General features: G+C 44.8%; 52 protein-coding genes (2 of these 52 only partly in view). 30 read left to right on the top strand and 22 right to left on the bottom strand.

Annotation, left to right across the window (positions count from 1 at the left end; translation table 11 throughout):
- The 6 genes in view from bslm_RS15680 to bslm_RS15655 are tightly spaced (at most 28 nt apart) and all read left to right on the top strand, a layout consistent with a single transcriptional unit that may run on beyond the window.
- Positions 1–349: the 3' end of a 2,3-dihydro-2,3-dihydroxybenzoate dehydrogenase gene (locus bslm_RS15680; RefSeq protein ID WP_003244476.1), read on the top strand. It extends 437 nt beyond the left edge of the window; only the last 349 of its 786 coding nucleotides appear in the window; the start codon falls outside the window, past its left edge; it ends in the stop codon at positions 347–349.
- Positions 350–374: 25 nt separating this feature from the next.
- Positions 375–1,571: an isochorismate synthase DhbC gene (gene dhbC / locus bslm_RS15675; protein ID WP_021480516.1), complete on the top strand. Its 1,197-nt coding sequence runs from the start codon at positions 375–377 to the stop codon at positions 1,569–1,571.
- 28 nt (positions 1,572–1,599) lie between these two features.
- Positions 1,600–3,219, top strand: a complete 1,620-nt coding sequence (locus bslm_RS15670) for a (2,3-dihydroxybenzoyl)adenylate synthase (RefSeq protein WP_032730339.1) — start codon at positions 1,600–1,602, stop codon at positions 3,217–3,219.
- A 27-nt stretch (positions 3,220–3,246) separates the two neighbouring features.
- A complete protein-coding gene (locus bslm_RS15665; RefSeq protein ID WP_003228749.1) occupies positions 3,247–4,185 on the top strand; it encodes an isochorismatase in 939 nt (312 codons plus the stop codon).
- A 19-nt stretch (positions 4,186–4,204) separates the two neighbouring features.
- On the top strand, positions 4,205–11,341 hold the full coding sequence (gene dhbF / locus bslm_RS15660) for a non-ribosomal peptide synthetase DhbF (RefSeq protein ID WP_046381304.1): 7,137 nt from the start codon (positions 4,205–4,207) through the stop codon (positions 11,339–11,341).
- Between the two features lie 15 nt (positions 11,342–11,356).
- Complete coding sequence (locus bslm_RS15655) at positions 11,357–11,566, top strand: MbtH family protein (RefSeq protein WP_003243183.1); 210 nt, start codon at positions 11,357–11,359, stop codon at positions 11,564–11,566.
- A gap of 43 nt (positions 11,567–11,609) precedes the next feature.
- On the opposite strand, the gene bslm_RS15650 is transcribed toward bslm_RS15655, so the two are convergent.
- From bslm_RS15650 to adeR, 3 genes are all read right to left on the bottom strand, one after another.
- Entirely contained in the window at positions 11,610–12,287 is a 678-nt protein-coding gene (locus bslm_RS15650) for a YukJ family protein (protein ID WP_003242737.1), read from the bottom strand.
- Positions 12,288–12,398: 111 nt separating this feature from the next.
- Entirely contained in the window at positions 12,399–13,535 is a 1,137-nt protein-coding gene (ald, locus tag bslm_RS15645; protein WP_003243280.1) for an alanine dehydrogenase, read from the bottom strand.
- Between the two features lie 101 nt (positions 13,536–13,636).
- Positions 13,637–14,905: a sporulation transcriptional activator AdeR gene (adeR, locus tag bslm_RS15640; protein WP_010886604.1), complete on the bottom strand. Its 1,269-nt coding sequence runs from the start codon at positions 14,903–14,905 to the stop codon at positions 13,637–13,639.
- Positions 14,906–15,423: 518 nt separating this feature from the next.
- Here adeR and bslm_RS15635 point away from each other — a divergent pair.
- The 9 genes from bslm_RS15635 to bslm_RS15595 all read left to right on the top strand — a co-directional run bounded on the left by bslm_RS15635 (position 15,424) and on the right by bslm_RS15595 (position 27,584).
- On the top strand, positions 15,424–15,717 hold the full coding sequence (locus bslm_RS15635) for a WXG100 family type VII secretion target (RefSeq protein ID WP_003220661.1): 294 nt from the start codon (positions 15,424–15,426) through the stop codon (positions 15,715–15,717).
- A gap of 69 nt (positions 15,718–15,786) precedes the next feature.
- Positions 15,787–16,026 carry an ESX secretion system protein YukD gene (yukD, locus tag bslm_RS15630; protein WP_003228763.1) on the top strand — a complete coding sequence of 80 codons (240 nt, stop codon included), beginning with the start codon at positions 15,787–15,789 and terminating at the stop codon, positions 16,024–16,026.
- 14 nt (positions 16,027–16,040) lie between these two features.
- On the top strand, positions 16,041–17,396 hold the full coding sequence (gene essB / locus bslm_RS15625; protein ID WP_024573120.1) for a type VII secretion protein EssB: 1,356 nt from the start codon (positions 16,041–16,043) through the stop codon (positions 17,394–17,396).
- Positions 17,397–17,456: 60 nt separating this feature from the next.
- On the top strand, positions 17,457–21,944 hold the full coding sequence (gene essC, locus bslm_RS15620; RefSeq protein WP_046381303.1) for a type VII secretion protein EssC: 4,488 nt from the start codon (positions 17,457–17,459) through the stop codon (positions 21,942–21,944).
- Entirely contained in the window at positions 21,941–25,165 is a 3,225-nt protein-coding gene (esaA, locus tag bslm_RS15615; protein WP_046381302.1) for a type VII secretion protein EsaA, read from the top strand. Before essC ends, esaA begins: the two co-directional genes overlap by 4 nt.
- Positions 25,166–25,196: 31 nt before the next feature.
- Positions 25,197–25,652 (top strand): type VII secretion protein EssA, encoded by a 456-nt coding sequence (gene essA / locus bslm_RS15610; protein ID WP_010886603.1) that lies wholly within the window; start codon positions 25,197–25,199, stop codon positions 25,650–25,652.
- A gap of 62 nt (positions 25,653–25,714) precedes the next feature.
- A complete protein-coding gene (locus bslm_RS15605) occupies positions 25,715–26,446 on the top strand; it encodes a (S)-benzoin forming benzil reductase (RefSeq protein WP_003244421.1) in 732 nt (243 codons plus the stop codon).
- Positions 26,447–26,640: 194 nt separating this feature from the next.
- Complete coding sequence (locus bslm_RS15600) at positions 26,641–27,171, top strand: HD domain-containing protein (RefSeq protein WP_003244444.1); 531 nt, start codon at positions 26,641–26,643, stop codon at positions 27,169–27,171.
- Between the two features lie 176 nt (positions 27,172–27,347).
- Complete coding sequence (locus bslm_RS15595; RefSeq protein WP_003220677.1) at positions 27,348–27,584, top strand: YuzF family protein; 237 nt, start codon at positions 27,348–27,350, stop codon at positions 27,582–27,584.
- Between the two features lie 40 nt (positions 27,585–27,624).
- On the opposite strand, the gene bslm_RS15590 is transcribed toward bslm_RS15595, so the two are convergent.
- Positions 27,625–28,014, bottom strand: a complete 390-nt coding sequence (locus tag bslm_RS15590; RefSeq protein ID WP_003243066.1) for a DUF2283 domain-containing protein — start codon at positions 28,012–28,014, stop codon at positions 27,625–27,627.
- Between the two features lie 114 nt (positions 28,015–28,128).
- On the opposite strand from bslm_RS15590, the gene bslm_RS15585 reads away from it, so the two are divergent.
- The 7 genes from bslm_RS15585 to pdeH all read left to right on the top strand — a co-directional run bounded on the left by bslm_RS15585 (position 28,129) and on the right by pdeH (position 33,812).
- Positions 28,129–29,238, top strand: coding sequence for an AI-2E family transporter (locus bslm_RS15585; RefSeq protein WP_003243652.1), 1,110 nt, complete (start codon positions 28,129–28,131; stop codon positions 29,236–29,238).
- Between the two features lie 59 nt (positions 29,239–29,297).
- On the top strand, positions 29,298–29,519 hold the full coding sequence (locus tag bslm_RS15580; protein WP_003242933.1) for a spore germination protein: 222 nt from the start codon (positions 29,298–29,300) through the stop codon (positions 29,517–29,519).
- A 72-nt stretch (positions 29,520–29,591) separates the two neighbouring features.
- Positions 29,592–29,840 (top strand): YueH family protein, encoded by a 249-nt coding sequence (locus bslm_RS15575; protein WP_021480501.1) that lies wholly within the window; start codon positions 29,592–29,594, stop codon positions 29,838–29,840.
- 71 nt (positions 29,841–29,911) lie between these two features.
- The gene (locus bslm_RS15570) at positions 29,912–30,310 is read left to right on the top strand and encodes a YueI family protein (RefSeq protein ID WP_015251331.1); all 399 of its coding nucleotides are present in this window, start codon (positions 29,912–29,914) and stop codon (positions 30,308–30,310) included.
- 96 nt (positions 30,311–30,406) lie between these two features.
- Positions 30,407–30,958, top strand: a complete 552-nt coding sequence (locus tag bslm_RS15565; protein WP_014477836.1) for a cysteine hydrolase family protein — start codon at positions 30,407–30,409, stop codon at positions 30,956–30,958.
- A gap of 15 nt (positions 30,959–30,973) precedes the next feature.
- A complete protein-coding gene (locus tag bslm_RS15560) occupies positions 30,974–32,446 on the top strand; it encodes a nicotinate phosphoribosyltransferase (RefSeq protein WP_003228788.1) in 1,473 nt (490 codons plus the stop codon).
- Between the two features lie 136 nt (positions 32,447–32,582).
- Complete coding sequence (gene pdeH / locus bslm_RS15555; protein WP_046381301.1) at positions 32,583–33,812, top strand: cyclic di-GMP phosphodiesterase; 1,230 nt, start codon at positions 32,583–32,585, stop codon at positions 33,810–33,812.
- Here pdeH and bslm_RS15550 read toward each other — a convergent pair.
- Together bslm_RS15550 and bslm_RS21445 are read right to left on the bottom strand one after the other, a co-directional pair.
- Positions 33,788–34,156 carry a YuzC family spore coat inner layer protein gene (locus bslm_RS15550; RefSeq protein WP_046381300.1) on the bottom strand — a complete coding sequence of 123 codons (369 nt, stop codon included), beginning with the start codon at positions 34,154–34,156 and terminating at the stop codon, positions 33,788–33,790. The genes pdeH and bslm_RS15550 overlap by 25 nt on opposite strands.
- A 114-nt stretch (positions 34,157–34,270) precedes the next feature.
- Positions 34,271–34,396 carry a hypothetical protein gene (locus bslm_RS21445; RefSeq protein ID WP_003228793.1) on the bottom strand — a complete coding sequence of 42 codons (126 nt, stop codon included), beginning with the start codon at positions 34,394–34,396 and terminating at the stop codon, positions 34,271–34,273.
- A gap of 221 nt (positions 34,397–34,617) precedes the next feature.
- Here bslm_RS21445 and degQ point away from each other — a divergent pair, with 221 nt between their 5' ends.
- The 6 genes from degQ to bslm_RS15520 all read left to right on the top strand — a co-directional run bounded on the left by degQ (position 34,618) and on the right by bslm_RS15520 (position 39,481).
- Positions 34,618–34,758, top strand: a complete 141-nt coding sequence (gene degQ / locus bslm_RS15545; RefSeq protein ID WP_003220708.1) for a degradation enzyme regulation protein DegQ — start codon at positions 34,618–34,620, stop codon at positions 34,756–34,758.
- 184 nt (positions 34,759–34,942) lie between these two features.
- The gene (locus bslm_RS15540) at positions 34,943–35,806 is read left to right on the top strand and encodes a polyprenyl synthetase family protein (RefSeq protein WP_014480705.1); all 864 of its coding nucleotides are present in this window, start codon (positions 34,943–34,945) and stop codon (positions 35,804–35,806) included.
- Position 35,807: 1 nt separating this feature from the next.
- Complete coding sequence (gene comX / locus bslm_RS15535) at positions 35,808–36,029, top strand: competence pheromone ComX (protein WP_014480704.1); 222 nt, start codon at positions 35,808–35,810, stop codon at positions 36,027–36,029.
- Between the two features lie 15 nt (positions 36,030–36,044).
- Complete coding sequence (locus tag bslm_RS15530; protein WP_041332996.1) at positions 36,045–38,357, top strand: sensor histidine kinase; 2,313 nt, start codon at positions 36,045–36,047, stop codon at positions 38,355–38,357.
- A gap of 80 nt (positions 38,358–38,437) precedes the next feature.
- Positions 38,438–39,082 (top strand): two-component system response regulator ComA, encoded by a 645-nt coding sequence (gene comA, locus bslm_RS15525; RefSeq protein WP_003220716.1) that lies wholly within the window; start codon positions 38,438–38,440, stop codon positions 39,080–39,082.
- An 18-nt stretch (positions 39,083–39,100) separates the two neighbouring features.
- Positions 39,101–39,481 carry a hotdog fold thioesterase gene (locus tag bslm_RS15520; protein ID WP_014477831.1) on the top strand — a complete coding sequence of 127 codons (381 nt, stop codon included), beginning with the start codon at positions 39,101–39,103 and terminating at the stop codon, positions 39,479–39,481.
- Between the two features lie 40 nt (positions 39,482–39,521).
- Here the strand turns inward: bslm_RS15520 and mnhG are convergent, their stop codons facing one another.
- From mnhG to bslm_RS15485, 7 genes are read right to left on the bottom strand one after another with little or no spacing between them, the layout of a single operon-like run.
- Positions 39,522–39,896 (bottom strand): monovalent cation/H(+) antiporter subunit G, encoded by a 375-nt coding sequence (gene mnhG / locus bslm_RS15515; protein WP_003244302.1) that lies wholly within the window; start codon positions 39,894–39,896, stop codon positions 39,522–39,524.
- Positions 39,880–40,164: a Na(+)/H(+) antiporter subunit F1 gene (locus bslm_RS15510; protein ID WP_003228814.1), complete on the bottom strand. Its 285-nt coding sequence runs from the start codon at positions 40,162–40,164 to the stop codon at positions 39,880–39,882. Before bslm_RS15510 ends, mnhG begins: the two co-directional genes overlap by 17 nt.
- A complete protein-coding gene (locus bslm_RS15505; protein WP_003228815.1) occupies positions 40,164–40,640 on the bottom strand; it encodes a Na+/H+ antiporter subunit E in 477 nt (158 codons plus the stop codon). Before bslm_RS15505 ends, bslm_RS15510 begins: the two co-directional genes overlap by 1 nt.
- Positions 40,641–40,645: 5 nt before the next feature.
- Entirely contained in the window at positions 40,646–42,127 is a 1,482-nt protein-coding gene (locus bslm_RS15500) for a Na+/H+ antiporter subunit D (RefSeq protein WP_046381299.1), read from the bottom strand.
- Positions 42,120–42,461: a Na(+)/H(+) antiporter subunit C gene (locus bslm_RS15495; RefSeq protein ID WP_003220730.1), complete on the bottom strand. Its 342-nt coding sequence runs from the start codon at positions 42,459–42,461 to the stop codon at positions 42,120–42,122. The genes bslm_RS15500 and bslm_RS15495 overlap by 8 nt, the downstream gene beginning before the upstream one ends.
- On the bottom strand, positions 42,461–42,892 hold the full coding sequence (locus bslm_RS15490) for a Na(+)/H(+) antiporter subunit B (protein WP_038429537.1): 432 nt from the start codon (positions 42,890–42,892) through the stop codon (positions 42,461–42,463). Before bslm_RS15490 ends, bslm_RS15495 begins: the two co-directional genes overlap by 1 nt.
- On the bottom strand, positions 42,885–45,290 hold the full coding sequence (locus bslm_RS15485) for a Na+/H+ antiporter subunit A (RefSeq protein WP_046381298.1): 2,406 nt from the start codon (positions 45,288–45,290) through the stop codon (positions 42,885–42,887). Before bslm_RS15485 ends, bslm_RS15490 begins: the two co-directional genes overlap by 8 nt.
- A 230-nt stretch (positions 45,291–45,520) precedes the next feature.
- Here bslm_RS15485 and bslm_RS15480 point away from each other — a divergent pair, with 230 nt between their 5' ends.
- A complete protein-coding gene (locus bslm_RS15480; protein ID WP_029318493.1) occupies positions 45,521–45,736 on the top strand; it encodes a hypothetical protein in 216 nt (71 codons plus the stop codon).
- Between the two features lie 35 nt (positions 45,737–45,771).
- Here the strand turns inward: bslm_RS15480 and maeN are convergent, their stop codons facing one another.
- From maeN to maeL, 7 genes are all read right to left on the bottom strand, one after another.
- Positions 45,772–47,118, bottom strand: a complete 1,347-nt coding sequence (gene maeN / locus bslm_RS15475; RefSeq protein ID WP_003244241.1) for a sodium/malate symporter MaeN — start codon at positions 47,116–47,118, stop codon at positions 45,772–45,774.
- A 154-nt stretch (positions 47,119–47,272) separates the two neighbouring features.
- Positions 47,273–48,232 (bottom strand): guanosine ABC transporter permease NupQ, encoded by a 960-nt coding sequence (gene nupQ, locus bslm_RS15470; RefSeq protein ID WP_046381297.1) that lies wholly within the window; start codon positions 48,230–48,232, stop codon positions 47,273–47,275.
- Entirely contained in the window at positions 48,233–49,279 is a 1,047-nt protein-coding gene (nupP, locus tag bslm_RS15465) for a guanosine ABC transporter permease NupP (protein ID WP_029318495.1), read from the bottom strand.
- Entirely contained in the window at positions 49,272–50,804 is a 1,533-nt protein-coding gene (gene nupO, locus bslm_RS15460) for a guanosine ABC transporter ATP-binding protein NupO (protein WP_046381296.1), read from the bottom strand. The genes nupP and nupO overlap by 8 nt, the downstream gene beginning before the upstream one ends.
- A gap of 75 nt (positions 50,805–50,879) precedes the next feature.
- The gene (nupN, locus tag bslm_RS15455) at positions 50,880–51,959 is read right to left on the bottom strand and encodes a guanosine ABC transporter substrate-binding protein NupN (protein WP_015384509.1); all 1,080 of its coding nucleotides are present in this window, start codon (positions 51,957–51,959) and stop codon (positions 50,880–50,882) included.
- A 471-nt stretch (positions 51,960–52,430) separates the two neighbouring features.
- Positions 52,431–53,138: a two-component system response regulator MaeM gene (gene maeM, locus bslm_RS15450; protein ID WP_009968074.1), complete on the bottom strand. Its 708-nt coding sequence runs from the start codon at positions 53,136–53,138 to the stop codon at positions 52,431–52,433.
- Entirely contained in the window at positions 53,131–54,732 is a 1,602-nt protein-coding gene (maeL, locus tag bslm_RS15445; protein ID WP_003228835.1) for a two-component system sensor histidine kinase MaeL, read from the bottom strand. Before maeL ends, maeM begins: the two co-directional genes overlap by 8 nt.
- Before the next feature lie 177 nt (positions 54,733–54,909).
- On the opposite strand from maeL, the gene bslm_RS15440 reads away from it, so the two are divergent.
- Positions 54,910–55,467, top strand: a complete 558-nt coding sequence (locus tag bslm_RS15440) for a YufK family protein (protein ID WP_003228837.1) — start codon at positions 54,910–54,912, stop codon at positions 55,465–55,467.
- Between the two features lie 202 nt (positions 55,468–55,669).
- Here bslm_RS15440 and bslm_RS15435 read toward each other — a convergent pair whose 3' ends face one another.
- The gene (locus bslm_RS15435) at positions 55,670–56,083 is read right to left on the bottom strand and encodes a thiol-disulfide oxidoreductase DCC family protein (RefSeq protein ID WP_003228839.1); all 414 of its coding nucleotides are present in this window, start codon (positions 56,081–56,083) and stop codon (positions 55,670–55,672) included.
- Between the two features lie 20 nt (positions 56,084–56,103).
- Positions 56,104–57,671 carry the 3' portion of a transglycosylase domain-containing protein gene (locus bslm_RS15430; RefSeq protein WP_082098082.1) on the bottom strand. It continues 307 nt past the right edge of the window, so 1,568 of the gene's 1,875 nt are visible here — the last part of the coding sequence; its start codon lies beyond the right edge, outside the window; the stop codon is at positions 56,104–56,106.

Genomic DNA, 57,671 nt, shown 5'->3' with positions numbered 1-57,671 from the left:
TGCCGGTGTACCAAGAACATCTATGGCGGCATATGCGTCTTCAAAGGCTGCGGCTGTGATGTTTACGAAATGCCTTGGCCTTGAGCTTGCAGAATACAATATTCGCTGCAACATTGTATCTCCCGGATCAACGGAAACAGACATGCAGTGGTCATTATGGGCCGACGAGAATGGAGCGGAGCAAGTCATAAAAGGATCACTTGAGACATTTAAAACAGGGATCCCGCTCAAAAAACTAGCCAAGCCTTCGGATATTGCGGATGCGGTGCTCTTTTTGGTTTCTGGCCAGGCAGGGCATATTACGATGCATAATTTATGCGTAGATGGCGGCGCGACCTTAGGCGTGTAACTGAATTTAAAGGAGGTTCATGAGAATGTTGGATCAAAACGTTATAACAGAAACAAAAGCGGAGCATTTGCTTCATGAATATCAGCCGGGCGCCTTTTTCTTAGCGTCTCCTCATCGTGTACTGTTAGCGAAAGGCATATGTGAAATCGTACCGGAGGCAGACGGGCAAAACCAAATGGAAACCCTTTCTGGCCGAATTGCAGAGGCGTTACGTCAGGCAAAACAATCAGGGCAAAGCCGGCCGCTTGTTGTCGGGGCCGTTCCTTTTGATCAAGTAAAAGCAGCGCGGCTCGTTGTACCTGAAGAAGTGCGCTGGTCAGGACCGCTTCAATTTGATCATGAGGAAAAGGAACAGCAGGCTGGGCATACATACCACATAAAGCCTGTTCCTGAACCTGAGGATTATAAAAATGGTGTTGAACAAGGGCTGACACGCATTGCCGATGGAACACTCAGCAAAATCGTCCTGTCCAGGTCGCTGCATTTGACATCGCCTGAACCGATTCAGACGGATGAATTGCTTCGCCATCTGGCTCAGCATAACTCGCATGGCTACACGTTTGCCGCAGACGTGTCCAGTCAGGAGGAAACGTCTCCCCGCCGAACATTGCTCGGAGCAAGTCCGGAGCTTCTCGTTTCAAGGATGGGAACACAGGTCGTTTCCAACCCATTAGCCGGCTCAAGGCCGCGCAGTAATGATCCTGTTGAAGACCAGCGCCGGGCAGCTGAATTGCTTTCTTCCGCAAAGGATCTTCATGAGCACGCGGTTGTCGCTGACGCGGTTGCGGCAGCGCTGAGACCTTTCTGCCGGACGCTGGAGGTTCCGGAGAAGCCTTCACTGATCAAAACGGAAACGATGTGGCACCTGTCCAGCGTGATTAAGGGAGAGCTTTCCGATCCGTCTGTAACCGCACTTGAATTGGCGGCGGCGCTCCACCCGACGCCAGCCGTCTGCGGAACACCGACTGATCTTGCAAGAGAAGCGATTCTCAGCATTGAACCATTTGACCGCGGTTTCTTTACCGGCATGGTCGGATGGTGTGACGATGCCGGTGACGGAGAATGGATCGTGACCATCCGTTGTGCAGAAGCAGAAGAACGCTCACTCCGCCTGTATGCTGGAGCTGGTGTTGTGGCCGGTTCAAAGCCTGAGGACGAGCTTCAGGAGACGTCCGCAAAGTTTCGGACAATGCTGCGGGCAATGGGCGTGGATCACATATGAACAGAATGAATTGCTGGAGGGATACAACATGCTGAAAGGATTTACGCCTTGGCCTGATGAGTTAGCTGAGACCTATCGAAAGAACGGCTGCTGGGCCGGTGAGACGTTTGGAGATTTGTTAAGGGACCGGGCAGCCAAATATGGTGATCGCATTGCCATTACATACGGAAACACCCATTGGAGCTATCGAGAGCTTGACACAAGAGCTGATCGCCTGGCTGCCGGATTTCAAAAGCTCGGCATTCAACAGATGGATCGTGTTGTGGTGCAGCTGCCAAATATCAAAGAGTTTTTTGAAGTCATTTTCGCGCTTTTCCGTCTGGGGGCGCTTCCAGTCTTCGCACTGCCTTCTCATCGAAGCAGTGAAATTACATATTTTTGCGAGTTTGCTGAAGCGGCTGCATATATCATTCCCGACGCTTATTCCGGTTTTGACTACCGTACGCTTGCCAGACAGGTTCAAAGTAAGCTGCCGACTTTGAAAAACATCATTGTCGCAGGTGAGGCAGAGGAATTTTTACCGCTGGAGGATTTGCATGCAGAACCTGTAAAACTGCCTGAAGTCAAATCATCGGATGTGGCGTTCCTCCAGCTTTCTGGCGGGAGCACCGGGCTATCGAAACTGATTCCGAGGACCCACGATGACTACATATACAGCCTGAAGCGGAGTGTGGAGGTCTGCTGGCTCGACCACAGCACGGTGTACTTGGCCGCGCTGCCGATGGCACACAATTATCCGCTGAGCTCACCCGGCGTTCTCGGCGTATTATACGCTGGAGGAAGAGTGGTATTATCTCCTTCTCCAAGTCCAGATGACGCATTTCCTTTAATTGAACGGGAAAAGGTCACGATAACCGCTCTTGTTCCGCCTCTTGCGATGGTATGGATGGATGCGGCATCCTCACGCCGTGATGATTTATCCAGCCTTCAAGTGCTGCAGGTCGGCGGTGCCAAGTTTAGTGCTGAAGCCGCGCGCAGGGTAAAAGCTGTTTTCGGCTGCACGCTGCAGCAGGTGTTCGGAATGGCAGAGGGTCTCGTCAATTATACGAGATTGGATGATCCTGAGGAGATCATTGTCAACACCCAAGGAAAACCGATGTCTCCATATGATGAAGTGCGTGTTTGGGATGATCATGATCGCGACGTAAAACCTGGTGAAACAGGCCATCTGCTGACGCGGGGGCCGTATACAATTCGAGGTTACTATAAGGCAGAAGAGCATAACGCCGCTTCATTTACTGAGGACGGTTTTTACCGTACGGGTGATATCGTCAGGCTGACACGAGACGGCTATATTGTCGTTGAAGGCCGGGCGAAGGATCAAATTAACCGTGGAGGAGAAAAGGTTGCGGCTGAAGAGGTAGAAAATCATCTGCTGGCGCATCCGGCTGTCCATGATGCGGCAATGGTCTCCATGCCTGATCAATTTCTTGGCGAAAGATCTTGTGTGTTCATTATTCCCCGGGATGAAGCCCCAAAAGCCGCAGAGCTTAAAGCATTTTTGAGAGAGCGCGGACTGGCGGCATATAAAATCCCTGATCGAGTTGAATTTGTCGAATCCTTCCCGCAGACAGGAGTAGGAAAAGTCAGCAAAAAAGCGCTCCGTGAAGCCATTTCCGAGAAGCTTCTTGCAGGATTAAAAAAATAAAACAACAATTTGAGAGGAAGTGTTCATATGGCTATACCTGCCATTCAGCCGTATCAAATGCCGACAGCATCTGATATGCCGCAAAACAAAGTATCATGGGTGCCTGATCCGAATCGGGCTGTCTTGTTAATACACGATATGCAAAACTATTTTGTTGATGCTTTCACAGCGGGAGCGTCTCCGGTAACAGAGCTTTCAGCGAATATACGAAAGCTGAAGAATCAATGTGTTCAGCTTGGGATTCCTGTTGTCTATACCGCACAGCCGGGAAGCCAAAATCCGGATGACCGTGCGCTGCTGACAGACTTTTGGGGCCCGGGATTAAACAGCGGTCCTTATGAGGAGAAAATTATAACCGAGCTGGCACCAGAGGATGATGATCTTGTGCTGACAAAATGGAGATACAGCGCGTTTAAGAGAACGAATCTGCTTGAAATGATGCGCAAAGAGGGACGCGATCAGCTGATCATTACAGGAATTTACGCCCATATCGGCTGTCTTGTTACAGCATGTGAAGCATTTATGGAGGATATTAAAGCCTTTTTTGTGGGAGATGCAGTTGCTGATTTTTCATTAGAAAAACATCAAATGGCGCTGGAATATGCGGCTGGACGCTGTGCGTTTACCGTGATGACTGACAGTCTTCTTGATCAGCTGCAGAATGCGCCGGCAGACGTTCAAAAAACGTCAGCAAACACTGGCAAAAAGAACGTGTTTACATGTGAGAATATCCGTAAACAAATTGCTGAGCTTCTACAAGAAACACCGGAAGACATCACAGATCAAGAGGATTTGCTCGATCGTGGTCTTGATTCGGTAAGGATCATGACATTGGTGGAACAATGGCGCCGTGAAGGGGCAGAGGTGACTTTCGTGGAATTGGCTGAACGCCCAACGATCGAAGAATGGCAGAAATTGCTCACAACCCGCAGCCAGCAAGTGCTGCCAAACGCGGATTATTTATAAAAGGAGGGTAAACAAACGGATGCCTGATACAAAAGATCTTCAATATTCTTTGACCGGGGCGCAAACTGGCATATGGTTTGCTCAGCAGCTTGATCCGGACAATCCAATCTACAATACAGCGGAATATATAGAAATCAATGGACCAATCAATATTGCTCTTTTTGAAGAAGCTTTGCGGCACGTGATCAAGGAAGCGGAATCGCTGCATGTCCGCTTCGGTGAAAATATGGACGGGCCTTGGCAGATGATAAACCCGTCTCCGGATGTACAGCTGCACGTCATTGACGTCAGCTCTGAGCCTGATCCGGAAAAAACAGCATTAAACTGGATGAAAGCTGATTTAGCAAAGCCGGTTGATTTAGGGTATGCCCCTTTGTTCAATGAAGCTCTGTTTATTGCCGGGCCTGATCGTTTCTTTTGGTATCAGCGCATTCACCATATAGCGATCGACGGCTTCGGTTTTTCCCTGATAGCCCAGCGTGTGGCAAGTACATATACTGCCCTTATAAAAGGACAAACAGCTAAAAGCCGTTCCTTTGGGTCTCTCCAGGCCATTTTGGAGGAGGATACAGATTATCGCGGATCAGAGCAGTATGAGAAGGATCGTCAATTCTGGCTGGACCGTTTTGCAGATGCACCTGAAGTTGTGAGCTTGGCTGATCGGGCGCCAAGAACATCTAACAGTTTTCTTCGTCATACGGCATATCTGCCTCCGTCTGATGTAAACGCGTTAAAAGAAGCGGCGCGCTATTTCTCAGGAAGCTGGCATGAAGTCATGATTGCGGTGTCAGCTGTTTATGTGCACCGTATGACCGGCTCTGAGGATGTTGTGCTCGGCCTGCCCATGATGGGTCGGATAGGGTCCGCGTCACTGAATGTACCGGCTATGGTGATGAACCTTCTCCCGCTCCGGCTGACGGTAAGCTCTTCGATGAGCTTTTCTGAACTGATTCAGCAAATTTCCCGGGAAATCCGCAGTATTCGGCGACATCATAAGTATCGCCATGAAGAGCTTAGGCGCGATCTGAAATTGATAGGAGAAAATCATAGATTATTTGGCCCTCAAATCAATCTTATGCCGTTTGATTACGGTCTCGACTTTGCCGGCGTCCGGGGCACAACGCATAATCTTTCAGCCGGTCCTGTTGATGATCTATCAATCAATGTATATGACAGAACAGACGGCAGCGGGCTGCGAATTGATGTTGATGCGAATCCCGAGGTATACAGTGAGTCTGATATTAAGCTTCATCAGCAGCGTATTTTGCAGCTGCTGCAAACGGCTTCTGCCGGAGAGGACATGCTGATTGGGCAAATGGAGCTTCTGTTGCCAGAGGAGAAAGAAAAAGTCATTTCTAAATGGAATGAGACGGCAAAATCCGAGAAGCTGGTCAGCCTTCAGGACATGTTCGAAAAGCAGGCAGTTCTTACGCCAGAACGTATCGCTCTCATGTGTGATGACATTCAAGTCAACTATCGAAAGCTCAATGAAGAGGCAAACCGCCTCGCGCGTCTGTTGATCGAAAAAGGGATTGGTCCGGAGCAATTTGTCGCTTTGGCGCTGCCGCGTTCCCCTGAGATGGTGGCTTCAATGCTTGGTGTGCTCAAGACTGGTGCGGCGTATCTCCCCCTTGATCCGGAGTTTCCAGCCGACCGCATTTCTTACATGCTGGAGGATGCGAAACCTTCATGCATCATAACGACTGAGGAAATAGCAGCCAGTCTGCCTGATGACCTGGCTGTACCTGAGCTTGTGCTTGATCAGGCTGTTACACAGGAGATTATAAAACGCTATTCGCCGGAAAATCAGGATGTATCGGTTTCGCTTGACCATCCTGCGTATATCATCTATACCTCAGGATCAACAGGAAGACCGAAGGGAGTCGTTGTGACACAGAAAAGCTTAAGCAATTTTCTGCTGTCTATGCAGGAGGCATTTTCTCTAGGAGAAGAAGACAGGCTGTTGGCTGTGACGACTGTCGCTTTTGATATTTCAGCATTGGAGTTATATCTTCCGCTGATTAGCGGAGCGCAAATCGTGATCGCAAAGAAAGAAACGATCCGTGAGCCGCAGGCATTAGCTCAAATGATTGAAAATTTCGATATTAACATTATGCAGGCGACACCGACACTGTGGCACGCTTTGGTAACGAGTGAACCTGAGAAACTTCGGGGGCTTAGAGTGCTTGTAGGAGGCGAGGCGCTGCCGAGCGGTCTTTTGCAGGAACTTCAAGACCTTCATTGTTCAGTCACGAACTTATACGGTCCCACTGAAACAACGATTTGGTCTGCCGCAGCTTTTCTTGAAGAAGGGCTGAAGGGCGTTCCTCCGATTGGGAAACCGATTTGGAACACGCAGGTGTATGTGCTTGATAATGGATTGCAGCCGGTGCCGCCGGGCGTTGTCGGAGAGCTTTATATTGCAGGAACCGGCTTGGCCAGAGGTTATTTCCATCGTCCTGATTTAACGGCGGAGCGCTTCGTTGCAGATCCATACGGACCGCCGGGAACTCGGATGTATCGGACCGGAGACCAGGCCCGCTGGCGCGCCGATGGGTCTTTGGATTATATCGGGCGGGCGGATCATCAAATCAAAATTCGCGGATTCCGAATTGAACTTGGAGAAATTGATGCCGTGCTTGCCAATCACCCGCACATTGAACAGGCCGCGGTTGTCGTACGGGAAGATCAGCCGGGAGACAAACGATTGGCGGCTTATGTAGTCGCTGATGCTGCTATTGATACTGCAGAGCTTCGTCGTTATATGGGGGCTAGTCTTCCTGATTATATGGTACCGTCGGCGTTTGTGGAGATGGACGAGCTGCCGTTAACACCTAATGGCAAGCTTGACCGGAAAGCACTGCCGGCACCAGACTTCAGCACATCTGTCAGTGATCGGGCCCCGCGGACTCCTCAGGAAGAGATATTGTGTGACTTGTTTGCAGAGGTTCTCGGTTTGGCACGCGTCGGTATCGATGACAGTTTCTTCGAGCTTGGGGGCCATTCTCTTCTTGCAGCCCGTCTGATGAGCCGCATTCGCGAGGTAATGGGAGCCGAACTTGGTATCGCCAAGCTCTTTGACGAACCGACAGTAGCCGGACTCGCTGCCCATCTTGATTTGGCGCAGAGTGCATGTCCCGCTTTGCAGAGAGCTGAGCGGCCTGAAAAGATCCCGCTCTCATTTGCCCAGCGCCGGCTATGGTTCCTGCATTGTCTGGAAGGACCGAGTCCTACTTATAATATTCCGGTTGCTGTCCGTTTGTCAGGTGAGTTGGATCAAGGATTGCTGAAAGCGGCACTTTATGACCTCGTCTGCCGTCATGAAAGTCTTCGGACGATCTTCCCTGAATCACAGGGGACATCCTATCAGCATATTTTAGATGCCGATCGAGCCTGTCCCGAGTTACATGTTACTGAAATTGCTGAGAAGGAGCTTTCTGATCGGCTTGCCGAAGCTGTACGCTACAGCTTTGATCTTGCAGCTGAACCTGCTTTTCGTGCCGAGCTTTTTGTGATCGGTCCTGACGAGTACGTGCTGCTTCTTCTCGTCCATCATATTGTCGGGGACGGCTGGTCCTTAACACCGCTGACCAGAGACCTTGGGACAGCTTATGCGGCTCGCTGCCACGGACGATCTCCCGAATGGGCGCCTCTTGCTGTGCAGTATGCAGACTATGCGCTTTGGCAGCAAGAACTGCTTGGAAACGAGGATGATCCAAATAGCTTGATTGCCGGACAGCTTGCTTTCTGGAAAGAAACCTTGAAAAACCTGCCTGATCAGCTTGAACTGCCAACCGATTATTCACGTCCGGCTGAGCCGAGTCATGATGGAGATACGATTCATTTTCGTATTGAGCCCGAGTTTCACAAGCGATTGCAGGAGCTGGCTCGCGCAAATAGGGTGAGCCTGTTTATGGTGCTTCAATCCGGTCTCGCCGCTTTATTGACAAGGCTCGGGGCGGGCACCGACATTCCGATCGGCAGTCCGATCGCGGGACGGAATGATGATGCGCTGGGCGATCTTGTAGGGCTGTTCATTAATACATTGGTGCTCAGAACTGATACGTCCGGTGACCCAAGCTTTCGTGAGCTTCTAGACAGAGTACGGGAAGTGAATCTGGCCGCCTATGACAATCAGGATCTGCCGTTTGAGAGACTTGTAGAGGTGCTCAATCCGGCTCGTTCGCGTGCGACGCATCCTTTATTCCAAATCATGCTTGCGTTCCAAAACACACCGGACGCTGAACTGCATCTTCCTGATATGGAGAGCAGCCTGCGAATCAACAGTGTCGGTTCTGCCAAGTTTGATTTGACGCTGGAAATTAGTGAAGATCGCCTTGCTGACGGGACACCAAACGGAATGGAAGGACTGCTTGAATACAGCACTGATCTTTTCAAACGGGAAACTGCTCAGGCTCTTGCTGACCGATTGATGCGCCTGTTGGAGGCTGCCGAGTCTGATCCTGACGAGCAAATCGGAAATCTGGATATTCTTGCGCCAGAGGAACACAGCAGCATGGTGACTGATTGGCAAAGTGTATCTGAAAAGATTCCGCACGCATGTTTGCCAGAGCAATTTGAGAAGCAGGCTGCTTTACGTCCTGATGCCATTGCCGTTGTATATGAAAATCAGGAACTGAGCTATGCAGAGCTGAATGAAAGAGCAAACCGGCTTGCCCGAATGATGATTAGTGAAGGTGTCGGGCCGGAGCAATTTGTGGCATTGGCACTGCCCCGATCGTTGGAAATGGCTGTCGGCCTATTGGCGGTGCTAAAGGCCGGGGCAGCTTATCTCCCTCTTGATCCGGATTATCCGGCTGATCGAATTGCTTTTATGCTAAAAGATGCACAGCCTGCGTTTATCATGACGAACACTAAAGCTGCAAATCACATTCCGCCAGTTGAAAACGTGCCGAAAATCGTGCTGGATGATCCCGAGCTGGCAGAGAAACTAAACACGTACCCTGCAGGTAATCCAAAAAATAAGGATAGGACTCAGCCGCTTTCCCCTTTGAATACGGCATATGTCATTTATACATCCGGCTCAACAGGTGTTCCAAAAGGTGTGATGATTCCTCACCAAAATGTAACACGTTTATTTGCAGCGACCGAGCACTGGTTCCGTTTCAGCTCAGGTGATATCTGGACCATGTTCCATTCCTATGCGTTTGATTTTTCGGTGTGGGAGATCTGGGGTCCTCTGCTGCATGGCGGACGTCTTGTAATCGTGCCTCACCACGTCAGCAGATCGCCAGAAGCGTTTCTGCGCCTGCTTGTCAAAGAGGGGGTGACTGTTCTGAACCAGACACCGTCTGCTTTCTATCAGTTTATGCAGGCGGAACGGGAACAGCCGGATCTCGGACAGGCACTCAGTCTGCGCTATGTCATTTTTGGCGGAGAAGCGCTTGAACTCAGCCGTTTAGAGGATTGGTACAACCGCCACCCTGAAAATAGACCGCAGCTTATCAATATGTATGGTATTACAGAAACGACGGTGCATGTGAGCTATATCGAATTAGACCGAAGCATGGCAGCTTTACGGGCAAACAGCTTGATCGGCTGCGGCATTCCCGATCTTGGTGTATACGTGCTGGATGAACGCCTGCAGCCGGTCCCGCCGGGTGTTGCCGGAGAGCTGTATGTATCAGGAGCGGGGTTAGCACGAGGTTATCTAGGCCGGCCTGGTTTAACATCTGAACGCTTCATAGCTGATCCGTTCGGTCCTCCAGGCACCCGGATGTACCGCACTGGGGATGTGGCCCGCCTCCGCGCTGACGGTTCTCTCGACTATGTCGGCCGTGCAGACCATCAAGTGAAAATTCGGGGATTCCGGATTGAATTGGGAGAAATTGAAGCCGCGCTTGTTCAGCATCCGCAGCTTGAAGATGCGGCAGTGATCGTTCGTGAGGATCAGCCGGGAGATAAACGGTTAGCAGCTTATGTCATCCCTTCGGAAGAAACATTTGATACGGCGGAACTGCGCAGATATGCTGCTGAGAGACTGCCGGATTACATGGTGCCTGCTGCCTTTGTGACGATGAAAGAATTGCCGCTGACACCGAATGGAAAGCTTGATCGTAAAGCGCTGCCCGCTCCGGATTTCGCAGCGGCAGTGACAGGACGAGGACCGAGAACGCCGCAGGAAGAAATTCTCTGTGACCTCTTTATGGAGGTGCTTCACTTGCCGCGTGTCGGCATTGATGACCGTTTCTTTGATTTAGGCGGACATTCCTTGCTTGCTGTACAGCTCATGAGCCGCATTCGTGAAGCGCTCGGCGTTGAACTCAGCATCGGCAACTTGTTCGAAGCACCTACTGTAGCCGGGCTCGCTGAAAGACTTGAAATGGGATCAAGCCAAAGCGCTCTTGACGTTCTGCTGCCGCTCCGAACAAGCGGAGACAAGCCTCCTTTATTCTGTGTTCATCCGGCAGGGGGGCTCAGCTGGTGTTATGCCGGTTTGATGACCAATATAGGAACAGATTATCCGATCTACGGCTTGCAGGCACGGGGAATCGGGCAGCGCGAGGAGCTTCCGAAAACACTTGATGACATGGCTGCCGATTACATTAAACAAATCCGAACGGTCCAGCCAAAAGGCCCGTACCATCTGCTGGGCTGGTCCCTGGGCGGGAATGTCGTTCAAGCGATGGCTACCCAGCTGCAAAATCAAGGAGAAGAAGTATCCCTGTTGGTGATGCTGGACGCCTATCCGAACCACTTCCTTCCTATAAAAGAGGCACCGGATGATGAGGAAGCGCTTATTGCCCTTCTGGCGTTAGGCGGGTATGATCCAGACAGCTTAGGGGAAAAACCGCTAGATTTTGAAGCGGCGATTGAGATTCTTCGCCGTGACGGCAGTGCGCTTGCGAGCCTGGATGAAACGGTCATTTTAAATTTGAAGAATACGTATGTAAATTCTGTCGGCATTTTAGGTTCCTATAAGCCGAAAACCTTCCGCGGAAATGTTTTGTTTTTCAGATCAACAATCATTCCTGAATGGTTTGACCCGATTGAACCTGACTCGTGGAAGCCTTATATTAACGGACAGATTGAACAAATCGACATCGACTGCCGTCATAAAGATTTATGTCAGCCTGAACCTCTGGCTCAAATCGGCAAGGTTCTCGCTGTCAAATTGGAAGAGTTGAATAAATAAGGGAGGAGAAATAGAATGGCAAATCCTTTTGAAAATGCGGATGGCACATATTTGGTGCTGGTCAATGAAGAAGGCCAATATTCCCTATGGCCGGGTTTTATAGATGTGCCGAGCGGCTGGACAGTCGTTCATGAGCAAAAAGGGCGTGAAGCTTGTTTGGACTATATCCAATCGCATTGGAGCGATATGAGGCCAAACAGCCTAAAGACTGTTGAAAATGTGTAATCTTATCAAAAAGAGACTGCTTGCCGCAGTCTCTTTTTCTATCTTACGCAGACGTTTGGGTATGATCACAATCTCTGACAGGGTTTCCGTTTTCATCGGTACACCAAGATTGGGATAAAAACGCTAAAAACACAGCGGCCCACTGATCTGCAAACTGAATCAGAATACCCCCGTCATGCCAAGAGCCGTTGTCTTTTTTCCAGCGGGTATCCATTGCATTCCCTTGATTCATATGGATATTGTGCATTCCGTTAGTCGGGGTAAAGCCGAATATTTTATCTGCAGCCTGTTCAGGGCCGAATTTTGAACCGAATATATAAACCGGCGTTTTCTCATCTTGTGCTTTCTTCATATAGGTTTCAATAAAATCATTTAAATCATTATCAGGTCCCGTGATTTCATGAGGCAAAGGCTTCATTTCCCGCGGGTCAAACAAATTGCCCCGCACATAATCCAGTGCCACTTCACGGTTTGCTTCATTGATCCTTGTATATCCATACGGCATGTTCGGAAGGATGGTAATTGAGCCCGAATCAAACTGATCGTCAGCCAAATACAATACTTCAGATTCCTCAGAACTGGACATCACATTGATGGCGCACCTGTAATACGTATTCTCTTCACCGAGCATTTTGACTTGGAAATGAGGACTGTCATCATCTGTTTCCCGCTTCATGTCTAATACTATGCCTTTTAACACGCCATATTGCTGAACAGCCATATGAATCCTCCTTTATGATCAACTTCATAGTCATAATTCGTGAAATGGTCTCTTTTTTCCTTTTAAAAAATAAAAAAGCCTGCAGAAATCTTTCTGCAAGCTTATTGTGAATTAAGCACCCGCCACAGATGATTCATCCTGTAAAGCTTTCTCGGCAGGAACATACTCATAGCCTAGATCTCTTGCTACAGCTTCATAGGTCACGTGTCCGTTTGCGGTGTTTAAACCCGCTCTCAGTGCCGTATTGTCTGCGAGCGCTTTTACTGCCCCTTTGTTCGCGATTTGCAGCGCGTATGGAACAGTAACGTTAGTCAGGGCGATTGTTGATGTACGAGGGACTGCGCCTGGCATGTTCGCTACAGCATAATGCACAACCCCGTGTTTTTCATATGTTGGCTGATCATGTGTTGTGATATGGTCGACAGTTTCGACGATGCCGCCTTGGTCGATCGCTACATCAACAATAACTGAACCGGGTTTCATTTGTTTTACCATTTCCTCAGTGACAAGAGTCGGAGCTTTAGCACCCGGAATTAATACCGCGCAAATGAGGAGATCCGCTTCCGCCACAGCATCAGCAATATTGACCGGATTAGAAATTAACGTTTTAATCTGATGGCCGAAGATGTCATCAAGCTGGCGCAAGCGGTCTGCGTTTAAGTCAATGATCGTCACATCTGCACCGAGGCCGACAGCCATTTTCGCCGCGTTTGTCCCGACAACGCCTCCTCCGATAATTGTTACTTTTCCGCGGGAAACGCCAGGCACCCCGGCAAGCAGAATGCCTTTTCCGCCTTTAGGCTTTTCTAAGAATTGAGCGCCGATTTGCGCTGCCATTCTGCCCGCAACCTCTGACATTGGCGTCAGAAGAGGCAATGTCCGGCCTTCACTGACCGTTTCATATGCGATGGCAGTTACTCCTTTATCCTTCAAGGCCTGTGCAAGCTCAGGCTCAGCTGCTAAATGAAGGTACGTAAACAGCACAAGTCCTTTGCGAAAATAAACATATTCTTCCGGCAGCGGTTCTTTTACTTTCATGACCATTTCGGCGTCCCAGACCTGCTTCGGATCAGCAATGATTTCCGCTCCTGCTGACTCATAGGCTTCATTTTCAAATCCGCTTCCAAGGCCCGCGCCTGTTTCAACCAGCACCCGGTGGCCGTTTGAAATGAGCTGAGAAACGCCCCCGGGTGTTAATGCGACACGGTTTTCATTGTTTTTTATCTCTTTAGGAACCCCTATGATCATATCTGTCTCCTCCTGTATATGTGATATTTTTAGTGTAGCTTGATATTTTGGAAAATTCTTTGTTTGATTAAGAAAATAAAAAAACATGGATTTGTGAAATTTCACAAATCCATGTGCCGAAGTTTGATATCTAAATAGATGGTGAATTTTTGATTCACATTTTTCAAATCAATTTCAGCGATCTGGCTGATCCGCTTGAGTCGGTAATTCAACGTATTAACGTGTATATTTAACAGCTTGGAAGCGGTATTCACGTTGCTGTCCGCTTCAATAAAGCGCTCTAGCGTCTCTACCATATTTGACTGGTGATCCCGGTCATATTGTTCCAGTTTGGAAAGCGAGTAATTATAATGGCCCGCCTGTTTCCGTTTTTCATTTAAGACATCTAAGTATTGATAAATGCCTAACTCAGAAAAGCTGAAAAGATGTTTGGTCTCTTCAGCGAACCGTTCCTTCGTTTTTAAGACGGACAATGCTTCCTGATAGGAGCGGGAGACAAAAGAAATAGAGTTGTATATTCCGCCAAAAGCGATAGAAACGTCTTCTATTTTATACCGCTCCTTCAGCTGTTTTTGCGTACTTAAAGCAAACTGTTTTAAATCTTGAAAAGGATGATCTGTTTTGGGTGAGGTTAATATAATAAGTTCATTGGAATCTACGGTCGCCAGCAGCACGTAAACCTGCTGGGTCGTTTCCTGTAAATATTGCAGCTGCTGTTCGATTTTTTCAGTCAGCTCGCCATTTATGCGGATGATCATAACGGAAAACTCTGAAGGAGCGGCCATTCCAAGCTTATGGAACCCATCCGCCATATCATCCTCCTGATGGATGTGTCCGGTCAGCATTTTCCAGAAAAATTCTTGGCTGCGTTCTTCATTTTTCGTTTTTCTGATTTGAAGTTTGAGAAGCTTGTTTTTCACTGCTTTTGCTGCCATTTGCAATGTCAGCAGATCTTCATCGGACAATGTTTTTTGGATCTCAAGCGCCCATATGAAGCCAAGTACTTGCTTGTTTTTCCAAATCGAAATAGCGACGCGATTGCTCAGCCCGACTTCATCGATTTGCTTGACTCTGATCGGCTGGTCCGTTTTTAAGAGAGCAGGAATTGTCCCGTCTTTCCACAGCTTGTTAATCACCTTCTCCGGTACCCTTCTGCCAATAATGGTAGACGTCCGGGCAGGGTCTGTGCAGTCGCTGTGTGTACTGTAGGCAAGCAGCTTGTGGTTAACATCCTCTATGGTGATCGGGCACCGCAGAACGTCGCTGATATGATCAGCCACATCTTCAAGTCTGTCAAAACTATATTTAAACGGATCATTCGGCATGGTCATAAATCTCCCTACTTTTCGTGCTTGATTTCTCTTTGACATCTCATCCCCTTCCTTTTATTATGATTGTTGTTGTTTGTGAAAATCAACAACAAAGAACAGAAGCAAAAAAACAATTTCATGAGAGAAACGTTCTATATACATTTGGCGGTGTAATCGCCTTTTTGCAGGACAGTATGCCTCATATAATACGACAGCTTATCCTATTAATCTTCTAAGAAAGTCATCGGAGGCAAGACTAATTAAGGAAAGAAAAAACTGAACCTTTCAGAAATGGTGCTGTAGCATCAAATTTTCTGAAAGGTTTTTTTTGGGAGTTGGAGCGTTATTTGGGTCTTTTGGATTATTCGGAGAATGAAGAGAAGATTAAGAAAATAAACCTATTTACTTTACATTATATGTCATTTTTAAGTGATTCGGGGTAAACCATTGGACTCATTTTGTAAAATTAAAACATATTTGTTTGACTATGCCGAAAAACTGTTTTTATAATAATGACGTTCTAAAAATAAGTGAATTAGCCCATATTTAGGCTGATGGCACAGGAGGTAATGAGGAATATGGCAGGATTAATTCGTGTCACACCCGAAGAGCTAAGAGCGATGGCGAAGCAATACGGCGTTGAAAGCCAAGAAGTATTAAATCAGGTTGATCGTTTAAACCGAATGATCTCTGATTTGAAAAGCATGTGGGAAGGTGCTTCAAGCGAAGCGTTCGCAGATCAATACGAGCAGCTCAAACCTTCATTTATCAAAATGTCAGATTTGCTTCAAGATGTGAATCAGCAGCTTGATCAAACAGCAAATACACTTGAGTCTACTGACCAAGACATCGCAAATCAAATCCGCGGATAACAGTATGAAAGGGAAGGAGCGCCTGATTCAAAAGAAGACGGCGCTCTTTCTATGTAAGGGTGATCCTAAATGTATATTGATATTACAATAGATTTGAAACATTATAACGGCAGTGTCTTTGATCTCAGATTGTCAGATTACCACCCGGTGAAAAAAGTAATTGATATTGCTTGGCAGGCCCAAAGCGTATCTATGCCTCCGCGCGAAGGGCACTGGATCAGAGTGGTGAACAAGGATAAGGTGTTTTCCGGAGAATGCAAGCTGTCTGATTGCGGCATTACAAACGGAGACCGGCTTGAAATATTATGAAAGGATCTGGTTGAATGTCAGGTAAACAAAAATCATATTTAGAAAACCAATTAGAAGCTGTTGCCGAGAAAACAGATGCCGGCTATACATTTACCTTTCAACGGGAAAAAATAAAGCTTCTCGACGGTCTTGAAGCTAACGTGATCAAAGATATAAATCCATTTTTTCATAAAGAAATCGATGTGACGGATGATGAAGTAATCATCACAATCCAACCTCCCTCCTCCTATAAAGCATTCCGCTTCATGAAAGCTAAGGATAAAAAAAGTAAATGGCAGTTTGCCTATCAGCTTGTTCAAGCCGTACAGCAGCACAATCTGTCGAGGCTGAATTTGATTGTCGCTCCTGAAAACATTGTATTCGATAAAGGGCTTACGCCTTATTTTCTCCATTATGGAGTAAAAGAAAGCATTCCTCCTTACGAGCGTGATGAGGAAAGAGTATGGCAGGAGCTGAAAGCGGCAGCGGCTTTGGCAGTTGACGGCGCTTTTGCGTTTGAAGACTACCTGAAATTCAATGAAACGCTGACGTTCTCCGCAGAGGCAAAGGCGATATTAGATGCTGAATCCTATGATGATTTGCTCGAGCTGATTCAAACCCATATTGATGAGCTCGAAGCCAAAGCAAAAACATACATACATATCCCGAGAAAGAAGTGGAACATCCAGCGATATATCGGCCTGGGGCTCATTGTTTTGCTTGTACCGGCACTTATTTATTCGATGTACGCCTTATTTTTCGCGCAGCCAAAGCACCAAGCGATAGTGGACAGCAACCGTGCGTTCTTAAACAAGCAGTACAGTGAAGTCATCAGCACACTGTCCAAGTACGATGCGGAAAGCCTGCCTGAATCGGTGCAGTATCAGCTGGCGACGTCCTATGTTGAGGTCGAAAACCTGGGGAGTGCAAAAACCAAAAATATAGAAAATAACTTAGTCACCCTTCAATCAGACCCTCAGCATTTCTTATATTGGATTGATTATGGTCGAGGAGAATACAAAGAAGCGATCAGTATCGGCCGTAAGCTGGAATACAATGATTATATTTACTTTGCCCTAGCTAAATATAAACAGCAGCTTTTATCTGAGGATACAAATGATGAAGACATACAAAAAGAACTTGACTCAGTAAATAGTGAGCTTGAAAAAGCGCAAAAAGAACGTCAAGAAAATAAACAGTCTAATTCTGAAACATCGTTAGTCGATACAAGCGAAGAACAGACACAAACAGACGAAGAAAAACAAGCAGAAGAGAAAGCGGCAGAAGAAAAAGCCGCAGCCGAGGAAAAAGCGAAAAAAGAAGAACAGAAGAAAAAAGAAGACGAGAAAAAAGAAACAGAAAAGAAAGATGAGAAAAAAGATGACAAATAACGTGAGACATGAAGCGCAGGTCATCGCATGCTGCCATTCGGCCGTAAGGGGGTTCGCCATTTGAGTCTATTATGGGTTTTTTACCAAAATAACGTTCAAAAATTAAATCTGTCTAACCTCCCGTCGTCTCATCCGGTGACCATAGGGCCTGATGTGAAGGATTCTGTTACGATCAGCACCATTCCATTTAATAGCGGAGTGGTTTCTCTTAAAAGAAAGGAATCCGGCGGCCAATACGAAGTTTTCCTGGGAAATGATTGTCTCGGCACGATTGAGGCGGATATATCATTTACTCTCCAAACGGATCAGCAGGATATACGCTTGATATTGACGGGCAGTGATCCTGAGAAATCCGTTTATTTTACGGGAAATCGGGATGAAATTGTATGTTCCTCAGAAAAAACGAATGCAGATATTTATCTGAATCCGCAAGATTTTGCATTTGCAGAACAAAGCACGTTTTCTTTGCTTCGTGCAGGCGGCAGCTGGTCGGTCCGCCCTGAAAGCGGAACGATATTCTTGAACGGAGAGAAAATCAACGCCAATACGCCGCTCAAGCCGGGGGATGAAATATTCTGGAACTTCACGCAAATGAGGGTGACGGAACAAGACCTTTTAGAAATTGTTCATTATGCCCAGTTTGAAACAGCGTTAACAGAAACGGTCAAACCGAGTACAGAGATGCAGAAAAAATATCCGCAGTACAGAAGAACGCCGCGGATGGTATACGATCTGCCGGATGACCGCGTTTCTTTCAGTTTTCCCTCTCAGGAGAGCGATCAAACCAACAGAGGGCTGTGGCTCGTCATCCTGCCTCCGCTTGTGATGCTGATCGTGATGGGCGTAGTTGCCATCATCCAGCCGCGCGGCATATTTATACTCGTTTCTTTGGCGATGTTTATGATGACTCTCATTACCTCGACAGTGCAATATTTCCGGGATAAAAACCAGCGGAAAAAACGCGAGGAAAAACGGGAGCGTGTATATAAGCTTTACTTAGACAATAAGCGGAAAGAGCTTCAGGCACTTGCTGAAAAGCAAAAGCAGGTTCTTGAATTTCACTTTCCTTCATTTGAACAAATGAAATACTTAACAAGTGAAATCAGTGACCGGATCTGGGAAAAATCACTTGAAAGCAAGGATTATCTCCAGCTGCGGCTTGGGACGGGAACAGTTCCGTCAAGCTATGAAATCAATATGAGCGGCGGAGACTTGGCGAATCGTGATATCGATGACCTCATGGAGAAATCGCAGCACATGCAGCGCGTCTATAAAGATATCCGCAATGCGCCGGTGACGGTCGATTTGGCAGAAGGTCCGATGGGGCTTGTCGGTAAATCGCAAATTGTGAAAAATGAGATTCACCAGTTGATCGGACAGCTGTCGTTCTTTAACAGCTATCACGATTTGCGTTTTGTATTTATTTTTCATGAAGAAGAGTATAAAGACTGGGAGTGGATGAAGTGGCTTCCGCAATTTCAAATGCCCCATATTTATGCAAAAGGATTTATTTATAATGAGCAAACCCGAGATCAGCTCCTGTCTTCACTTTACGAATTGATCAGAGAGCGTGATCTCGAAGATGACAAAGAAAAACTGCAGTTCAAACCGCATTTTGTATTTGTCATCACGAATCAGCAGCTGATCTCTGAGCATGTCATTCTCGAATATTTAGAAGGACAGCATGAGCATCTGGGCATCTCGACAATTGTCGCGGCGGAAACAAAGGAAAGCTTGTCGGAAAACATTACAACTCTTGTCCGCTACATCAATGAGCATGAAGGCGACATTTTAATACAAAAGAAAAAAGCGGTAAGAATTCCGTTCCGTCTCGATCATCATCAGCGTGAGGACAACGAACGGTTTTCACGCACACTGCGGACGCTGAACCACCAGGTCGGCATTACGAATTCCATTCCGGAAACGGTATCGTTCCTGGAGCTTTTTCATGCGAAGGAAGTAAAAGAAATCGGCATTCAGCAAAGATGGCTGACAAGTGAATCGTCGAAGTCGCTGTCAGTGCCGATCGGCTATAAAGGGAAAGATGACATTGTGTATCTGAACCTTCACGAAAAAGCACACGGTCCGCACGGCTTGCTTGCGGGGACAACGGGATCAGGGAAAAGTGAATTTCTCCAGACCTACATCTTGTCACTTGCAGTGCATTTTCATCCGCATGAAGCGGCTTTCTTACTAATTGACTATAAAGGCGGAGGAATGGCGCAGCCGTTCCGCAACATTCCCCACCTCCTCGGCACGATCACAAATATTGAAGGAAGCAAAAACTTCAGTATGCGTGCGCTTGCTTCCATTAAAAGCGAGCTGAAAAAAAGGCAGCGCCTGTTTGACCAGTATCAAGTCAATCACATCAATGACTATACAAAGCTATACAAGCAAGGGAAAGCAGAAGTGGCGATGCCTCACTTGTTCTTAATTTCTGATGAGTTTGCCGAGCTGAAAAGCGAGGAGCCTGATTTTATCAGGGAGCTTGTCAGTGCCGCGCGTATCGGACGAAGCCTCGGAGTTCATTTGATTTTGGCGACACAGAAGCCAGGCGGCATCATCGACGACCAGATCTGGAGTAACTCGCGCTTTAAAGTAGCGCTCAAGGTCCAGGATGCCACCGACAGTAAAGAAATTTTGAAAAACAGCGATGCCGCAAACATTACCGTAACAGGCCGCGGCTATTTGCAGGTCGGAAACAATGAAGTGTATGAGCTGTTCCAATCTGCATGGAGCGGGGCGCCTTACTTAGAGGAAGTCTACGGTACCGAGGATGAAATCGCGATCGTTACAGATACGGGTCTGATCCCGCTTTCTGAGGTTGATACCGAAGATAACGCGAAAAAAGACGTTCAAACCGAAATCGAAGCTGTAGTTGACGAAATTGAACGCATCCAAGATGAAATGGGAATCGAGAAGCTGCCAAGCCCTTGGCTGCCGCCGCTTGCGGACCGTATTCCGCGCACTCTTTTCCCTTCAAACGAAAAAGACCATTTCCACTTTGCGTATGTCGATGAACCTGATCTGCAAAGACAGGCGCCAATTGTTTATAAGATGATGGAAGATGGAAATATCGGCATCTTCGGCTCTTCGGGCTACGGAAAATCGATTACAGCCGCAACGTTCCTGATGAGCTTTGCGGACGTATACACACCTGAAGAGCTTCATGTCTATATCTTTGATTTCGGAAACGGAACGCTGCTGCCATTAGCGAAGCTCCCGCATACCGCGGATTACTTCCTGATGGACCAGTCAAGAAAAATTGAAAAGTTCATGATTCGCATCAAAGAAGAAATTGACCGCCGTAAACGTTTGTTCCGGGAAAAAGAAATCAGCCACATCAAAATGTACAATGCGCTGAGCGAAGAAGAGCTTCCATTCATTTTTATCACCATTGACAACTTTGACATTGTCAAGGATGAGATGCATGAGCTTGAATCGGAATTTGTCCAGCTTTCCAGAGACGGACAAAGCTTGGGTATCTACTTTATGCTGACAGCAACGCGGGTGAATGCTGTCCGCCAGTCATTGTTAAATAACTTGAAAACAAAGGTTGTCCATTATCTCATGGATCAATCAGAAGGATATTCCATTTACGGCCGTCCGAAATTCAATCTTGAGCCGATTCCGGGACGCGTCATCATTCAAAAGGAAGAGCTTTATTTCGCGCAAATGTTCCTGCCTGTTGACGCCGATGATGATATCGGCATGTTCAACGAGCTGAAATCAGACGTACAGAAACTTCAAGGGCGATTTGCTTCAATGGAGCAGCCGGCACCGATTCCGATGCTGCCTGAGAGCTTGTCTACGAGAGAATTTTCTCTCCGCTTCAAGCTGGAACGCAAGCCTTTATCTGTACCGATCGGGCTTCATGAAGAAACAGTCAGCCCAGTCTATTTTGATTTAGGCAAGCATAAGCACTGCCTGATTTTAGGCCAGACTCAGCGCGGGAAAACAAACGTCTTAAAAGTCATGCTCGAACATCTGATTGATGATGAAACTGAAATGATCGGCCTGTTTGACTCAATTGACCGCGGCTTATCTCATTATGCGAAGGAATCAGATGTTTCATATTTGGAAACGAAAGAAGATATTGAGCAGTGGATTGAAACAGCAGAAGACATTTTCAAAACTAGAGAGGCCATGTATGTGGAAGCCGTCCGCCAAGGAGACGCGCAAAATCTGCGATTCTCACAAGTGGTGCTGATGATTGACGGGATAACGAGATTCCAGCAGACGATTGATACGAGAATACAAGACCGTCTCGCTAACTTCATGAAATCATACGCTCATCTTGGGTTCAGCTTTATCCCGGGCGGAAATCACAGCGAATTTTCAAAAGGCTATGACTCCTTGACGACTGAGATGAAGCAAATCCGCCACGCGATTCTGCTGATGAAAAAGTCTGAGCAAAATGTCATTCCTCTCCCGTACCAAAGACAGGAGCCTGAGATTCAGCCGGGCTTCGGATATGTTGTGGAAAACGGGAAGGAGCAAAAAGTTCAAATTCCTTTATGTTCTGCTGAAAGGGAGAGTGCTAGATGACAGAACAACGAAAAAGCTTGATCAAGTTAATATCCGCCGTCATCATCATTTTGCTGCTGCCGGTGTTGTTTTTCCGATTTATCGGAGACGACCCAACGAAAAAAGCAGTCAATTCCACCCGGCAAATCGCGGTGGTGAATGAAGACACAGGCGTATTGAGTGATGAGGTAAAGTCTGATGAAGAGGACAAATCCGCCCAGTTCGGCAAGGAAGTAGCGGCCGTTCTGGGTGAACGTCCTGATTATTCGTGGACGGTCGTAAACCGAAGCGCGGCCGAGACCGGTCTCGCTTCAAAGAAATATGATGCGATCGTCTACATTCCCTCAGACTTCTCAAAAAACATTTTGAGCTATGACAAAGACCATCCTCAAAAAGCAACGCTCGAATTCAGCATTCAAGATAACCTGAATGCGGTTAACAAAGAAAAAGTTCAGCGGGAGCTTGAGGATGCCCAAAAGACAATGAACAAAAAAATGTCGGCCTTATACTGGAATTTTGTTTCGCAAAAAGTGGACAACATCAGAGGAGAATTTGACAAGATCGTCAATAAAGAATCTGAATTCCAGAATGTCATGTACAACTTTTACAAACCAAGCTCTAATGATTTAGCAGGTGAAATCAAACAGCAAAAAGACTTAATCGATGAGCTGAAGAAATCAATGAATGAAGCGCAAGGCACGACAAAAGAAAAAGCTTCTACGGCGGAGGAAGCCAAAAACACGCTGAAAGAATTCATTGATACAGTTGAAAGGTACAAAGAATATCAAGAGAATCAGAAAAAGCTGCTTTTGGCAGCCCAGGATTCAACACAGCAGCAAATCCGGACAGGTCTGGATGCCATCCAGGCACAGCAAAAGGCGAATCAGTTCAGCGAACGCATGAGCGGATTGGCAACCGGGATCGGCCAAGCGAAGACACAGCTCGGACAAACCAATAATGTGCTGGCAAACGCCCAGCAAATTAGGGAAGGCCAAGTGTCCCAACAGGAACTTGGCATGGCAAAAATCCAAAGTAATTTAATCGATCAATATCAGGCCGCATCAAGACAGGCTGCACTAAATCAGGTGTACCAATTGCTTGTCCCGGCACGTCAGGCATTGACAGTTGCGAAAGGGGACGACCCAGTCATAGACGATGGCTCTGACAACAATGATAAAGATAAAGACCCGAAAGAAGAAAATCCTGAAGAACTGAAAATCGATCTTGAAAAACAGCGTGAAGAACTGAAAAATATCGCTGCTGATATTCAGGATATTTCAGACAATCTGAAGGAGCCTGAAAAAGAGGATCCAACACCGGAGGACCCGGGTACTGAACCAGACGATCCGTCCACTGATAATCCAGAAAAACCTGATGACGGGGGCAGTACAAAGCCCGATGATACACAGGGCGACACAGGGAACGACAATAACAGCAGTGATACCGGTAATGACGGACAAACGGACGGCAGTACTCAGGATCAAGACCAGCAGAAGGGAACAGACGGTCAGGAGCAGAACGGCGATGCGTCAGACAGCGGAAAAACTGAAACGGGCACATCTGCCGAACAGACTGCTTCATCTGACTCAGCCCTTCAATTTATCAAGCTGGCAAATGAAGGCGGTACCGGAGATTCAGGAGATACCGGTAGCGGCGAAGATACGACGGAGCCTGGGGACCAAGATCAACCAGGAAACGGCGACATTTCTGATATCGCCAAAGCAAAGGAACAGCTCAGCAAAGCGTCAGAACGAATTAAGCAAATCGAAGAAGAGCTGAAGGAAAAAGAAAATACACATAATGAAGCACTGAAGAAGAAGCTTCAAGAATTGAAAGAGCAAATGGACGGTCTAAATGATGAAATAGATGATCTCAAAGACCAAGTGAAAACACTCGATGATAATCTCAAAAGACTCGAAGCGAAACGGAAGCGGGAGTTTGAAGGGATTTACAGTGCGATTCGCGAGCTTGAAAATAAAGATCAGCTTCAATTTTCAGGAGAAATCAATACAGAAAGCATCTCCGCTTTAATGAGATACTATAAATATCTATCTGTTTATGATTCTGTATTATCCGGTACGATTGACAGTGCTGCAAAAGCCGGCGCTATTGACGGCCAGCAGGGCAACGTCAAATCAGTCCTGGCTCTCACACCTGAAGAATCAGCAAGCTGGGAAGCTCTCAAAAACAACACGATGCAAACAGATGAGGATATTAACAGCTTCATCGACGGAATGACCAAGTTTGCGGACGACTACAGCGGCTTTATCCGTGACTCTCAAGCAGGTGTTCTCGACGAACTGACGAAAATCTCTGAAAGTGCCGTAAAAGCGTCAGAACAGCTTGTAACGGGCGCAACACAGGAATCTGCGACGTTCAGCAACGATGGGCTGTCTGGCACCATGGCACTGAGTGTCCAAGATACGGTCGGCCAGGAAGTGCTGCAAATGTCAGACATGATGGGTTCATTGTCTGATCGCCAGTCAGGCATCATTGATTACACAACCAACATGCAGCAAAGCGTCAATGATGTTCAAGCGAAAGCCGACACCTTAAACAACAACTGGGGGAAAAATGTAGCCTCCACGAAACTCGTGCGAAATGACGTATACGGCATACTCGGAAATACATTAGTAGACGGGCAAAACAATGGCTATGTATATGATTACTTAGCGAATCCGCTTAAAATCAGCGGAGAGGTTCCGGAAGAAAAAATTCAGACGGTACCTCCGGTTGTCATCCTTGTCATTGTGTTGATCAGCAGTCTGTTAATCGGCTATTTCAGCTCGTATTACCAAAACGCACCGCTTCTCGTCAAAGGAGCGTTATTCGGAATTCTGAATATCCTTGTCGGACTTATGATCAGCTTGTTCGGCTTGAATATTTATTCATTGCCGGACGATCAGACGATTAAGTGGTCGGTGTTTACGATTCTATTGCTGGTCGCAAGCTCTGCCTTCATCCGGACGGCATTCAGATTCGGATCAATCCCTGGCTGGGTTGCTTCAGCAGCAATGATCCTATTCTATGTCGCACCGCTTATTGATTTGATCATGCCGAACTTTACATTTGAAGATCCGGTTTCGAAAGTATATATCGACATCCAGTACGGTACTGGGCACTTGTTTACAATGGGAATAACAGTTCTGCTGATCATTACGGTGATTGCCGTGGCTCTGCCGCTGATTATCCGGTTGATGGCTGAACACACAGCAGAAAGCGATGAAACGTATGAAGCGTGATCGCAGCATGGAAAAGGGGATCATGATTTGTATGCTCTCCTTTTCCCTTTTCATACCCTCTGCAGCGGCTGCCCAAACTGAAGAAAATACAGATGTCGCGCCAAACCAGTATGAGAAAAAAGACATCGAAATCGATACGAATTATTTGCATGAAGATACCTACTATGAAGAAAAAACAGAACTGCCTGAGGAACAAAAGGATATCACTTTTGATAAACCGAAGGACAAGGACGCCGAGCTGATAAAAGATTTGTTTACATCAACAAATGCCGAGGATTCCAACACGATTGCGGCCCAGTCGAAACAGCTTGGAATTACTTTTGCTGAAAAACCAATGACAAAGACATCATCAACGGAAACAGAAGATGAACAAGAAACATCATCATTGCTGCTGCCGATGATCTATGTCGTACTGATCCTGCTCGGAATTGCAGGCATCGTGTTCCTCATCCCAAAAGTCACAGCGCAGGAAAACAAGAAGGCGTAGGCCGCGTGCTTGTGTTGTGTAAAAGAGGTGCCGTACAATAATAACGGAAAAGGAGGTTTCCAATGGAACTTTATATCATCACCGGAGCGTCAAAAGGGCTGGGTCAAGCCATTGCATTACAGGCTTTAGAAAAGGGGCATGAAGTCCATGCCTTATCCAGAACGAAAACAGATGTCTCTCACAAAAAACTAACGCAGCATCAAATAGACCTCATCAATCTCGAAGAAGCTGAACAGCAATTTGAAACATTGCTCTCATCCATCGATTCAGATCGTTATTCTGGTATTACCCTTATTAATAACGCCGGAATGGTAACGCCGATCAAACGTGCCGGCGAAGCGTCTCTTGACGAGCTTCAGCGCCATTATCAGCTGAACCTGACTGCGCCCGTGCTTTTGAGTCAGCTGTTTACAAAACGGTTTGCTTCATACAGCGGCAAAAAGACGGTTGTCAACATTACTTCAGGAGCCGCCAAAAATCCATATAAGGGATGGAGCGCGTATTGCAGTTCAAAAGCCGGGCTCGACATGTTTACGAGGACATTCGGATTTGAACAGGAGGATGAAGAGCTGCCGGTGAACATGATTTCGTTCTCACCTGGAGTGATGGACACTGAGATGCAGGCCGTCATCCGTTCTTCATCGAAAAAGGATTTCCACCACATTGAACGATTCCGGAAATTAAATGAAACAGGAAGCCTTCGCAGTCCGGACTTTATTGCCGGCACGCTGCTTTCTTTACTAGAAAAAGGGACGGAAAACGGCCGCATTTATGATATTAAAGAGTTTTTGTAGAGCAGATATTTTCTGCTCTTTTTTTTATACAAAAGGCTGCAGCCAGCGCATTTTATTGAACAGCCGCATATACTGACTGAAACGTTGCTTTTAGGGTATAACAATGATGATAAGAAGATCAAAATGATGTGACATAAGAATTGAGTTTCTCTGCAAATGTTAGGATTCTAAAAATATCTAAAGGAGGGGTTTCCATGAGAAAGGTTACATTAATGGATGTTTTCACCCATCCAATTGCACAAAAATATCTTCAGCGTTCCGGCGTGGCACATGCGATTGCCTGCGCTTATCATGCATACAGGCTGTCTGTGAAGGCTGACATTAATCCTGATTTAGCAGCAAAAGCGGCACTGCTTCATGACATTGGCCATTATGAATGGTATACAGACGGAAAGTGGGATTATGAGAAATACAAAAGAAATGACATTCATGCCATTAAAGGGGCGGAACGGGCGCATAAACTTCTGATTCGGCTTGGCGAGGAACCGAAAGCAGCAAAAGAGATTGCACTAGCCATTTTGCTTCATACAGATTCCTATTTGCCTGAAGGCGAATTAGATAAAAACACACTGCAGCAGATTGTCAAAAAAGCGGACGAACTGGATGAAGAGCCGGGCGGCCACCATCATTACCGCCAAATTGATCCTTCAACCGCACGAAAAAAAATAGAAAAGCTGGACCAATTAATCGACCAAGCCCAGGCATCCGTGATAAAGCCTGTATAAGTACGGAACAGCGCCAGCTTTCTTCGCTGTCTCCGCTTCATCGATACTTCCTTTACACCCGCCTCCAAACGTATTCTCCTAAAATCTCCGCACCCCTTTGTTTTATCAGGTAAGCCTGTGTCATTATCCATAAGCGCGGCATAAGCTGAGATAAAACACACAAAGGGGATAAAAGTATGGTCAACCAAGGTAGTCCGCAACTGGTCTCTTTAGTCGATCCTTATGTCTATCAGACCATTAAAAAGCTCATCGGCTCAAGGTTCGTTATACAGACAGTACGAGATACGGTCAGAGGCAGACTGATCGATGTAAAACCTGACCATATCACAATTGAAGGAGCCCGAAATTCTGTTTGTTTGATCAGAATCCAGCACATGATTTCCGTCACCCCAGATTACAGTGAGCGGGTCTAACAGTGCTTGCGCATGAAAAATAGGCGTACAACAGGACGTCCTATTTTTCAGTTAAGCGCTGTAAAAACGCACTATGATACATTGTTCCATCAAGGTCAAAGCCGGCAAATTCCTGATAGTCACCATCTGAAAAACAGAAAGTGACACGGTACACCGTATAGCAGGAACGGACTGAAGCATGCTGGCAGACCCGAAAATGATAACCGTCTGAATCTTTTACATACAGCCGGGATTTCCCGGCAAATGGGGCACAGAGGTGTGCTGCCTCACCAAAACATTCGAATCCGGCGATTTTGCCATCTTGGCTGATATCCAGCAGGAGACAATCATTGACTCTGAGCTCCTCAGTCCGTACATTCCTGTTCTTTTTCGGAGGAAGAACATAGATATAAGCCAGTTCTGAATCTGTATCGTATGTCACGGCCTTCATCACCAACACTCCTTTCATTATATTAAGAGTTCTGATATGAGTTCATTTTTGTTACAATGATGGGGTATAAGTTCTTTTATCTGACAGACAAAGAAAAACTAGGAGGAACAAAGCTTGTTGAAATCAAAAGTCCATTTTTGGACATTGCAGATTTTATTTGTTTTGCTGATTATTTTTGTAGCAACAAAAGTTTCATTTGTATTTCAGCCGTTTATTGTTTTTATCTCGACATTGTTTTTCCCGATGCTAATTGCGGGAATTTTGTATTTCATATTTAATCCGGTCGTCCGCCTGCTTGAGAAAAAAATTCCGCGGACATTATCCATTCTATTGATCTATTTACTGTTTATCGGTTTGCTTGCCTTTATTTCAGCGTCAGTCGGACCTATCATCACCGCACAGGTGACAGGGCTGTTTAACAACCTTCCTGATTATATAAAACAGATTCAGGCGCTGACAAAGGATTTGTCCCATTCTCAATGGTTTACCTGGATGATGAACCAGGATTATGTATCGATATCAAAAATTGAACAGTCATTGACAAGTTTTCTCCAAAACCTGCCGCAAAATATCACGTCCAGTTTATCTGCGGTGTTTGGTGTCGTGACAAACATCACGCTTGTTATTATTACTGTTCCATTTATCCTTTTTTACATGCTGAAAGACGGACACCGCTTTCCGCATTTGGCAGTAAAAATTCTACCGGCTTCTTATCGGACAGAAGGCTTAAAGATTTTTAAAGATTTATCCGATACGCTTGCGGCATATTTCCAGGGGCAGCTGTTAATCTGTCTTTTTGTCGGAACAGCGTGTTTTATCGGCTATTTAATTGCCGGACTGCCGTATGCCCTGATTCTTGGGATTGTCATGGCGATTACCAATATCATTCCCTATGTCGGGCCTTTTCTCGGTGCCGCGCCGGCTGTCATTGTCGGTTTTATGGACTCGCCGGCCAAAGCGCTGTTTGCGATTATTGTGGTCGTCATCGTTCAGCAGCTGGACGGAAACCTGCTGTCTCCTCTTGTGATCGGAAAGCGGCTGAATACCCATCCGCTTACGATTATTTTGCTATTAATCGGAGCGGGAAGCTTCGGCGGAATTCTCGGCATGATTTTAGCGGTGCCGGTTTATGCGGTAGTGAAGGCGTTCTTCCTGAATATTGTCCGCTTGATCAAGCTGCGCCAGCGGTCACGACTCGAGGAAAACGCAAAGCCAGCTGAATAGGCGGGCACCATTATCGGCTCCTTGCATATGATGCTGTAAATCAATGCGGAGGTGGGGAAATGCCTGCAATTGTGGGGCCGATTTATATCATGTCAGTTACGGATAATGCCGCGGCAAGCTTTGGAGACGTATTTGCGATTTCGCCCAAAAGCGTCGCTCATTCAGGGGCGGGGTCAGGCACATTTCAGCTTGGTGATTTTGTGAAGATTAACAACCAAACGAGTAAAACTCTCTTCAAAGATGCCGATATCACTGATGAAACAGTTTCGTTTAACGGGTAACAGCCTTTTCACAAGAGGCTGTTGCTTTTTTATTGTATAATATGGGTAGTCTTTGAATAGAGAGGTCATGTTATGAAAATCAGAAAAGCAAATATCAATACGCAAACCGGAATGATCACGGACGTGTATCTGCATGAAAACAGAAAAGAACTGCGCACGCTTGTAGCGGTACCGCAGCTGGAGTGGAGCACGATCATTTCCTATGAAGAAGATAAAGCAACTCTGCCTGAACGGCTGGAAGCGTCGTTGCGCCGGCATACAGAGGAAATCCCTGCTGGTGAGCTGGCCAAAAAAATCATTCATTGGGTAACAGAAATGTAAACGGCGCTTGAAAGTTTAGCTCCTGCCTGATCAGGTGATAATGAAGACAAACAAGACGGGAGGACAGGCTTTTGAGTGAAGATAAAATGGATCTCTATTTGCAGCAAGGAATGTATGGGCCTTTGGAGACAAAGCCTGACGAGCGCCACTTGTTTTTAGGTTCTCTAAGAGAAAGAGTCGTTTTGGCACTGACGAAAGGACAGGTGCTTAGAAGCAAACCGTATAAAGAGGCGGAGCACGAGCTGAAAAACAGCCATAACGTCACCCTTTTGATTAATGGAGAGCTTCAGTATCAGTCTTACTCTCCTTATATCCAAATGGCGAACCGGTACGGAGTGCCCTTCAAGATTGTATCTGATCTTCAGTTTCATACGCCTTTAGGCATCGTCATTGCGGCTGACATCGCTGTGAATCGTGAATTGATATATATTCAGGACGACATTTATAATCGGTCAGTGCTGAAATCTTAAGAGACAAACGGACCGTTTGTCTTTTTGTTCATGGCATTTCACTTACAACTGGAGATAAGATATAATGTTCTCATACTGATGGCGGGGAGGCCGGCTATGAAAAAAGCACTTATTTGTATTGATTATACGAATGATTTTGTGGCGAGTGACGGAAAATTGACCTGCGGGGAGCCCGGCAGAATGATTGAAGAGGCGATCGTCAATTTAACTGAAGAATTCATCACAAACGGTGATTACGTCGTATTAGCAGTAGATTCTCATGATGAAGGGGATCAATATCACCCTGAAACCCGTCTTTTTCCTCCGCATAATATAAAAGGCACGGAAGGAAAAGATCTGTACGGAAAGCTTTTGCCTCTATATCAGAAACATGAACATGAGCCTAATGTTTACTACATGGAAAAAACGAGATATTCTGCTTTTGCGGGAACTGATTTAGAGCTCAAACTCAGAGAGCGGCAGATTGGCGAACTGCACCTTGCCGGTGTCTGCACAGATATTTGTGTGTTGCATACAGCTGTTGACGCATACAACAAAGGTTTTCGGATTGTTGTGCATAAACAAGCTGTCGCCAGCTTTAATCAGGAGGGGCACGCATGGGCTCTTTCCCATTTTGCAAACAGCATCGGAGCGCAAGTGGCAGAGTAAGGAAGGGGAAAAACAGTGTTAGAGTACGGATTTAAAGATGACAGCCTGTCATTACATACAGACCTTTATCAGATCAATATGGCGGAAACGTACTGGAGAGACGGCATTCATGAAAAGAAAGCGATTTTTGAGCTGTTTTTCAGAAGGCTTCCGTTTGAAAATGGCTATGCCGTATTTGCGGGCTTGGAAAAAGCCATTGAATACTTGGAAAATTTCAAGTTTACGGATAGCGATTTGAGTTATTTACAGGATGAACTCGGGTATCATGAAGATTTTATTGAATATTTGCGCGGCTTATCTTTTACAGGTTCACTTTACTCCATGAAAGAAGGAGAGCTCGTTTTTAACAATGAGCCGATTATGAGGGTGGAGGCACCCCTGGTAGAAGCGCAGCTGATTGAAACAGCTTTGCTCAACATTGTGAACTATCAAACATTAATCGCAACAAAGGCTGCCCGGATTAAAGGCGTCATTGGTGATGAAGTTGCGCTTGAATTCGGAACAAGACGGGCGCACGAAATGGATGCGGCCATGTGGGGAGCAAGAGCAGCCTTAATCGGCGGCTTTAGCGCGACAAGCAATGTAAGAGCCGGAAAGCGCTTTAATATCCCGGTTTCCGGCACACATGCGCATGCGCTTGTGCAGGCTTACCGCGATGAATATACAGCTTTCAAAAAATACGCGGAAACACATAAGGACTGCGTCTTCTTAGTTGACACGTATGACACGCTTCGTTCAGGCATGCCAAACGCGATTAGGGTTGCCAAGGAATTCGGCGACCGCATTAATTTCATTGGCATCCGTCTGGACAGCGGCGATTTGGCGTACCTGTCAAAAAAAGCCCGGAAAATGCTTGATGAAGCAGGATTTACAGATGCGAAGGTGATTGCTTCAAGCGATTTGGATGAGCACACCATTATGAATTTAAAGGCTCAGGGAGCGCGCATTGATGTCTGGGGTGTCGGTACGAAGCTGATCACTGCCTATGACCAGCCGGCTCTCGGCGCAGTTTATAAACTCGTTGCCATTGAAGAAGACGGGAAAATGGTCGACACGATCAAAATTTCGTCCAATCCTGAAAAAGTGACGACACCGGGCAGAAAGAAAGTCTACCGCATTATTAATCAGTCCAACCATCATTCTGAAGGCGACTATATTGCGCTTTATGATGAGCAGGTGAATGATCAGAAGCGGCTCAGAATGTTCCACCCGGTTCATACATTCATCAGCAAATTTGTCACGAATTTTTATGCGAAGGATCTTCATGAGCTGATTTTTGAGAAGGGTATTCTTTGCTACCAAAATCCTGAGATTTCAGACATACAGCAGTATGTGCAGGATAACCTCAGCCTGCTTTGGGAGGAATATAAGAGAATCAGCAAGCCGGAGGAATACCCGGTTGATTTAAGCGAGGACTGCTGGAGCAATAAAATGCAGCGGATCCACGAAGTGAAAAGCAGAATTGAAGAAGAGCTTGAGGAAGAATAAAGAAAAACTGGCCTTTCGTTCGCGAAGGGCCAGTTTTCTTTATGTATATATTATTTTTCATGTTTAGACAATTTTCGTCAAATTATTTGATATACTTAGGGGTGAAAGCCGCGCGTATTGTAAGGGGGATAAATCAATGAGGGTGTTTGTTGCAAGACAGCCTATTTTTAATAGAAAAGAACAGGTTGTTGCTTATGAACTGCTGTATAGAGAAAGCGAAGAGAACGTGTATAGTGCTAAAGACGGCGATCAGGCAACAACAGATTTGGTGATCAACAGCTTTTTAAACATCGGAATTGAGAAGCTGACGGAAGGGAAACGCTGTTTTGTTAATTTTACGGAAAGCCTGATGTTTTCGAATCTTCCCACCTCCTTCAATCCGAAACAGCTTGTCATTGAAATCCTTGAAGATATACCGATCACGCCGGCCCTCATTTCTAGATGCAAAGAATTGAAAAAAATGGGGTATATGCTGGCGCTTGATGATTTTTATGCAATAAACCCGCAAGATGAGGACTTACTGGAAAAACTCATGAGCTATATTGATATATTGAAAATTGATTTTCTCAAAACAACACGAATGGAACGCAGAACAATTTTGCAAACCTACGGCTGCCGCAGCCTGATTTTTTTAGCGGAAAAAGTAGAGACCCGAAAAGAATATAAACAGGCGGTCCAAGACGGCTTTCAATTATTCCAAGGCTACTTTTTCAGCGAGCCGCGCATCATCAGCGGGCATGACCTATCGACTCATTTCTATTCTTACTATGAACTGCTTAACGAACTGAGCAAAGAGCAGCCTAACATAAAGCGTGTGACAGAGTACATAGAGCGGGATTTATCACTGTCCTATCAAATTTTAAAATTTTTAAACTCATCCCACAGCCGTTTGAGCCAGAAAATTGAAAGCATTCAACAGGCCATTATGCTGCTGGGATTTAATGAAATCAAACGGTGGATATATATTCTTTCCTTTAAGGATTTAAGCAGGAAAGGGCATTCCAGCAAGCACGAAATCATTAAGATTTCTTTGATAAGAGCAAAGCTTTGCGAACTGCTGGCGAGAAAGACATCCCGGCCGCAGCCTGCTTCTTATATGCTGATCGGAATGTTTTCTCTCATAGACACCCTCCTGCATAGAGAAATAGAGGAAATTGTTCAAGAATTGCCTTTAAAAGATGAAGTCGGGCAAGCATTATTAGGCCATCAAAACGACTACTACCAAATGCTTGAGCTTGTGAAATTAATTGAAAGCAACAACTGGGACACTTGCTCAGAATTAGGCAATCAACTCGACAAAGAAGAAGCGTATGAATGTTATCTTGAGGCTCTGGAATGGTGTCATAATCTTATGGACGCAAAATGATTGCGGTCCTCTGACCACCGCAAAGCAAGAATGATTCGGCTTTGCGTTCCGATAAGGCTGATATAGATGCCGTCGGGATTAAAGACCGTATCCACTTCATGCCGGACGCCCATTTGTTTGATCAGGCGCTTGATGGTTTGTTTATCGGACTGCTCGGCTGCCGTCAGAATGCGGCGCGAGAGCTCCCGCGAGCCCGCAATGCGGCCGAGAACGAGCTGGGCATCCGCAAATATCCCTGCGGCCTGCTTCGCTGAACGGATAAAGGTATCAATATTGTTGGCAGGAGCGGGCAGACGGCGTACCTCATACGGATACACGTAAAACCAGGGATAACGATATCTCATGGGAGCACCTCACAAAAAAAGGATGTTTCTATATGTATAGATCCCTAATTGCCGAATATGACAAAGCGAAAAGGCCACAACTTTAGCGTTGCGGTCTTTTTCGGTGTTTGTCGGTCAGGAAACGCCAAGAATCGCATATTCAATTTTGAAAATACGGTATGAAGGACTATAGTCTTGCTTAGTGAAAATGCGAAACCCGTTAAAATCAAGGAGATTAAGAATCTTTCTCAATTTCAGCACATATAAACGCTCTTTCACATAGAAAGATAGTCCTGTTCTTGTTGTGATTCCTTTGAGTATAAGGACCTATTGAGATTTGCGGTGTCACGCAGGACTTTTTTGCATACTTTTCGGTGAAAAATGAGCCGAAAGCAGATACACTATTAGTAACAGATCAAATACCTAGGACTCGTTCACCATACACAATTCATTGATCTTTCAAAAAAAGGAGTGTGGAAACGATGGAAAAGAAACTTGAAGAAGTAAAACAATTGTTATTCCGACTCGAACTTGATATTAAAGAAACGACAGATTCATTACGAAACATTAACAAAAGCATTGATCAACTCGATAAATACAATTATGCAATGAAAATTTCGTGAAAAAGACTTGGAAACAAGTCTTTTTTTTCGTTCTACCGATACAATAAATGGATAAAGTATTATATGATTGTTAAAAAACGAAAAACCTGCTGTCCTTTAAATGTCCCATTTAGTAAAATGGAATGGGAGGGGGGAAGTCGTTATTGAGCAGATATGTTTAGATTCTGTCCGGATCAAGGAGAAAATGAAGGAGATTGTGGATGAAAATATTTTAAATGAGGACTTAAAAGTGAAGCTCATTTCTTTTATCAAAGAAAAAAAACAATTTTCATTTGCAGAACTGGCTTATTACCATTACATAGCATTTGATGGAAAAAACGACAAAGCAATTGAGTTATTGGCGTCAGGTATAGAACTTTTAATTTTATCTGCGGACATTTTTGACGATATTGAGGATAAGGACAATCTTCAGGCTTCTTGGATGAAATTAGATCCTTCTATAGCAACTAACGCAGCTACCGCACTTTATACATTAAGTCTGCAAGTAATAGGTTCAGTCTCAAATCATCCAAAACTTTTAAGCCTTACTTTGCAATATTCACTCCAATCTTTACAAGGACAACATGTAGATTTGAATTTAACAGCCTCATCAGAATCAGAGTATATTGAAATGATTAAACTTAAGTCGGGTTCTCTGGTAACATTGCCCAGTATTCTTGGTGTATATCTGGCAACTGGAGAATATAATGAAACAGTTGAGGAGTATTCACGTTATTTAGGTATAGTCGAGCAAATTGCAAATGATCACTATGGACTTTATTACCCTAACTATAATGACTTCAAAACTAGACATACGCTTGCCTTCAATTATCTTAAAAATAAATTTAACCAATCATCAATTGACTTATTAAATTTTTATGCGCAAGAAAATCATATGATAAATAATTTGGAAGATTTGAAGGGAAAGTTAAGAGAATCAGGTGTAATACAATATTTGAATGTTATAAAAAATTTAGCAGTGGAAAATTTTAAGGAATCATTCAAAAAACTGAGATTAGATGAACAAAGAAAAAATAAATTACTTATTCAATTATTAAGGGGGATTTAATTTGAAACATATTGATAAAATCATTAGCCATCTAGTAAACAACCCGGAAGCGTTTGATCAATTTAAGAATGGGAACTTAACCTTGCTAAATATAAATGAAAAAGAAAAGAAAGCAATATTATACGCGTTTGAACAAGGAGAGGTGCCAAGAACAAGCAAGTGGCCTCCAATAGAAGCTATTAGTAATTTTTTTGAGGATGATAAAAGAAAAAGTTTGATTTAATTACGGGATGATGTGATGTACAGATATATTAACGTCTATAAATATTTGTCTCTAGTTTTTATCATTTTAAGTTTTATTTATGTTATATACCTCTCGTATAGCTTTGCTTTTAACATCTTCGTAGGTGCGGATGTAAAGATAAATGAACAGGGTAAGTTAGAGGTCACCAATGTTTTAGATTATACAGATGAATATTATTCATGTGTGAAAAAGGGAGATATCATTCTTGAAGTAAATGGGGAGAAAGGCAGTGATATTCAATTAAAAAGTGGAAGATTGGTCAATGTAGAAAGTTTAATTGTTGAGAGAGATAATAAATCATTTCATTTACAAAATGTAAGCCTAATCAGTGAAGAAAATTTATTTATGTATCTCATTCCTGTAATATCTTATTCAATCTGTTTATTTTGTATATTTTTTATTTATAGAATAAATAAAGTAAGAAAATCAACTTCTGCTTATATTTTAATTTTATTTTTGTTATTTGTATCAGTAGCGTATGTAAGTGCATGTGGAGCAAGAAGAGGTGAAGAGATAAGCACTTATCTGCTTGTTCTTACTTTAGTCAGTTGTCCGGTGTTATATATTCATTTTATATATAAATACTTTATAGAATTAGGAACAAAGTTATTCGAAAAGAAGATTTTAATCATTATGTATATGCTCCCGCTAATAAATCTTTTATTAGAGGACGTTCTGAGTAATAGATTAAAATCTTCGGCTTTTTTGTCTAATCTGAATTTGATTTCATTTTTTGTCCTAGTTCTTACTGTATCGATTCTTATCCATAAAGGGATAAGAAAATTTAAACAAAAAGAGCAAAAGTCAATTTTGAAAGTCCTTGCTTATACAAATATCTTTTCTTTCAGTCCGTTTATTGTCTTTTTTGCTGTTCCATATGTGTTTTTCGAGAAGTATGTCTCACCTTTTAGTTTGGCTGCTTTTACACTTGTTATACCTTTTTCTTTAGTATATCAATTTATGACTAATAGACTTTATAATATCGACTTTGTTGTGGGGCGGCTTAAGTACTACGGTTTTTTAGCCATTACACCTACTATTATCGTAGTGACCATCTTTAATTACATTCAGCAACCAAAGGATATCTTTTATTTAGTTAAACTAACAATTGCAATATATGTTCTTATGTTTGCCGTTTTTTACTTTAAAGAAATCATTGATTTTCGTTTCAAGTTGAAAAGATTTACAGAGAAATTTAATTATCAAGATGGGATTTTTAAATTTACTCAGTTGATTAAGCAAGCATCATCAGTAGATCAAGTACTTAATCACTTTAAAAATACAATCCTAGAAGTATTAAACATAGATAATGCTTGCGTGTATGATAATTCTAAAGGGGAAATCACCCTTCTTAGTAAGAACAACTTTAAAGATCTGACTTATAAAAATCATGAGCAATATGTGAAAAATTTTTCTGGTGATATCGGTAAAATTAAAGAGTTTAAACAAGGTTTTATTATTAAAATAGGTGAACGAGGAGACAGATCATTTTTAGTACTCTGTTTCTCAAGTTATAATACTTTTAAGTTAACAAGGGATGAAATTGCATGGCTTCAAACATTAGCATTTTATACAAATGTCTCATTGGAAAACGTTATGAAAATCGAAGAATTGATGGTGCATCTTGAGGATTTAAAACAACAAGAATCCAACCCCGTATGGCTCAAAAAACTCATGTACACGATCGAGGAAAAACAACGCTCGGATCTCGCCCGCGATCTCCACGATTCGGTTCTTCAGGATTTGATTTCCTTAAAACGCCAGTGTGAGCTGTTTTTGGGTGATTTCAAGAAGGATGATAATCCGTGCCGTGAAGAGGTGCAGGACAAGCTTGTACAGATGAATGAGCAGATGTCTGATGTGATTTCGATGACGAGGGAGACGTGTCATGAGCTGCGGCCGCAGCTTCTGTATGATCTTGGGCTGGTCAAGGCGCTGTCGAAGCTGGTGGCGCAGCAGCAGGAGCGGGTTCCGTTTCATATTCGTTTAAATACCGGGAGATTTACGGCTTCCCTTGATCTGGATTCGCAGCTGAATTTGTACCGGATCATTCAAGAGTTTCTGTCTAATGCGGTCAAGCACTCTCAGGCGACGGATGTGCTGATTATGCTCATCAGTATTCAAAACAAAATCGTTCTTCATTATGAGGATGATGGCGTAGGGTTTGATCAGGAAAAGAATACTGAGCATTCCATGAGCATGGGGCTTTCTGGCATTAAGGAGAGAGTCAGGGCTTTAGATGGGCGCCTTCGGATTGAAACAAGTGAAGGAAAGGGCTTTAAGGCTGATATTGAAATCGAATTGTAATGGATTTATAACGGAAACGACTTGGCACAGGCCAAGTCTTTTTTATAAAATGGAAAAGAGTGAGTAAAAGGGAGGAAAACATGAAAAAGATACTAGTGATTGATGACCATCCGGCTGTCATGGAAGGCACCAAGACAATTTTGGAAACGGATTCGAATTTGTCTGTTGATTGTCTCAGTCCTGAACCGAGCGAACAGTTTATCAAGCAGCATGATTTCTCGTCATATGATCTCATTTTAATGGATCTGAATCTAGGCGGCGAGGTCAATGGGATGGAGCTTTCTAAACAGATTTTACAAGAGAATCCTCATTGTAAAATTATCGTGTATACCGGTTATGAGGTCGAGGATTATTTCGAGGAAGCGATTCGTGCGGGTCTGCACGGTGCCATCAGCAAAACGGAATCTAAAGAAAAGATCACCCAATACATATACCACGTACTCAACGGAGAAATTTTAGTCGATTTTGCTTACTTTAAACAGCTGATGACTCAGCAAAAAACAAAGCCGGCTCCTTCCTCTCAAAAAGAACAAGATGTGCTCACACCTAGAGAATGCCTGATTCTTCAAGAAGTTGAAAAGGGATTTACAAACCAAGAAATCGCAGATGCCCTTCATTTAAGCAAGCGGTCCATTGAATACAGCTTGACATCGATTTTCAATAAGCTGAATGTCGGTTCACGGACGGAAGCGGTTTTGATTGCGAAATCAGACGGTGTACTTTAAATGTTGGGGGTGTAGATGATGGATACGAAACACACATTGCTTGAAGCGCTTGGTATAGAGATTGTTGAAAACACAGCGGAACGATGCGTTGCGGTCATGCCGGTGGATCATCGGACGGTTCAGCCGTTCGGATATTTGCATGGGGGCGCTTCAGTGGCCCTGGCGGAAACAGCGGCGAGCGCAGGTGCACAGAACCTGATTGATCATTCAACACAGGCTTGTGTCGGTTTGGAGATTAACGCCAACCATTTAAAATCTGTAAAGGAAGGAACGGTAAAGGCGGTAGCCGAGCCCGTTCATATCGGCAGAACGACGATTGTCTATCACATTCACATATATGACGAGCAAGAGAGGCTGATCTGTATATCCAGATGCACGCTGGCTGTCATCAAGAAATAAAAAAACAGCCGGAACTCTGCCTGTCCGGCTGCTATTATTTTTATAGATAAGAATCCTCTTTTCGTTTAATCACAAAGTTTCTGATTCCGTTATAGTCATCCTGTACGCTTCTCTCATCAAGCTTGACGCCGGAGTTATACGCAGCACGGCAGATCAAGTGCCCGCCGATAGGCGACGTAATAAAGATAAAGAGAATCCCAAGCAGGATTTTAGCGGAGAGCTCCCCCGTCACAAACCACAAATAGAAGAAGACACCGAGCAGAATCATATTGACACCTAATGTTGAGCCTTTAGAAGCAGCATGAGCGCGTGTAAACACATCGGGAAGGCGAAGTACGCCAAATGAAGCAATGAGGCATATTAGAGCACCCAGCAAAATGAATACAGCCACAACGACCTTAGCGGTTTCGATCATTTTCGATAATCTCTCCTTTCTCCAGGAACTTGGAAAATGCGATCGTTCCGATAAACGATAAAATCCCCAGCAACAAAATAATATCCAAAAACGCACTTGTTTTCAGCAAAATGGAGACAAGCGCCGTGATTGCGATCAGATTGATGCCGATTGCATCCAGAGCCACGACCCGGTCAGGCACAGTCGGCCCTTTAATGACACGAATGACATACAAAAAGGTAGACACTGCCATAATGCCGAGCGCGATTTGCAGGATCAGCGTAAACATCACCGGCTCACCTCCTGTATGGCTTTTTCAAATGACTCCCGAATATCAAAAATCGCTTTTTCCGCATCCTCGATATCCATTGCATGAATATAAAGTATTGTTCTGTCATCTGAAATATCCATCACCAAGGTTCCCGGCGTTAATGTAATGAGCAGAGAAAGCAGGGTGATTTCCCAGTCCTTCGTCAGTTCAGTTTTAAAAGCAAAAATACCCGGTCTGATATTCAGTTTTGGAGATAAGACTGATTTCATCACACTGACATTGGCAAGGTACAGTTCCTTTATAAAAATGAAACAGAGCTTGATGATAGAAATCAATTTCCATAGATAAAACTGGCGAGTGAAAAAGCGCCGGAAGAAAAAGAGAGAGAGCATTCCCAGAATATAGCCTGTAATGAATCCTGCGGCGCTTGGACTGTTGCTCAAGAACATCCAGCAAAAAGCGAGAAACACATTTAATAAAATTTGAAATGCCATGCGATCTACTCCTTCAGAACAGCTTCGATATATTTTTCCGGATTCAGCAGCGTCTCGGCCGCTTGATCAACGTAAGGCGACACCCATTCTGTACCCAACCCGAAGAGAAGAGACAGCAAGAGAAAAATAGCTGCCGGATAAAGAAGTCCTTTAGCTGTTCGATGATTTGGTTTTGGCGTTTCTTTTTCTTCGCCCCAAAACGCATGTATAAAGACCCTCAGCACAGAGTACAGTACGAGCAGACTCGAAAGCAGAATCAGCATGGATATCGTAAATTCACCTTCTGCGAAGCCGCCCTCCGCAATTTTAAATTTGCCGACAAATCCGCTCAGTGGCGGAATGCCTGCAAGAGAAATAGCGGAAATGAAAAACATCCATCCAAGAACAGGATAGCGTTTGATCAGCCCGCCCATTTTATGCAGGCTCGCGGTTCCAGTCAATGCGATCAGCGTACCCGCCAGCATAAACAAAGCGCCCTTAATCAGCATATCGTGAATTAGATAGTAGATCGCGCCCTGAATGGATGCGGGGGTGTGTACTGCCACACCGAACAAAATCACGCCGACAGCGGTAATAATGTTATAGATCACAATTTTCATGACATTCGAATAAGCGAGTGAACCGATGACACCGAAAATCACAGTCAGCGCCGCCAGCCAAATCATCAGCTGATGGGTAAAGGCAGTATCGTGAATAAAAATCAATGTGAAAACCCTCGTAATCGCATATAACCCGACTTTTGTCAGCAAAGCGCCGAACAACGCGGAGATTGCCGCCGGTGGCGCGTAATAAGAGCCTGGAAGCCAAAAGTAGAGGGGGAAGATTCCGCCCTTCATGCCAAATACCAAAAGCAGCAGGACACCAATCACAGTGATCAGCCCGGTTTGTCCTGATTCGCTGATTTTCACGCTAAGATCCGCCATGTTTAACGTACCGGTTACAGCGTATAAAAAGCCGACCCCTATGACAAACAGGGCAGACGATACAATATTAAACACAATATATTTAAGGGATTCCCGCAGCTGAATTTTTGTGCCGCCTAATACAATCAGCATATAGGAAGCAATAAGCAGAAGCTCAAAAAATACGTACATATTAAATAAATCGCCTGTTAAAAACGCTCCGCTGACGCCGGCAAGCAAGAACTGAACGCCGGAGTAGTAAAAGGAGCGCTCCCGTTTTTCACCGACAGAACGGAAGGAATAAAGCCCAACCAATAAACCGATGACCGCTGTTGTGAGAACGAGAAGGCTGGCGAATTGGTCTGCGGCAAGCACAATGCCGTACGGCGCTTTCCATCCGCCTAGGCTGAGTGTCTGGATACCTTTTGTGAAGACAGTCTGTACAAGTATGCCGCTAATCACAATCCCGATGGCCGATGCCGCCGTGCTGAAGATTCTCATGAGCATAAGATTCTTCGTCATGAAAATCAGAAGAATAGCCGACAAAAGCGGGATCAGGATTGGCAAAATAACAAAATTATTCATGTTGATCATTTCCCCTCATTTGATCCATATCGTCCGATTTCAATTCCTGATAAGCGCGAAAGGCCATGACGAGTATGAATGACGTAACGCCAAAAGAAATGACAATTGCGGTCAAAATCAGGGCTTGCGGAAGCGGATCGACAAATGATTTGGCATGCTCGCTCAAAATCGGAGCAGCGCCTTTCTTTAATCCTCCCATAGTTAAAAGCATTAAATGAACGCCATGGCTTAACAGTGCTGTTCCGATAATGACGCGAAGCAGGCTTTTAGACAGCAGCAAATACGTGGCAGCCATAAAAATAATACCGGCTAATACAGCCATTAAGATTTCCATTATTCTTCCTCTCCAATCGTTTGAATAATGGTCATCGTTATGCCTACGACAACAAGATAAACGCCTAAATCAAATATCGTCGCTGTGGCGAGCTCCGTTTTCCCAAGGATCGGCAGCTGAAAGTATCCGAATGTGTGGGTTAAAAAAGGAAACCCAAAGACAAAGGAGCCAACGCCTGTTAATACAGCGAGCAGAAGGCCGGCTCCCGCGACATAAATGAAATTGACAGGCAAAAGGGAACGCACGGTTTTTAAATCATATGCCAGAAGCAAGAGAACGATGGAAGAGGACGTGATCAGTCCGCCGACAAAGCCTCCTCCGGGCGCGTTATGCCCTGATAAAAATAAATAGAAAGAGAAAAGCAAAATGATAAAGGATACAAGCTTTGTCGCGGTTTGAAGAATCAAGTCATTTGTTTTTTGTTCATTCACCGCTTTTCCCCTCCTCTTTTACTTTTGTTTTAATCATGCTGTAAATGCCGAGAGCGGCTATTGTTAATACCGTAATTTCAAACATTGTATCAAATCCCCTGAAATCAACAAGAATGACATTGACGACATTATCCCCTCCGCCGAGATCGTGGCTATGTTTGACAAAGAAGGACGCAATGCTGTCTTTTGTCCGCTGGCTTGAGGATGCGATACCGAGCAGAGTAACGATAACACCGACGCCTAAAGAAATGATAAAATTCGTCATCCGGAACGTTCTCGTTTTTGTTTTCAGCCTCAGTTTCGGCAAATGGTAGAAGCAAAGCAGAAACAGTGCCACAGAAATCGTTTCAATGACGAGCTGAGTCAATGCCAAGTCCGGCGCTCTGAAAATGACAAAAAACAATGCAAGCGTATAACCGACAACACCGAGTGCAATGATCGCCGTCAGTCTTGACCTAGCAAAAACAGTCGCCACTGTGGCGCTGATCATGACAAGCGTCAAAATGATTTCGTATACACCGATTTTAGCCATGCCTTCCGTTTTAAATGAAAATCCGCCTTTAATGGCAAAAGCTCCGCCTATCAGAATGATGAAACCAGCGAAGATATACAGCAAATAATCTCTTAAAAACCCGGTCATATATTGTTTTGTGACCCGGTAAGAGCCTTTCTCCATCAGAGTCAAAAGCTTATCGTATAACCGGTTGAGTGTGAGTTTCGAAGGAAACAGTTTATAGATTCCTTTCCACTTATTCAGCGACAAATAACCAATTGTTCCGATCACAACAATACCCGCAGTCATGAGCAATTCCGTTGTAACCCCATGCCACTGTGAAATGTGAACGTGGAATTTCTCATGGCCGGCAAGCAGTGTCGGATAGATTGAGTTCATCGCAGGCTCTATCAGGCTGTACGACAATATATTCGGGAAAAAGAAGAGACTGACAGCCAAAGCGACAAGAATGACCGGTGGTACGAGCATGCCGACAGGCGCTTCGTGAGCCTGTTTTTCAAGCTGTTCAGGCTGGTAATTTCCTCTGAATGTTTTAAACAGCAATTTCATGCTGTAGATAAACGTAAATACACTTCCGATCCAGGCGAAAAGAGGGAACAGAACGCCCCATGTCTGCACGTTGAACAGGTCAAAATGTGTCACGCGAAGCATGCTTGTGAAAAACATTTCTTTACTCAAAAATCCGTTAAACGGCGGTAAGCCGGCCATTGAAAATGTCCCGATTAAGGAAATGGTAAATGTAATCGGCATAATCGCCATCAGGCCGCCTAGCTTCCGGATATCCCGTGTGCCTGTTTCGTGATCGATAATCCCGACTGCCATAAACAAGCTTCCTTTAAAGGTTGCGTGGTTGATTAAATGGAAAATGGCAGCCATAGCGGCAACTGTATAATATTCTGTATGGCCGTAATGAAGGGCCGCAGCACTGACTCCGAGCATGGAGATGATCATGCCGAGCTGGCTGACGGTTGAAAACGCCAAAATCGATTTTAAATCAGTTTGTTTCACGGCATGGAATGAACCCCAAACCATCGTAAAGAGGCCAACGAGGGACACGATCCAAAACCACTGAGCTGAAAAGGCGAAAATAGGACTGAATCTCGCAATCACATAAATGCCGGCTTTTACCATAGTAGCTGAATGGAGATAAGCGCTGACAGGCGTCGGAGCTTCCATCGCGTCAGGGAGCCAGATGTAAAAAGGAAATTGCGCTGATTTCGTAAAAGCCCCTAATAAAATGAGAATCATAGCCGGGATAAACAATTCGTGGCCGGCAATTAATTGAACCTGATGAACCATCTCTCGAATACTGAAGGAATCCGTTATCAAATAAAGGAGAATAAATCCGCCGAGCATGCACAGCCCGCCGCTGACCGTAATCAAAAGTGATTTGGCTGCGCCATAGCGCGACTTTTCCCGCTTATACCAATAGCCGATCAGCAAAAAGGATGAAAGGCTTGTAAGCTCCCAGAACATGTAGAGAACCATGACATTGTCTACTAGAACGACACCGAGCATGGCGCCCATGAACATCAATAAGTAGACATAAAAGGGCCCAAGCTGTTCTTTTTCTTTCGATAAATAAAAAATGCTGTAAAGAGTGACCAAAGAGCCAATGCCTGTGATCAGTAAAGCGAATAATAACCCGAGGCCGTCTATATAAACGGTAAAGTTAATGCCGAGTGACGGAATCCACTCTAATACCGATCGAAGTGTTTCTCCAGACTGTGTCATCCTGATCATTGGGAGAAAGTATATAAACAGCAAGACGGGCAGGATCAACACAAACCAGCCCGTATGCACTCTTTTTGCGTATTTTGCCAAGAAGGGAATGATAAAAGCAAATAAAAAAGGCGATAAAATAGCAAGATGTAAGAGCTGCAAAGATAAGACCTCCTTTTCTCGTTCTCAATTGAAAAATGCGCTATGTATGAAATATACGGTCAAACGACCTAGTCCAAATTATATCGCACTTTTCTGCAAGCTGCCACGCTTCGAACTGCTGTAATGGGTTTTTATGAGTTCTTTTGACCTCAAAATAAGTCTAACAAAAAAGAGGTTATTTGTATATTTAAAATCAATCCTGATCAAGCTGAAGGAAAGGAGCTGGTCATGTGAAAACAAAAGTCGTGATGTGCTCAGGTTTATTCTGCTCAGTATTTGCAGGGGCATTCATGTTGAATCAATATGACGGGCGCAGCGGTGTGGCGGCTAGTGATGAGTGGGAGCTGTATTTACTGGAGCACCACCTGTCAGCCAGAATGAGTGAGACGGAATCAAAGGATCTGCCGTTTGGTCCCCGAGAGTATATTCGGATTGTGAATAAATAAAAAAAGAGTTCCGCATAAAACGGAACTCTTTCTGTTTATGAAGTGAAAAAACGAAGCAGCACTGTCGCGCAAATAACTGTGCCTGCACCGCCGAGACGGGTTGAAATTTGGGCAAACGGCATAAGGCCCATTCTTCCTGATGCCGATAAAATGGCAACATCACCCGTTCCGCCGAGACCGCTGTGGCAGCAGGTAACGATTGCGGATTCAACCGGATACATGTTCATCAGCTTGCCTACGAAATATCCAGAACCAATCATCGCGATAACAACTGAAATACAGATGATGACAAACGGTATAGAAATCACAGACGCTACGTCATCCAACGGAATAAAGAGGATGCCGAGACCGACCATCAGCGGCCATGTAAAGCTTGAAGAAATAAACTTATAAAGCTGGTAAGCGCCTTCTTCCATTTTTTTCGGAAGAATATTTGCATACTTGACAGCCGCAGCTGAAATAATCATTAAGATCGCGCCCGGGATGAAGATGAATTTCTCCAATAACCCGCCAAAAATAAAGAATGTACACGCGAGCAGAACTCCTGCTCCCATTAGTTTAAAATCAATTTTTGCTTCGGCTTCTTTTTGATTGAAAATCTCATTTGCTTTTTTAGATTTTACGAGACGTCCGTTCCCATTTAGATCTGGACGCTTGTCGCCAAGCTTTTTCATTAAGGCTGCACATATGATAGCAAAAACGTTTCCTATAATTGCGGCTGGCACCAGCTGAGACACAAATACATCGGCGGATGAGCCCAGTATTTGTGAATAGGCGATTGAAAGCGGCAAAATCCCTTCACCTATTCCCCCGGCAATAATCGGGACAACAACAAAGAAAAAGGAATCATAGGCACTATAGCCAAAAATAAATCCGACAAGGATGCCGGCTGCAACGGCCGCGATCGTTCCTGCAACCAGTGGAACGAACATTCTGATAAACCCCTGTATTAAAACAATTCTGTTCATACCGAGGATACTTCCCACAACAAGGCACGCGATATAGAAATAAAGGAAGTTAGACGTTTTCATCAAGTTGGTTACAGCGTCTAAAGATGTTGAATTCAGTACATTGTAAAAGACTAAAAATGAAGGAACAAACAAAGATAAAATAGCAGGGCCGCCAATATCCTTCAATATCGGTATGCGTTGGCCTATGTCTCCGAGAAACACACCAAGAATCATAATGATGGCAAACCCGCCAAGCATATTTGCCGGCAGCTCATTGTAATATGCTGCAAGAATAATAATAACAGCTAATACTGTGTATAATGGCAAAGGAATCACACCGATTTCCCAAGACCAAATTTTTTGAAACAGGTTTTTCTCCTGTGAGTCTTTTTGCTCAGGTGAAATTGTCCCCGTTTTTGGAATTGCTCCCATGTCATACACCCCCATGTATTGTTTGTTACAGTCTACAAGAAAGCGTTAACACTTCATATTTTTTTAAGTTAAAAAACTAATAAACAATTAAATTAAGAGGGTCTTTTGGATTAGAAAAAAAACCCTGAGAATCGTCTTCCCAGGGGAGAATGTTTTATCTTTTTCCTTTAATATAAGGCACGCCATTGGCTTTTGGCGCATCTGCCCGCCCGATAAAGCCGGTTAAAGCGAGAATCGTTAAGACATAAGGAGCCATCAGCATATACACATTTGGTATGTCTTTAAAAAGAGGGAGCAGCGATCCAATGATGCTTAAGCTTTGGGCGAATCCGAAAAACAGGGCGGCCCCCAGTGCTCCGATCGGATGCCATTTTCCGAATACAAGCGCTGCCAGGGCGATAAAACCTTGCCCGGAGATGGTAGAGTGCGTGAAATCAAGCGCAATTGTGGAGGCATATACGCCGCCGCCGAGACCGCCGAACAATCCGCTGATCATCACGCCGACGTAGCGCATTTTATATACGTTGATTCCCATCGTATCGGCCGCCATCGGATGCTCACCGACAGAACGGATACGAAGGCCGAACGGCGTTTTGAACAAGATAAACCAGGAAATAAAGGCAAGTGCTATTGCAAGAATAGACGTATAATAGACATCCGAAAAGAGGATCTTTCCCAAGACGGGAATATCGCCCAAACCGGGGATTTTCGTCTTATAAAAAGGCTCTGGAATTTTGTCTGTCTGCGCTTTGCCGTAGATCAGTTTGACGATAAATAAAGTTGCCCCAAGCGCCAGCATGTTAATGGCGACACCGCTGACTGTCTGGTCGGCGCGAAACGAAATCGCCGCTGCCGCGTGAATCAGTGAAAACAGGGCGCCTGCTGCCATGGCGGCAAGGAGCGAAAGCCAAGGTGCGGCGGCACCTAATTCCGGGCCTAAAAATAGATTAAATAGCACGCTGGTGAACGCCCCGATAATCATGAGGCCTTCTAAGCCGATATTTACAACGCCTGATCTCTCGGAAAACACGCCGCCGAGAGCAGTTAAAATAAGCGGGGCCGCATAGACGAGTGTGGCAGGGACAATGATAGATAAAATCTGCACAATGTCCACTTAGTTCGCCCCCTTTTTCTTCAATTTGCCCATGACGAAACGAATCGCATAGCTTGAAGCCACAAACAGAATAATAATAGCAATCACAATATCAACGACCTCTGATGGAACGCCTGATTCAATCGGCATATTTAATGCGCCGATTTTCAGCCCGCCAAGCAGGCATGCTGCCAGTACAACGCCGATGGCTGTGTTTCCCCCGAGAAGAGCGACAGCGATACCGTCAAAGCCTACGCCGGTAAATGCGCCTTTCACTGCGGCGTATTCGAATGTTCCTAGCCCCTCCATGGCTCCGGCAAGGCCTGCAAAAGCGCCGGAGATAAGCATGGAGGTCATGATATTCTTCCGCACGCTCATGCCGGCATACTGGGAAGCGTGCTGGTTAAACCCGACCGCCCGGAGCTCAAATCCTTTTGTAGTTTTGTTGATGATAAACCACATGATAACTGCTGCGAGAAGGGCAACGATGATTCCCAAATGCAGCCGTGAGTAATCGGTGATCTGTTCAAGAAAAGGAGAGCGGAGGGAGGCGGATTCGTGAATTTTCCCCGTCTTGTCCTGATGATCTGTCAAGACGTTTGAAATGATGTAATTGGTCATGTGCAGCGCGATATAATTCATCATAATGGTGACAATGACTTCATGAACGTAAAATCGCGCTTTCAAAATGCCGGGAATAAACCCCCATAATCCTCCTGCAGCTGCCGCTGTAATCAATGCGAGCGGCAAGTGAATATATGCCGGTCCGTCAAACGCCGTACCGACCCAAACCGCTGCTGTCCAGCCGACGAGCAGCTGTCCCTCGACACCGATATTAAAGAGTCCGGTTCGGAATGCAAAGGCGACAGCCAATCCGGATAAAATATAAGGCGTAATTTGCCGGATTGTTTCTCCGACATAATAGATTTCTCCGAATATCCCATTCCACAAAGCCGAATATCCGCTAGCCACACTGTAGCCGCTCACAAGCATAATCAACGCGCCGGCCGCAAGACCAAGTATGATTGCGATGAGCGGCACGAGTAAATGAGAGAGTCGTTTAACCATTTGCTTTCCCCGCTTCCTTTTGCGTGCTTCCTGCCATCAAGAGACCAAGCTCCTGTTCAGTGGTTTCCTGCGGATTAACGCTGGCGATAATGCGTCCTTCAAAAATAACGGCGATTCTGTCACTGAGATTCATAATTTCTTCAAGCTCAAACGAGAGGAGAAGAACGGCTTTCCCGGCATCACGCTGCTCAATGAGCTTTTTATGGACAAATTCAATCGCTCCGACATCAAGGCCGCGAGTCGGCTGGGCGGCAATTAATAAATCAGGATTTCGGTCTATTTCCCGCCCGATAATCGCTTTTTGCTGGTTTCCGCCTGACAATGCCCGAGCGTGTGTATATTCATCCGGCGTTCTGACGTCGTACTCGCTGATCAGGCTGCGTGCTTTTTTGTACATTTCGCCTTTATGTAAAACGCCCAATGCTGAATACGGCTTTTTGTAATAGCTTTGCAGCAGGATATTCTCTCCGATTGGAAAATCAAGGACGAGACCGTGTTTATGGCGATCCTGAGGAATATGCCCGATCCCGGATTCAGTGATTTTTCTTGGCGTCAGGTTTTGGATCTGTTTTCCGTTTAAGGTGATTGTTCCTGAATCTGTTTTGCGGAGTCCTGTCACCGCTTCGATCAGCTCTGATTGCCCGTTTCCGTCGACGCCTGCTATGCCGACTATTTCTCCCGCTTTGACAGAAAGAGACAAATCTCTGACTGTCTCTATTCCGCGGGTATCCTTTACAGTTATGCCGTCAATCGCAAGCACTTCCGCTCCCGGCTGAGCAGCTCTCTTTTCAGTTTTGAACGATACCTCGCGGCCGACCATTAGACTGGCGAGTTCGTCTTGGTTTGTATCACGGACATCAAGGGTTTTGATGCCTTTTCCTTTACGGATAACCGTAACGCGGTCACAAATCTCCATAATCTCTTTCAGCTTATGGGTGATTAAGATGATGGACTTCCCTTCTTTGACCAGGTTCTTCATAATTTGCATCAGTTCCTTAATTTCATGAGGCGTCAAAACAGCCGTCGGTTCATCAAAAATCAGAATGTCGGCACCGCGGTAGAGGGTTTTTAATATTTCTGCGCGCTGCTGCATACCGACTGATATGTCAGCTGCTTTTGCTTCAGGATGGATCTGCAGGCCGTATCGATCGGAAATGTCCTGCACCTCTTGGCCAGCACGCTTCCGGTCAATTCTGCCAAACTTCTTTGGCTCCTTCCCGAGAATAATATTTTCAGCAACTGTAAAGGTGTCAACAAGCATAAAGTGCTGGTGCACCATTCCAATTCCAAGGTCATTCGCTTTGTTCGGGCTGTTGATGTGCACCTTCTCGCCGCGCACCCGAATTTCACCCCGCTCCGACTGATACAGCCCGAAAAGGACATTCATCAATGTTGATTTCCCCGCTCCGTTTTCACCGAGCAACGCGTGTATTTCGCCTTTTTTGACTTGAAGATTGATATTGTCATTGGCGACGATACCTGGAAACTCCTTGCGGATATTGAGCATTTCAATGACATATTCCATTGATTGACCGCTCCTTTATTTCAAAATAAAAGAAAAACAAGGGATAAGGGCTCGACCTCCTTATCCCTGCGATTCTTATTCAGCTTTGAAGGTTTTGAGCTCTTTCTCAGTTGCCGGGACTTCCAATCCGTCGATGATTTTTTTCTTCCATTTATCGACCGCTTTGATCACATCATCCGATAGATTTTGTTTAGATGGAGAAATGCCGACTCCGTCTTGATCAAGCCCGTAGGTAAGTGTTTCGCCGCCCGGGAACTTTCCGTCACTCGCTTTTTTCGTTACATCTTCAACGACTGTATCTACTTTTTTCACCATGGAAGTGAGGGTGACGTTATCATCTGTTCCTTCTACCTGGCCTTCTGCGTATTGGTCTTTATCGACACCGATGACCCAGACATCGCGTTTTGGATCTTCTTTTTTCAGGTTTTTCGCTTCAGTAAAGACGCCTGTGCCAGTGGCGCCCGCAGAGTGATAAATAACATCTACGCCTGATTTATACATGCTTTCGGCGGTTGCTTTACCGACATCGGCTTTATCGAAACCCCCTGCGTATTTCACTTCTACAACGGCTTTAGGGTTAACTGCTTGCACGCCGGCACGGAAGCCGACCTCGAATTTTTTGATCAACTCTGATTCCATGCCGCCTACAAAGCCGATTTTTCCTGATTTGCTTGATAGGGCTGCGGCCACTCCGACGAGAAATGAGCCTTCCTGCTCTTTAAACGTAATACTTGCGACGTTGTCTTTATCGACAACAGCATCTATAATCGCAAAGTTTGTATTTTTACGCTGGTCAGCAATTTCGCTGATTGAATCCTCCATTAAGTAGCCGACGCCGTAAATTAAGTCAAAATTCTCACGCGCCAATTTATTTAAGTTCGTTGTATAGTCTGCATCAGATTTGGATTGAAGATAGTCGTAACCGTTTTTGCCTTTTTTCAGCCCATTCTCTTTCCCAAAGGCTTGGATGCCTTCCCAGGCTGATTGGTTGAAGGATTTGTCATCCACTCCGCCTACGTCAGTAACCATCGCCACACTGAATTTGTTTTTGCCTTCGCCTGAGCCGCTGCTTTTTTCGCTGTTTCCGCATGCTCCTAATATGGTGCCTGCTGCGATCACAAGTGACATCGCCAATCCGATTTTTCGTTTATTCAAGATATAACCCCCCAGAAAAATTTGGTTCAAAGCTGATCCGGCCAGTCATGTGATGGGCTGTCCTGAACAATTTCTTAGAATCGATAAAATTTTCTGATAATAACAAATGGAATGCGCTGAGACAGTTCTATTCTTCCCTGAATAAGCGTGGTGTGAGTATTTCCTTCGAAAGGCGGGGAAGAGAAGGATGCGGAAGGCGTTCCGGGCGGAAAACCGTGACATCGTTTTCTGAAGTAAGACTTATGACTTAGTTTTTCGGGATCAACTAACCAATCATAATTTATCATTTAACTAATAAGAAATAAATAGAATTTCGCATAATTTTTTAAAAATTATCTATTTTTAGAATTATTTGCTTAAAAATGTGAAAGCCCTTTGTTATTCTTGTATAACTTATCAACAATAGAATCAAGCATCTTGGCAAGAGATATGACAGAAAAACGCACTGCTCAAAGCAAGCAGTGCGTTTTCTTATAGATATTGCTTTATTCCGTTAATGTTACTGTTGTTGACGTTGTACTGAAACACAGGTCTTCCGATCGTTCCGTACGCCATTTCTACATTCAGAACCTGTATATCTTCAAGAAACTTTAAGTATTTTCGTATGGATACTTGAGAGATTTCTGTGTGCTTTGCCAAGTCTTCTGTCGTAAAAGATTCATTTTCAAATGACTGGATACTGGACCAGATCAGCTTCAGCGTGCTTTTTGTCAGGCCTTTAGGAAGCTGCACTTTTTCTGTTGCTTCTTTCTTTTGAAAAAGCTCGGCGTCCAGTTCTTTTTGGCTCATGTTGCGATGGGTTGAATACACCTTTTGTTTTCGTCTGTAATCAGACAGAGCCGTTTGGAATCGTTCAAATTCAAACGGTTTGATTAAATAATCAACAGCTCCGTACCGAAGTGTTTTCTTGATCACGTCAAGCTCGCTGGCCGCTGAGATGACAATCACGTCAACCGCTTCATTTTGGGCTCTCAATTCCGTCAGCAGTTCCAGCCCGTTTTTTCCCGGCATATAAATATCAAGCAAAATGAGGTCAATATGGTGCTCCCCTAAAATATGCAGAGCGCTTTGAAAGGAAGAAGCGATGCCTTTCAGCTGAAAGCCATCTATTTGGCTTAAGTATCGTTTATTTAATTCACCCACCATGGGGTCATCTTCAACTATTAGTACATTAATCATGATTTTCCTCCTTCGGTTCGTACGGGATGCGAATACTGAATGTCGTTCCTTCATTCTTTTCGCTTGTGAGGATCATTTGGCCTTTTAAATTTTCGATGCTTTGCTGTGTGAAATAAAGGCCGAATCCCCGGTTTTTGCCCTTTGTTGAATAGCCTTGTTCAAATACTTTGGCTTGGTCTTCTTCAGACATGCCTGCTCCAGTATCGGTAATTTCAATGTCCAGTATGCTGTTATGGAAGCGCATGGACATGGTGATTTGTTTTTTCGGCATATCGGCAACGGCATCTAAGCCATTGTTGATGAGATTTCCGATGATTGTAATAAGTTCATGGATGACAGAAGGGTCTGCCGCGTTCGGGATGACACCGTTGCATTCAATATCAAGATTTGCGCCCTGCTCACGTATAAAGCTTTGCTTTCCAAGCAGAAAACCGGCCAGTACGGAGCTTTTGACATCATTTATAATTTCACTTGTTTCTGATTTTTGCTGTATGGCTATATCTTTAATATAATCTCCAAGATCATCATACTCTTTCAGCTGGACGAGACCTAATATCACATGCAGTTTGTTCATAAATTCATGAGACTGCGCTCTCAGTGCGTTTGCATACATTTTAACACCGGAAAGCTGTTCAGCTAAATGTTTTACCTCGGTCTTGTCGCGGAATGTTGCAATCGCTCCGACAGTTTGTCCTTTCAGCTGGATAGGAACTTCATTAAACACAAGCTCCAGCCCGTTAATGCGGACGTCTCTGTCTTGAAGAGGTTTTTTTGTCTCAATGACCTTTTTCAAGCGGCTTTTCGGCAAGATGTCGTCTACATCCTGATCAATGGGATTTGTGTTGATGCCCATTTTGACGAATAGGCGTTTTGCTTCCGCGTTGGCAAGTTTAATTTTGCCATGTTCATCGACAGCGAGTATTCCTTCCTTCGTCGATTCCAGCATCGCGCTCCGTTCTTCAAGCAGAGTCGCAATTTCATAAGGTTCAAGTCCGTACATGATATTTTTCACTGTACGGGCGACGATAACGGCTCCGATCACACCGACGAAGATGCTGACGCAAATAATAAAGTAAAGCGGCCGTAAGCTATGGCTGATCACTTCATCAATTTCATTTACGGTGATGCCGACCGCGACTGCACCGACTTGTTTTCCATTCTCCGCGTAGACAGGGACGAACGCTCTCTGCGATTTCCCGAGCGTGCCAGAGGCTGTGCTGATATGGACATGCCCTTTTAATACCTCGGACTCATCACCGCCTCTGAATTTTTTTCCGATTTTGCTCGGGTCAGGATGAGTTTTGCGGATACCGTTCATATCCATGACGACAACAAATTCCGTGCCGGTAATTTTCTGAACCCGCTTTGTGTAGCTCTGCAGTTCCTTTTGTTTTTTTCCGCTTTCTAAAGCAGCGGCTGTCATCGGCGCCTCAGCTACCATTTCAGCAGTCTGCAGCGCAGTGGCCTTTTCCTGATCTCTAATTCGTTTGGTGGTTTGGGCACCGACTGTAAAAAACGTAATGAGCAATGCGATTAATACAACGATACAAACAAATATGGTGAGTCTGGTTTGCAGTTTTAATGTTTTTTTCATATAAAACTTCCTTACGTTTTATGATTCCTGCGTACTACTTTACTCTCAAAATGCTGCTTTGTGAAGATTTGGGACCGTAATTCGTAAAAAGGAGAAAAAATGGAATAATTTATCTTGTCAATGTGTTTTAAGTCCTCCATAATAAATGAGGTAGATTATAGAAAGGGACTTTTTTATATGAAAAATACTTATTTGACAGGATATTTTCCGCTGATTGCGATCCTGCTTTTTAGTTCGTCCTTATCCATCTCAACTTCACTTTATGCGTTGAAGATGCTGTCTTCATTTGGAATGTATGATGGAATGCTCGATTATTTTTCAGAGAAAGGAATCAGGCTTGCGTTATTTGCTGCCTTTGCACTTTTATATTTTATGGTTCTGTCCGCTCTGAAATTAATTGCAAATACCGTGACCGAGCTGTCATTGCTGTTTTTTGCTAATGATCCGGAAGGGAACAACCTGAAAAAACTCAGAATGGGTTCCATGATTTATTTGGGCGGCGGGATTTTATCCTTTGTGCTCTTGCAAAATGTCATTTGGATTGTGATCTGGTTTGCGGTCGTCACGCTCGCTTACTTTGTGTTTACCGTGTACCGGATTTATTCGACGCTTTCTCTCATGTCATTAGTCGGATTCATTCTATTGGAACTGCTGTTTTGGTTTACCTTTGTTATCGGTATTCTGTTCATATTTATCAAGCTTTATAATAGCATAATGGCTAGCTTACCTGTGTAAGCTAGCCATTTCAGCGTTTGGTGGTCAGATTTGCGCTTCGTGCTCTGTACGCAATGAAACGGCGGCTAGATTCTCAGGTTTCCGCCGTTTCACAACTTCAAAAGTTTTCAATCACGCTGAATAGATGACAAAATCCTAAAACGAAGCCGTTTTAGGATTTTGTCAACAATCTGTGATGGCTAGCTTCCTAGCCATTTTTTATTTACGGTAAAAATCTTTTTTTAATGGAAGGGGAGGGGAGCATACATTCATTTTTTTTGCCAAACCACTTATAGCGGTTTTTGGCAATGAAAGAATAGACCATATCTCTGACAGGCTTCGGCACTGCGAAAAAAAGGACGAAGAGCCGCCATGGGCCTCGCAGATGCCTGAAAACCTTAATGGCTGCAGTTGACTTTGTGTACACTTGGCCGTCTTCAATAAAGACAAAGCTGTCAAACCGATCAGTCGGAAGCCCGCTTTTTTTCAGCAGGCTCTGTCCTGTTTCCGACTGCAGCGATGTGAAAGAAATCAATCCGTCCGGATCACGTTTAATGATAAATTGCACGGCGCCATTGCATAAATTGCAGACACCGTCAAACAGCAAAACGCGATTTGGAATTTGTTCTGAAGTCACCCCATATCCCCTCCGATCCTTTAATAAGCAGCTTGCAGCGTTCCTTTCCAGATGGAAAGCTGAGGGCTGATGCTGTGAAGATATTCAACGCTGGTCGGTGTGTCCTTTCCGACCCAGACACCCATTGTATACGTATCAGTCAGGCCGACAAACCACATATCGTGATAATCATTTGATGTTCCGGTTTTACCGCCGATGTAAGGCGCATTGAAATATGCTTTTTTCCCTGTTCCGCTTTTCACAACGGAAGACATCAGTTTTTTCAGCTGCATGTTCGTGCGGACGCTGAATATTTGAGTCGCTTTATCATTCCATTTATAAAGCGTTTTTCCTTTAAGGTCTGTCACCTTTGTAATCGCATGGCTCGGCGTATAGCTTCCGCTGTTGCCGAATGTCGTATAAGCCTTTGTCATCTCAAGAGGCGTCATGCCGTTTGTAAATCCGCCAAGCGCCGCCGGAAGAAGATAGTCACTGTCGACAAGTTTGGCAAAATGATACGGTTCAATATAACTGAATGCCTTTTGGATGCCGACGCGGTCGAGCATTCTAATAGCCGGTGTATTATATGAATTTTTAAACGCCGTATCAAGCGTCACTGTGCCGTAAGTGCGGTTATTGTAGTTTTGCGGACAGTAGTCTTTGCTGCAAAACTTGCTGGCATCAATGGTGCTGCTTCCTGTCGCGCCGGTCTGTTCAATATAAGGGCCGTAATCAAGAAGCGGCTTAATGGATGACCCCGGCTGCCTGTACGCCTGGTAGGCGCGGTTAAAGTCATATTTTTGATAGTTTTTCCCGCCGGATAGAGCGATGATTTGATGCGTCTGGTGATTAATCACAGCCGCTCCGCCCTGTACGTCCGCATACGGGAGCTTGGAATTCATTTGTGCCACAACTTGATTTTGCATGTACGGATCAAGTGCAGTATAAATTTTCACGCCGTCTTTCATCAGCGTGCTGACTCTTGCGGACAGCTCGTTCTCGATCTTTTCTTTTTGTTTTCCTGATGCTTTTTGAAGGCGTTTATCAAAGCCTTCTGATTCAGACACTAGCTGAGTGAATTCATCATTGACGTAGGAAACGTAGTCAGGATATTTGTCTTCTCTTTTTTCAACATCCAGTTTGATTTTTTGTTTTATGGCTTTTTTCAGCTCTTTGTCCGTAATGACCCCGGCATCTTTTAGCCCTTTAAGCAAACGTTCTTGACGGCTTTTCGTGTAGTCAAAATGCTTGAGAGGATCATATAATGTAGGGTTATTAGGTATAGCACAGATAAAAGCCATTTCTCCCACTGTGAGAGATTTCAGCGGTTTGCTGAAATAGAATTCAGCCGCTGAACCGACGCCATAAACACCATTGTTAAAATAAATGGTATTTAAGTAAGCTTCAAGAATTTCATTTTTCGTATATTTTTTCTCCAGCTGATAGGAATACGCGAGCTCTGTCAGCTTGCGGCTGAAGGAGCGTTCGTGGCTCAAATATAAGTTTCTTGAAAGCTGCTGTGTGATGGTGCTGGCACCCTGGTCAATTTTCTTGTCTTTTACGTTAGAAGCAGTAGCCCGCACCATTCCCATAAAGTCAAAGCCTTTAT

The sequence above is a fragment of the Bacillus sp. LM 4-2 genome (assembly GCF_000978495.1).
In the GTDB taxonomy this organism is placed as follows: Bacteria; Bacillota; Bacilli; order Bacillales; family Bacillaceae; genus Bacillus; species Bacillus subtilis.
The sequence above is the reverse complement of the archived record's forward strand: the minus strand, read 5'-3'. Positions and strand labels throughout refer to the sequence as shown.

What these genes read in the sequence shown, in the direction of transcription:
- dhbC (WP_021480516.1), top strand. Translation starts at nt 375, where the DNA reads ATGTTGGATCAAAACGTTATAACAGAAACAAAAGCGGAGCATTTGCTT.
- bslm_RS15670 (WP_032730339.1), top strand. Translation starts at nt 1,600, where the DNA reads ATGCTGAAAGGATTTACGCCTTGGCCTGATGAGTTAGCTGAGACCTAT.
- bslm_RS15665 (WP_003228749.1), top strand. Translation starts at nt 3,247, where the DNA reads ATGGCTATACCTGCCATTCAGCCGTATCAAATGCCGACAGCATCTGAT.
- dhbF (WP_046381304.1), top strand. Translation starts at nt 4,205, where the DNA reads ATGCCTGATACAAAAGATCTTCAATATTCTTTGACCGGGGCGCAAACT.
- bslm_RS15655 (WP_003243183.1), top strand. Translation starts at nt 11,357, where the DNA reads ATGGCAAATCCTTTTGAAAATGCGGATGGCACATATTTGGTGCTGGTC.
- bslm_RS15650 (WP_003242737.1), bottom strand. Translation starts at nt 12,287, where the DNA reads ATGGCTGTTCAGCAATATGGCGTGTTAAAAGGCATAGTATTAGACATG.
- ald (WP_003243280.1), bottom strand. Translation starts at nt 13,535, where the DNA reads ATGATCATAGGGGTTCCTAAAGAGATAAAAAACAATGAAAACCGTGTC.
- adeR (WP_010886604.1), bottom strand. Translation starts at nt 14,905, where the DNA reads ATGTCAAAGAGAAATCAAGCACGAAAAGTAGGGAGATTTATGACCATG.
- bslm_RS15635 (WP_003220661.1), top strand. Translation starts at nt 15,424, where the DNA reads ATGGCAGGATTAATTCGTGTCACACCCGAAGAGCTAAGAGCGATGGCG.
- yukD (WP_003228763.1), top strand. Translation starts at nt 15,787, where the DNA reads ATGTATATTGATATTACAATAGATTTGAAACATTATAACGGCAGTGTC.
- essB (WP_024573120.1), top strand. Translation starts at nt 16,041, where the DNA reads ATGTCAGGTAAACAAAAATCATATTTAGAAAACCAATTAGAAGCTGTT.
- esaA (WP_046381302.1), top strand. Translation starts at nt 21,941, where the DNA reads ATGACAGAACAACGAAAAAGCTTGATCAAGTTAATATCCGCCGTCATC.
- essA (WP_010886603.1), top strand. Translation starts at nt 25,197, where the DNA reads ATGCTCTCCTTTTCCCTTTTCATACCCTCTGCAGCGGCTGCCCAAACT.
- bslm_RS15605 (WP_003244421.1), top strand. Translation starts at nt 25,715, where the DNA reads ATGGAACTTTATATCATCACCGGAGCGTCAAAAGGGCTGGGTCAAGCC.
- bslm_RS15600 (WP_003244444.1), top strand. Translation starts at nt 26,641, where the DNA reads ATGAGAAAGGTTACATTAATGGATGTTTTCACCCATCCAATTGCACAA.
- bslm_RS15595 (WP_003220677.1), top strand. Translation starts at nt 27,348, where the DNA reads ATGGTCAACCAAGGTAGTCCGCAACTGGTCTCTTTAGTCGATCCTTAT.
- bslm_RS15590 (WP_003243066.1), bottom strand. Translation starts at nt 28,014, where the DNA reads ATGAAGGCCGTGACATACGATACAGATTCAGAACTGGCTTATATCTAT.
- bslm_RS15580 (WP_003242933.1), top strand. Translation starts at nt 29,298, where the DNA reads ATGCCTGCAATTGTGGGGCCGATTTATATCATGTCAGTTACGGATAAT.
- bslm_RS15575 (WP_021480501.1), top strand. Translation starts at nt 29,592, where the DNA reads ATGAAAATCAGAAAAGCAAATATCAATACGCAAACCGGAATGATCACG.
- bslm_RS15565 (WP_014477836.1), top strand. Translation starts at nt 30,407, where the DNA reads ATGAAAAAAGCACTTATTTGTATTGATTATACGAATGATTTTGTGGCG.
- pdeH (WP_046381301.1), top strand. Translation starts at nt 32,583, where the DNA reads ATGAGGGTGTTTGTTGCAAGACAGCCTATTTTTAATAGAAAAGAACAG.
- bslm_RS15550 (WP_046381300.1), bottom strand. Translation starts at nt 34,156, where the DNA reads ATGAGATATCGTTATCCCTGGTTTTACGTGTATCCGTATGAGGTACGC.
- degQ (WP_003220708.1), top strand. Translation starts at nt 34,618, where the DNA reads ATGGAAAAGAAACTTGAAGAAGTAAAACAATTGTTATTCCGACTCGAA.
- bslm_RS15540 (WP_014480705.1), top strand. Translation starts at nt 34,943, where the DNA reads ATGAAGGAGATTGTGGATGAAAATATTTTAAATGAGGACTTAAAAGTG.
- bslm_RS15530 (WP_041332996.1), top strand. Translation starts at nt 36,045, where the DNA reads ATGTACAGATATATTAACGTCTATAAATATTTGTCTCTAGTTTTTATC.
- comA (WP_003220716.1), top strand. Translation starts at nt 38,438, where the DNA reads ATGAAAAAGATACTAGTGATTGATGACCATCCGGCTGTCATGGAAGGC.
- bslm_RS15520 (WP_014477831.1), top strand. Translation starts at nt 39,101, where the DNA reads ATGGATACGAAACACACATTGCTTGAAGCGCTTGGTATAGAGATTGTT.
- mnhG (WP_003244302.1), bottom strand. Translation starts at nt 39,896, where the DNA reads ATGATCGAAACCGCTAAGGTCGTTGTGGCTGTATTCATTTTGCTGGGT.
- bslm_RS15510 (WP_003228814.1), bottom strand. Translation starts at nt 40,164, where the DNA reads ATGTTTACGCTGATCCTGCAAATCGCGCTCGGCATTATGGCAGTGTCT.
- bslm_RS15505 (WP_003228815.1), bottom strand. Translation starts at nt 40,640, where the DNA reads ATGGCATTTCAAATTTTATTAAATGTGTTTCTCGCTTTTTGCTGGATG.
- bslm_RS15500 (WP_046381299.1), bottom strand. Translation starts at nt 42,127, where the DNA reads ATGAATAATTTTGTTATTTTGCCAATCCTGATCCCGCTTTTGTCGGCT.
- bslm_RS15495 (WP_003220730.1), bottom strand. Translation starts at nt 42,461, where the DNA reads ATGGAAATCTTAATGGCTGTATTAGCCGGTATTATTTTTATGGCTGCC.
- maeN (WP_003244241.1), bottom strand. Translation starts at nt 47,118, where the DNA reads ATGGGAGCAATTCCAAAAACGGGGACAATTTCACCTGAGCAAAAAGAC.
- nupP (WP_029318495.1), bottom strand. Translation starts at nt 49,279, where the DNA reads ATGGTTAAACGACTCTCTCATTTACTCGTGCCGCTCATCGCAATCATA.
- nupO (WP_046381296.1), bottom strand. Translation starts at nt 50,804, where the DNA reads ATGGAATATGTCATTGAAATGCTCAATATCCGCAAGGAGTTTCCAGGT.
- maeM (WP_009968074.1), bottom strand. Translation starts at nt 53,138, where the DNA reads ATGATTAATGTACTAATAGTTGAAGATGACCCCATGGTGGGTGAATTA.
- maeL (WP_003228835.1), bottom strand. Translation starts at nt 54,732, where the DNA reads ATGAAAAAAACATTAAAACTGCAAACCAGACTCACCATATTTGTTTGT.
- bslm_RS15440 (WP_003228837.1), top strand. Translation starts at nt 54,910, where the DNA reads ATGAAAAATACTTATTTGACAGGATATTTTCCGCTGATTGCGATCCTG.